We start from the raw sequence: 54,092 nt of genomic DNA on the forward strand, positions 1-54,092 counted from the left end.
GTTCATGCTGCCGAACGGAGAAGACGCATCGGACTTTTTTTAGATACTTACGGTATTTCGGTGCCCGGCAGTCTTAAAGCATGGGTAATCTCCCGAATTCAGCACATGTGTACAACGTTGTCTGAGCGCGCGGCTGCTGGAGAGGCCGCATTCGTCAAAATGGTGGAAGAAGGTCATCTTGATCATTATCTGAAAGAGGTAGAGTTTCTGAAACAGCATTTTGATGAATGGTGGCAGGAAGACCGGATGTGATTGGGGGAGGAAGAGGCACGCATGTACATTCACAGAAATCTTGAAAATATCGATTTGGAAACGATCTGTACTTTTCCGCAGAACGAGGAAGAACTTTACTATATCAGTCCCCGATTTACATACCCGCTAACGCCGGATCAAATTCTGAATCTCTTGCAGGATCGCCACGAGCCGACGGTTGTTCTGAATAAACATACGAATGAAGTTGTGGCCTATGCAAACATATACGGAAACGACCCTGTCGAAAGGACGTGTTGGCTTGGCAATGTGATCGTCTCACCCGGGTATCGGGGCACAGGGGCGGCGCCATTTTTGATTGGCGTCATGCTGGACAAAGCAAAAAACAGCCTGGGCAGCCAAACGCTCCGTTTGGCCTGCCATAGCACCAATTCACGAGGCTTGGCTTTTTACGCCAAGCAGGGTTTCAAACCTTTTGATCTCCGTATAACAAAGACAGAAGAGAAGTCGATGATCACTATACACATGGTTAAGGGATTGATTTAGGGTCCTGAGTAGGTGGTGGGAAGATGGCCTCTGAGGACGAGACTGGTATTTTACGAAAAGCAAAAAGCGAGGAGAACGGTCGATGAGAGCGTACATACAGACGAATGCAAATGGTGACTTTTATAACGTCAATGCCTTTATTGCCAATGAAGGATTCACCGCACTGGGCTGGGAAACGGTCAAGTACCATAATATTGCCGGTATTCAGGAGAGGCATCCGGAACATGTCGTCGTGGGCGGCATCGGCAATGTAAGAAAACGACTGGAACAATTGGGGCTGGCCGGCAACCGCGAGGAAATCGATTATCCAGCCTCTTTGGCCGGCTATTTGGGCCGGAAGGTGTGGGTTACGACGATGCGGGAGCTGTTCAAGGATCAGGAGCACTGGAATGTATTCGTCAAACCGAAGGATGTCACCAAAAAGTTTGCCGGAACCGTCGTGAAGGAATATAAAGATTTTATCGGACTCATGGATGATCAGGAAGATGCCGCAGTCTGGTGTTCCGAAGTGGTGGACTTCGTGACGGAATGGCGTTGTTTTATTCGATACGGAGAGATCCTGGATATCCGCCGATATAAAGGGGCGTGGGATTCCAAGCTGGACGTCAACGTCATACGAAACGCGGTCAACGATTTTAAGGATGCTCCGGCGGCTTATGGCATGGACTTTGGCATCGATAAGGAAGGCCATATGAAGCTGGTGGAGATCAACGATGGTCATTCGCTGGGGACATACGGCATCGGGGCTTTGGATTATGCCAAATTCCTTTCGGCCAGATGGGCGGAACTTACAGGCACGACGGACGAACTGCGAAGCCTTTAACCCGAGAACTGGCTGACAGTTATGAAAAACAGAATACAGGTTCAATTCAAAGTTCATGATGCCGATGCTGCGCGTTGTGAGCGATGAATGCCTGGATGGCAGCCGGAGTTGCGGCTGTCTTTTTGTTTCTTTTAACCATAAACAACAATCCGAAAATGAAAAAAGGCATTGACCAAAAGAGTGTATAGTGTATATATTATACATATACAGTATATACACGGATACACCGCAAGGAGGTTACAGGCATAAAAGTCATCATATCGAACGCGTCGACCGATCCCATCTACGTTCAGATCATCAGCCAGATTCGGCAGAGCATCCTGAGCGGCGAATTGGCCCCGGGGGACAGCCTGCCTTCCATTCGGCAGTTGGCCAAGGATTTGCAGGTCAGCGTCATCACGACAAAGCGGGCCTACGAGGAACTGGAAAAGGAGCAGCTGATCGACTCGGTTCTGGGCAAGGGGTCCTTTGTGTCGGGAGCCAATACGGATTTTATCCGGGAACAGCGCATGAAACGGCTGGAAGCCAAAATGCTGGACGTCATCCGCGAGAGTAAGGAATTAAGCATGAGCAGACAGGAAGTTATTGAGCACTTCCAATTACTGTTTGAGGAGGAACGCACAGAATGAATGCCATTGAAGCACGCCATCTCACCAAAAGGTACCCTCAGTTTACCGTGGACAATGTGTCCCTGAACGTGAAGAAAGGATATATCACCGGCTTGATCGGCCCGAACGGGGTCGGCAAAAGCACGGTGATCAAAATGATTCTCGGCCTGGTTCGCCCAGACCAAGGAAACGTGAAAATATTCGGCAGGGACATGTCCAAGCATGAAGTAGAGATCAAGCAGCGTATCGGGATTGTATCCGATGAATGCTTTTATTACGAGCATCTGAATATCCGTGACCTGAAAAAAATGATCGCCCCCTTCTACGACCGCTGGAATGAAGGGAAATTTAACGATTTGCTGGAGCAGTTCGAGCTGTCTCCCCGGAAGAAGGTCGAGGAGCTGTCCAAAGGTATGAAAATCAAGCTGGCGCTGGCCCTTGCGCTATCCCACGATGCCGAGCTTCTGATCATGGACGAACCGACCTCCGGGCTGGACCCCGTGTTCCGCCGGGAGATGCTGGACCTGCTTGCGGATATGATGCAAGACGAGAACAAGTCGATCATGTTCTCAACGCATATCACGACGGATCTCGACCGCATCGCGGATTACATTGCCTTCATTCATCGCGGCAAGCTGGTGTTCAATGAAGCCAAAGAGGAAGTGCTGGAGCGGTACGCCATCGTCAAAGGAGGCCCGGAGCTGCTGGATGCGGACATTCGCAGCGAATTCGTCGGCATTCGCGAGACGGCGGTCGGTTTTGAAGGATTGGTGGGTAACCGGAGCCATGCTAAACAATTGTTCGGGCACGATGCTTTGCTGGAGAAAGCTTCGCTGGAGGACATCATGTATTTCACGGCAAAAGGAGGACGCATTCATGCTTAACCTGCTTCGCAAAGATTTTATCGCGCTCAAGAGCTCGCAATGGACGGTGCTTCTATATTTGGTTATTTTCAGCGTGGCATTCATTCCGAGCATGGAGTTATCCTTCTATTATGTCGGCATCTATACCGCGTTTGGTTCCGTCATGCTGGCGACGATGATCGATATCAAAAACCACAACCACAATTTTCTCGTCACCCTGCCGATTAGCCGCAAGCAGATCGTGCGGGCGAAATATATGATGGCGATCCTGTACTCGCTATTCGGCATACTGGCCTCCTTTGTCATCCATGCCGCCGTGGCGCGGTTTGCGCCGGAGTACAGCTTGAACAAGCCCGACTATACGGTGCTGGGTGTTCTGGTTCCGCTGGGCATACTGCTGGTGCTGATTTCGATCTACATGCCTTTGTTTTATTCTTTGAGCAAAAAGGGGGCAGGCGTCATTAACGTGGTGTTTTTGGTTGCCATGATTTTGCTGGCTCAGCCGGCAGCATACCTCTTTAATTTGGCGAATGAACGCAATCTGGTCGGTTTTCCGTTACTGCTTGTCATTGCGATTAGCATTCTGGCATTGTTCATCGCTTCCTTTTATGTGACGGTGAATGTGTTCAAAAGAAAAGATTTGTAGCACGACAGTGATTGTGCCCAGGAGCGTATGCCGGTAAAATATAGATAAAATGGTATACAGCATGTGCCCTTCTGCGATGTTGAATTCATATTTGTGCAGGGAAATAGGAAGCCAAGTGTTTGCGCACTTGGTTTTCATGTTTTGGGGGGATCGAATGGGACTCGACTATAACTATAGGCTTATCATTCGCAAGGATCAGAAGGAGCGTCTATTCCGTTATGTCCAAGCACATGGGGAGCTGACAGGCACGAACAGCTTTTGCCTTCATTTTGACGTGGACTCCGCGATATTGAAGTATTTGGAGGGAGGGTATTCATTTAGGCCACATTATGATCAGGATGAGATTGGGCGCTGGCTTCTTCCAGGGAATAAGGCAAGAATCGGCGCTATAGAGTATTCGGAAGAGCAGCTGGATCACGATCCGGAACGATGGCATATTCGTTTTGCAGCCGTGACTTCGGATATGAGTCTCATGCTTCAGGAATCGAATGCGGTCAGAAGCTGGTTTGTTGCGTTAAGCAAACATGTGGATGCGATCATTACATACATGGATATGGAAGCCGAGGGGCAGCGGATTATTTACGGAAACGGCAAAGAAGCGTTGCTGGAGTTCAAAGAAGATGGTTTTTCTCAAGGGACCAGGAAGGATTTTGTCCGCAGGATGAACGGGTTTGTCAGGCATTGGCCCAGGGAGCTGCAGCGGTACGGGACGCATTATCGTCAGCAGGAGAAGTACTCTCTTATCATGAGAAAAGAGCAGAGAGCGGCGCTGCGTCAATATGTTGAAAATCGCGGGCGCATCATGGAAAAGGGCGAACTTGAAATTCTTGTAGATCTGGATGCACCCATTATGAGATATCTGGAAGACGGGTATGGAGAGAACGAGTATGGCGTGTCATACGGTTCGGTCCCTCAATCTCGAAAGGCATTGGCTTATAAGCACATTGGCGAAAATTTAAAAGTGTCGCTAGGCGGGATCCTAGTCGTGGAAGAGGAAATGGAAGGCGAGGAAGACGAAATGATCGTGCATTTCATTCCGCAAAAATGGAAATTGGACGGCGTCTTCTCTCAATCGCTTTCCGTCAGGGACTGGTTTCGAGAACTAAGCGCTACGGTTCAGGCCAAGCTGACTTTTCAGAGCGTATGGTTGGGTGAATACGGACACCGCATCATCCAGGATCAAGGTCAACCGACTCACGTGGAATTCAAGGGACACTATGAGCTTGAGGTCGATCATTTTGTATGGCTCTATCGGACATTCGCGGATTATTTTGAGCATTTTGCAGATGAGCCCAGTGCTCAGGAGGAATGAACGGAAGGCAGGCGGCAGACGGGTAGAGCGAGTATAGGAGGTGTCCTCTTATGGGCATGTCGGATTATTATAAAAACTTGAGAGAACAGGTCGGCAACCAGCTAATTTTTATGCCAGGCGTCGCCGGAGTGATCCGTAATGAACATGGTGAAATGTTGTTTGGCAGAAAGCATCATGAAGAGAAGTGGGGCTTGATCGCGGGAGCGATCGAGCTGGGAGAAACGCCGGCAGAAGCCATGATTCGGGAAGCATTCGAAGAAACAGGTTTAACGATTCATCCGGAACGGATCATTGGCGTATATGGCGGAGCAACCTACCGATTTACGTATGCGAACGGGCACCAGGTTGAATATATCACGATTGTTTTTGAGTGCACGATTCGCGAGGGTGAGCTGCAGCGGGAAAACGAAGAGATGAAGCAGCTTCAATTTTTTCCGGAAGACCGCATTCCGCCTATAGCCATAAATTATCCTAGTTCTATTTTTAGCTCTGGCCAGCAAGAACGCGCCGATTTTGATTTATAGCGAAGGGGAAGATCGCAACGTTGCCACCTAGCCACCAAAATAAAAACGAGGGCCGCTCCTTCGATCAAGGAGACGACCCTCGTCTTATTTTTTGCGATGCCAGGCTTGTCGTTCACTCAGTGATGATGATGCGCATGCGCATCCGGCGCATCGGCTTTGACGGTGCATAACACGGAGGTGTCATGCAGATGTTTCTCGGACTCCACTTGCAGGGTGACGTGTTTGATTTCTTTATGCTCCAGCAGATGTTCGATCTTCTGCACAAGCACCTCGGCTTCGTAAATGCTCAGCGTTCCGTCTACCACTACATGGGCGGTCAGTGCATTCAGGTTGCTCGTGATGGACCAAACGTGTACGTCATGCACGCCTTTTACGCCGTCGACTTGTTGGATCGTCTCTACCAGATCGCCCACGTCCACGTTGGCAGGCGTTCCTTCCATCAGCACATTCAGCGCCGACTTGGTGACGTAAAATCCGCTGCGCAGCACCAGTGCAGCCACAATGACGCTGGCGAGCGGATCGGCCCAGCCCCAGCCGAAGAACATCATGAGCAGGGCGGCAGCGATGGCGCCGATGGAGCCCAGCATATCGCTGATGACGTGCAGGTAGGCACCGCGCATGTTCAGGTTATGGTCCGTATCGCTTCCGCGCATCATGATCCACGCAACAAGAATGTTGACGAGCAGGCCGATGACGCTGATGATCAACATGCCGAGCGTGGCGACTTCGGGCGGATGGAGGAAGCGCTCGATGGCTTCATAGAAAATGTACAAGGAAATGGCGATAAGCGTAATCCCGTTCAGAGCGGCGGCCAGTATTTCAAAGCGGCGATAGCCGAACGTTTTGCCCATATTGACGGCTTTTGCGCCAAACGTGAATGCGAGCAGCGCCACGCCAAGCGCAATGGCATCGGACAGCATGTGACCCGCATCGGAGATCAGGGCCAGGCTGTTGGTCATAAAACCGCCGATGGCCTCGACGATCATATAACCCGTAATGATGATGAAAGAGAATAAAAGCACTTTTTTGTTGGCGTTCGCTCCATGGTGGTGATGCCCATGGTCATGCTGATGATCATGTTGCTGTGCGGACATTGAAATCCTCTCCTTTGTAATGCATTGTTTCGGTTATGATTGTGATTGAGTGTAAATCAATGAAAACCATTTTGCATGAACATATGAGCGTTCATTCATATGTTTTGTTATCCTTATTATAGGAGGGTTCTATACCAGTGTCAACCAAATGGGAGAACAATTATGCCGAGTATGTGGATTTTCTGGAGGCTTCCGCCGATGGACATTAGCTTTGTTAGACATGGACATGCGGAACATCTGCTGGATTACCCGCATCGGTTGAATACAACGCATCCTGGCCTTACGCCACAGGGGAAACGACAGGTGGAGCACTTGCATGCCAGATGTTTTATCCACCTTAATGATGCAATCCTTATAAGTCCGACAAAAAGAACGATTGAAACGGCATTCATTTTGGCGGGAAGCAATCATCCGGGGATGATCGTTACACCGCTCGTCGGGCCGAGAATGTTTCCACAGCATCCGGAGTATTCGTTTTTAGCATGCGACCGCATCTATTCCCGAGAAGAAGTGGGCAGGGCTGTTCCGCAAGCCAACATTTGGGATGGGGAAATGGACTGTTGGGAAGGGGGCGAGGGCATCAACCGGATGGAGCAAAAACGTTTCGAGGCGCAAGCCTCCCGGCTGCTGGAATGGGTGCGAGAAAAGGCTGACCGGGCGTGGATCATCTCGCATGATGGCACGATTACGCATTATCGTTTGCTGTTAGGAGAACAGGGCTTGTCCAGACAGGACTTTCTTGGTGAAGCAGGGATGCATACGATAAGTATTTAGATTCATCGTTTCAAGGCCAAAGCAGCGCATCGTTTATGAATCGGTTTTCGGGAGGCTTGGTTAGCATGGAGACGGAGTATCAAGGCAGAGGCATGATTACGGATCAAAGTGAGCTGGAAGGCAGTTGTTATATTGAAATTTTACCGGGCACTTACCAAGGGAAATGCTGGAATGAAGGCTCGGTTTTCTTTACGGAAGAGACGTTTGCCTATATAGAGACGTCCATAGAACGAGAAGTACCGGCATATGACCATTATGGTTTTAATGTCATTTCCAAGCAGGAATGGGCACGCATATTGAAAAGGCTGGATGTGCTCGCTGCATTGTTGCGGGAACGTCCTTCTATGGAGGCGATTAAACAGCACGTCGATTTTTTCTATGGCGATGGCGAGGAGGAATTCCGTCAATCCTATGATGAGCATATCGCATGGCTGGCTGATTTGGTGCATGGATTTCGGACATGGCTGCGCGAACAGTTGGAGATGCATGAATACATCTCGGTGCTGGGCATTTAGCTGGCATTGCGCCGGTCATTTATGCTACCATCTGTGCAGGCTTGTTGCCGCAGCGCTGAACGCTGCGGCATCGGATGAAACGGGACAAAAGGGGACGAACAACGATATGAAACAACTGCTTGTGGCGGACGATGATGCAAACATCAGGGCGTTGCTGCGGCATGTCATGACGAGAGAAGGATATAAGGTGCACGAAGCGAACGATGGGCTCGAAGCGGTCAAACTGCTGCAAAAGGAAACCATCGATCTGGCGATCCTCGATATTATGATGCCTGGTATGGACGGACTGGAATTATGCGATTTCATCCGTCAGAACTACGATCTCCCGATCATGCTGCTTACGGCAAAGGACCAATTGGCGGACAAGCGGGAGGGATATCTGAAAGGGACGGACGAATACGTGACCAAGCCGTTCGAGCCGGAAGAGCTGGTATATCGGGTTCAGGCGCTGTTTCGGCGCTACAATCGCACCTTCAGCGATCTCATTCGCATGAATCGCATCGTTATTGACCGGAAAAACGTAGAAGTGTCGGACGGGCAATCGCTTCTTTTTTTGCCGATGAAGGAGTTTGAGCTGCTCTCGCAATTGGCGCAGTTTCCGGGCCGTTTGTTCTCCCGCGAAGAGCTGATCCGGTTGGTTTGGGGCGAGGACTATGAAGGGGATGACCGTACGGTGGACGTGCACATCAAACGGCTCAGGCAGCGATTTGCCGACTATGCGGATGATTTCGTCATTCAGACGGTACGCGGCATCGGGTACAAGATCGAGGTGAAGTCGCCGTGAGAACGCTGTACTTTCGCGTGTTTCTCATCACGATGGCGGTGATTTTCGCCGGGGCCATGCTTGGTTTTCTTCTATCCAACATATATTACCACGCCAAGCTGAAGCCTTTTAATGACGAGAAGCTGGTGGGCATCGCGGAGCAGATGAAACGGTTTGTCGAGCGGGTTCCCGAGGATATGGATGCGTATTTGCACAATGCGGCTGCACTCGGATACGAGATTTATCTAACGAACGGAGAAGGCGACGAACGGTACTATGGGCGCGAGTTCCGCGAGAAGGATCTGGACGTGCGCGCCATCGAACAGGTGCTGGGCGGACAGACGTACCATGGCGTGGCGGAATTTCCGGGCCAGCCGTTCATTTCCGGTTTCTTTGACAATACGCTCAGCAATACGGTCGGCGTGCCGCTGCACATCGGGCAGGGCAGCTATGCCATGTTCATGCGTCCCGACGTCATACTGCAGTTCGGCGAGCTGCGGATTTTTTTCGCTCTGATCGGGCTGCTCGCGGTAGCCATCTGCGTCCTGCTGTTCCTATTCAGCACCCGGTATCTGGTTCAGCCGATCGAACGAATGTCGGAAGCGACGAAACGAATCGCGCAGGGAAACTACAATTTGAAGCTGCCTACCGCGCGCAGGGATGAGATCGGGCAGCTGGCCCGGCATTTCATGACGATGAGCGGGGAGCTCGAACGGGTGGACCAGGCGCGGCAGCAGTTCGTATCCAACGTTTCGCACGAGATCCAGTCGCCGCTGACCTCCATTCAGGGGTTTGCCCAACTGCTGGCGAAGCGGGAGCTGCCTGTGGACGAACGGGAGCATTATGCCTCGGTCATTGAAGAGGAGAGCCGGCACCTGTCCCGGCTTAGCAAACAATTGCTGCTGCTGTCCTCGCTGGAGCAAAGCAATGAAGCGATAGGCAAGGAACGAATCTCGCTGCGCGGCCATATTCGACAGGCCGTGCAAGTGCTGCAGTGGCAGTTGGAGGAAAAGGAGCTGTCACTCCGCATGTCCGTACCGGAAACGATCCAATTATACGGTGATGACGTGCTGCTGATGCAAGTGTGGATGAATCTGCTTGGCAATGCGGTGAACCATCTGCCATCCGGCAGAAGCATTCACATCCAGGCTGAACAGCGCGATGATGTTGTCGTCGTGCACATTCATGATACGGGCGATGGCATTCCTGCCGAGCACCTGCCGTTTCTGTTCGATCGGTTCTACAGGGTGGACCGGGCGCGGGAACGCTCATCCGGAAGCACGGGCCTCGGGCTGGCGATCGTGCAGAAGATCGTGCGGCTGCATGACGGTACGGTGGAGGTGTCCAGCTCGCCGGAAGGAACGGTGTTTACGGTCACGCTCCCGGGCCAGAAACAACATGGATCAGACTGACTCATTTTTGTCATGTTGGCCTGCTTTTGCGCTCCTAGCATGAACCGGATACGGCGTTCACCCCCGAGCGGATTGTAATGTGTTATTCATGCGCCGTTCATTTTCGCCTCCTATACTTGAGTCATCAAGAAGGAGGGAAAAACAACGTGTATTTGGCTATTCGTGAAATAAGGTTTGCAAAAGGACGTTATGCGCTGATCGGGGCGATCATGGTGCTGATTTCGTTTCTGGTGCTGTTCGTTACGGGACTGGCTCAAGGGCTCGCCTACGACAATGCGGCATCGATCAAAAATATGGCAGCAACCCACTTTGTGTTGGAGCAGGATTCGAATCATCGCTTTACACGCTCCCAGGTGAATCAGGAGCAGGTCGATCAAGCGGGCTCCTTGGCGGGACAAGGCAATGCCGAATCGCTGGGCGTAAAAATGACGACGGTCAGCCCGTCAGGGGAAACGACGAAGGTTGACGTGGCGCTATTTACGGTTCACCCGAAGGGCTGGCTGGCTCCGACAGTAACGGAGGGGACTCCCATGGCTGAATTGCGGCAGGGGCAGGTCATTGTGGACCGGAAGCTGGAAGAGTCCGGCGTGAAGATCGGCACGGTGCTGGTCGATCAGGCCTCGGACAAGGAGTGGACGGTGAGCGGGTTCGTAAACGACGAATCGTTCAGCCATGCGCCGGTGGTTTATTTGACCGACGAAGATTGGCGGGAACTTCGGGGGCCGGCGCGGAATGCTGAAGGAGCGGCATCTGCGCAATCTTCCGTATACAACGCGATTGCCGTCAAGGGTGCAGACATGGATGCCGAACGTCTGGCGGCTGCCGTACCCGGCACCGAAGTAATCACGAAATCCGAAGCGATTTCGGCCATCCCCGGTTACAAAGAGGAGCAAGGTTCTCTCCTGATGATGATTGCATTTTTGTACGTGATTTCGGCCTTTGTGCTCGCCGTTTTCTTCTACGTCATCACGATCCAAAAAACGAGCCAATTCGGCATTCTGAAAGCCATCGGGACCCGGAACGGGTATCTTGCCGGAAGCGTTACGCTCCAGATATTGCTGCTTTCCGTCGGCAGTTTGGCGATCAGCGTGTTGTTGGTCCGATTGTTCGAGTCGGTTTTGCCAGCTTCGATGCCATTCCAGCTCGGCGCTTCCACGCTAACTCTGACTTGCGTGCTGTTCTTGGCCATGTCGCTGGCGGGATCGCTGTTTTCGGTATGGAAGGTCACCAGAATTGACGCATTGGATGCGATTGGGAGGACGGCAGCATGAGTAACCGACTGGAAATGTACAGCATAACGCATGCCTTCGAAGATGGAGGCAGCAAACGCACGATCCTGGACAAGCTGGAGCTGAAGGTGAAAGAAGGGGAATTGGTAGCGGTCATGGGTCCGTCGGGCTCCGGAAAAAGCACGTTCCTGTCCATCGCTGGTGCGCTGCTTGAACCGACGAAAGGACAAGTGCTGCTGGACGGCAAGCCGATCCAAGGCAAAGGCAAGCAGGGGATCGCCGACCTGCGGCTGCAGAAGATCGGATTTATGTTCCAAAGCGCGAATTTGATTCCGTACCTGAAGGTTGATGAGCAGTTGATGCTGATCGCAAAGCTGGCAGGAATGGATCAAGGGCAGGCGGCGAAACGAATCGACGAATTGCTCGAGAAGGTGGGTTTGTCCCACCGCCGCAAAGCGTATGCCGAAAAGCTGTCGGGCGGGGAACGCCAACGGGTTGCGATTGCTCGTGCCCTGATGAACGATCCGGCCGTGCTGCTCGCGGATGAGCCGACCGCCAGCCTGGACGCCGAGCGGGGGCTCGACGTTGTGCGCATGCTGGCTGCTCAAGTGAAGGAGCAGCGCAAGAGCGCGGTCATGGTAACCCATGATGAACGCGTGCTGCCATTCGTGGACCGGGTGCTGTTCTTGAAGAACGGCAAGCTGGCTGCAGAGTAAAGGCGTTAATTTGAACGTGGTTTGAATGAATTTCAACGGTTTTCATTGTAGGCATTATTATTCGAGAGTCGCTTCTCCCTTCCAGTTTGGAAAGGGAAGCGGCTTTTTTCCATGCAGCGCAGCACCAGTCCAGAACCAATGCAGGATGAAACAAGTAGAATCCATAATAAGAATAATAAGCAATGGTGAAAAATGGATGGTATAATCTTCAAAATGCGATATGAAGGAGAGAAAGGCATACCGCCAGTTATTCTTTCATTTTAAGGGGGAATCCGATGCCAGGTTCAAATGATCGAATTCACATTCCACCTATGGTGGAGATTTCAGAGGGCGTTGTTGAATTAAGGGATGATCGAAAAAAGACGCAATGGACCGAGACGATTCTGCCCTTTGAATTAGCAGTTTATCCGGTCACGCAGGAGCTTTATGCTTCCCTTACGCGTACCGGGGAAAACGCCGCTTCATCTTCCGAGGGGCGCATTCCTGTGGTGAATGTGTCCTGGTTCGACGCCATACGTTTCTGTAATGCCATGTCGCAGCAAGCCGGACTGCCCGAATCCTATTGCATTCATGAGGATGGTCAGACGGTCAGATGGAAAAAGGAAGCGGACGGCTATCGGCTCCCCACGGAAGCTGAATGGCAATATGCGTGCAAAGCCGGAACAGCCGGTTACCGATACGGGGAATTGGATGACATCGGTTGGTATGCGCAAAATTCCAACGGCAAGCCCCAGCCCGTAGGACAGAAAGAACCCAATGCATGGGGACTTTACGACATGCTCGGCAACGTTTGGGAATGGTGCTGGGATCTTTACGATGAGGAGGTTTATGGTTCGTACCGCATTTTTCGCGGAGGAAGCTGGGCGGAAGAGGCGAGAGGCTGCGGTGCGACGTGCCGACGGCGCAGTCACCCGACATTCGGGATCGAGGATTTGGGATTTCGCCTGGCGAGGTCGAAATAGCACATCGGGTTAACCCATACGTTTGTGTTGAAGTTCCAACCATTTTAATCGTTTCGTTCTGGAGGTTATATGAGGAAATATGGGCTAGGTTTGGTGGCTGGGGTGATCGGGCTGCTGCTTGCAGGTTGCTCAAGTGCAAGTCCAACGGTAGAGAGTATGAAGGACGATGCTTCCGGCAGTGCTTTGTCCAGCGAAATGAAGGTGGCAGAGACATTGGATGTCCATGTTAACGACGCTCAGGAGCACGGAGCAGCGGCACGAACGGAAGAAGAGAATCATTCTGGAGAATCGAATTCAAATCCGCCGGACGAAGGGCCTGCGATAGCGTCAGCCGTAACGGATACGTCGTATGATAACGTGATTGACCGGTCCTACGGCGTTGACGAGCATTTTGAGTTGTCCGCATCCACGATGGAAATGAATCAGTTTACGCAGCAATATTCACAGGCTTGGGGGGAGGAGTGGCAGAACGTAATAAGCCAGTTGCGGACGTTAATGGATTTTGAAGAGGACCGGGACGCGTTGGATCGGCTTGAACAAAATTATGAAGCATTCGTGGAACAGGCTGCCGTCCTGGAGAAACTTTCTTTTACAGATATTGAGGAACAACCTGCGAATAGAAGCTACGGAACGTTGGCTACGAGTGCGTCCCTTTTGCGAAAGGCTGAATTGATCCGGGAACAGACCTTGGAATTGATTCGTTTATATGAAGAATACCAAGGAAGCGAGAATAGCTATGTTTATGTATTTTCAGAACATGACAAGGTGAACACCGGAGAAGCTAAATAAGCGAAATCAACGTGAAACGAAGAAGGAGGGGGAACGATGAAAATTAGCTGCGCATGCGGTGGCGTCATTGTGGATTCTACCGACTATCTTTCGTATAAAGGGCATCTGATTTCGGATCAGGACTGGGATGATTTGATGGATGCGATGGATCGGGCCATTGAGCAGTCGGGACCTTCTGCTGAGGAGAAAGAGCATGCAGCCATGCATATGCGCAGGTTGTTGTCCAAGCTGGAAAGGACGATATACCAGTGTACGGAATGCGGAGCCTTAATCGTGGATAAAGTTGATGGAGGGTTGGAGCGTTTCGTCAAAACAGAACCTTACACTGGATCGCGAACGCTGGGTTCCGTTTTTGGAGAAGAGTGGAAAGGATTTCTGATCGGGGACTGGAGCGATGAACGAACCGGAGACATCAAAGGATATTTGTGGGGGGATCATCGGTTTAACACGGAATTCCGGGAGTGGACAGAGTTAAAGGCAGCCTATGATTCTGCTTTCAACGAACAGGAACAGCGGCATCGCCTTCGGTCGGCCACACTGAAATGAAATGACGTCCTCATCCATACCTGGCAAAGTGACGTCATCTTATAGTTCAAGTTGGACTGGTGAGATTATGGGGTTGTGACTGATTGCAATCAGACATAACAGGAGCGTGTCATTATGAAAATCATTTTGGTCAGGCATGGGAGCGATGAGGAAGGATACCGGGGTGGATGGAGCAGCCGGGGCTTGACGAATGAAGGTATTCGGCAATCGGAGCGGCTTGCTGAACATTTACAGCGCCAGGCGAGTCAATATTGTATTCGAACGCTGCTGAGCAGCGACCTCACGCGTGCTGCCCAGACGGTCAAGGTGCTTGAACAAGGGGTGGGGTTAAAAGCCGAATTGTTGCCGGCATGGCGTGAAATGAATAACGGCTTGCTGGCCGGAATACCGCATTCGGAAGCAGAAGCCAAGTATCCCGGCGTGTATTTCAATACGCTGGAGATGGATACCCCTTTTCCGGGCGGCGAAACCCCGGCGCATTTTTACGAGAGAATTACGCGAGCATTCGATGAATTGTGCGCCAAGCTTGCAGTGCGGCAGATTGAATCCAACGTTATGCTCGTCACCCATGGTGGCGTCATTAACGCGTTATATTATCATTTATCCGGAGAACGGTGGACGAATCGGGTTCCTTTTTTTCCGGCAGAGCATACAAGTATGCATGTCATTGAGCAGAGGCAGGATCAGTGGGTCGTGAGCGAGAAAAATAGTAAAAGCCATTTGTGAGTATGTTTATCTCAAAAGATAAGAGCAATCTAACACTTTGGACTGCTTCTGTATTTATGCATGAATAATAATGTCTAAAGGGCCCCCTTTTATTATTATGGTATTTCAAGGCCCTCGATATAAGTATAATTTTTATAACAATCACTAGAGAGGGCGTGTCTTCATTAGATTGACCTGATAAGACGTTAAAAATGATTATTTCGATTTATTTCTCCTGACGCTATGTAACTTTTAATAATCAGAGCTCGTTTACCTAATGATCGAGAATACATAGGGAGGGAGTAGTATGAAGAATAAAAGATTAAAGCAAATCAAGATATTGATGGGTATAATTGTAGTTATAATTTTGCTTGAGCAGATTCCTAGGGTGCAACAGCAAACGGCTGTATTTTCATCACAAATTTATGTTATTTCTAAATATGGAAGTGATTTTAAATATGAAAAAATAGAATATAGTTCAGAATTTGGAAACTATGATGTGTTTTATAGAGATGTTAATGAAAATGAATATTCCTTTACAGTCATCCCTAAGTTTTTCCCTATATTCGTAAGTTATGATTCTGTAGAGAAACAGGCAATAAGTTTTGGAAATAAAGATTTGCTTCGTACGTTACTCTACTAGGGTGTTTCTTCAAAGTGTTTAGATGAATTAGTCTAACATTCAAAATTCCATGAGATTTGTGATTCAAAAATCAGGGGGCGGTTTCATGAAAACGATGGAGCAATGCTTTGATCCATTTCCGAGGCTGGAAACGGAACGTACCTGGCTTCGGCCGATTACGCATGAAGATTTGGAAGATATGTACGCATATTGCTCGATTCCCGTCGTTTCGCAGTTCACAACATGGGATGCGCATCAGAGCAGGGAAGATACTCGGGGATTTATCGATTTTATCCAAAATCAGTACGAGACGCGAAAAATAGGGCCATGGGGGATCGAGGACAAAGGATCAGGAAATCTGATTGGCAGCTGCAACTATGTCAATTGCAATCAAAGTCAGCTTACCGCCGAGCTTGGATATGTATTGTCTCCTGCATACCTGGAATAAAGGCATCATGAGCGAGGTTATTCGCCGGGTGATCCGTTTTGGCTTCGAGGAGATGGGGCTTGAGCGTATTGAGGCGAAATGCATGGTGGAAAATATAGGATCAGCCAGAGTCATGGAGAAGGCAGGTATGACCTATGAAGGCACACTCCGGAGCTATATGCAGGTGAAAGAACAGAGATTGGACTTGAAGCTCTATGCCATCATTCGTGTGGATTTTGAGTCAGGATGTAGTGACAGTTAGGGTACGGTTATGAAGGGCGCATCAGGAAAAATGCCTGATACTCCAGCTCAAGCATTGACGTCTTTTTCCACGGAGATTTCGGGATTCAGGATACATCTGGGTGGATTTTATGGATAAGGGGGCCAAACCATGGGAATGATCGGACAATATGTGGCAATGCCGAACGAGTTAATCGTGAAATTAGCAGAAGGCAGTTTGCTTTTGAATGACGTGGATCTGCAGAAATACGAGGGATTGGATATTGATAAGTCTTGGGAAGGCATTCATTTTTGGTTAACCGAAGAGTTGAATGACGGTGAACCGCCGCAAGGCTATGTCGTACCTCTGCGGGACGAGCAGTATCTCGATTTTGAGAGTTTCGGTGCGTTCTATCTATTTGTCGATCAAGTGAAGGAAGCAGCGGTTTATTTGGAAAGGGTGACCGAAGATGAGCTGAAGGAACGTTATGACTTCCAAACGATGGTGGACGAGCAGATCTACCCTCTTGTGGAGGGAGACGAACAACAGGAATTTTACGACTATCTGAAGGTCAACTTGGACGAAATCGGGCGTTTTTATGCCAAGAGCGTGGCAGAGGGGAACGGTATCGTGTTTTATATTTTCTGATGGCAGCAGAACCATGTCCCGTTTCCGGGAGATGGTTTTTCTTTGTTTGAACAATGGCGTTGAAAAGCTGAGGACGAGTATGCCATATGGGAAATGTCATATTCAGGCCGTACGTGAGTCCTGTATACTTTTTGGGTTATCGGCTATGCCGAATCAGGATGTACGGGAGGTCTATGGCATGACTGCAAAAAACAAGTACAAAGCGCTGGAGCTTGAAACCCCCGGCGTATACGATTTGGAAGGACTGGAGGTCGGGGTCACCTCCAACTGCAATTACAAATGCGATTATTGCTGCGCCTATAACCGGGACGACGGGCAATGCATCAGCGGGGAGGAGGTTATACGCATCATCCGTGAACTTCCTGCTTTGAAGCGTGTGCGCTTGTCCGGGGGAGAGGTGACGCTGAAGTACCAGGATTGTTTGGACATCGTATCTTACTGCGGGGCGCATGGCATTGATACACAGCTGAACACCAACGCCAGCCTGCTGACGGAGGAGCGGATTGTTGCGCTGCGTGACGCAGGGTTGTCCAACATCCATATTTCGTTCAATTATACCAATGCGGAAGAATACGCGGCTTATTACCGAGTGCATCCTCGGATGTATGCGCGGTTAGAGCAGAACATCCGCATGTGTGCGGAAGCCGGACTGGAGACAGTGTTGGAGACGCTGCTTTTCGAAGGCACCCAATCCAATATGGCGGCGATCAGCGAGAAGGTATATGAGCTAGGCGTACGCATCCATGAAATACAGAACAGTATCGTCATGCCGCACAGCAATTGGGACAGGATTGCGACGCAGGAAGCGCTAGTTCAATCGGTGAATGAATTGATTGCGAACAAACGGGAGGATACGATGCTGTATTTCACGTGTATGGATCGTTTTGCCGAGCGGCTCGGGTTACATGAACAGCCGGGTGTATACTTCTCCAACTGCGTGGACGGCACGAAGCAGCTGCATTTGCACGGCAACGGAGACATCCTGATCTGCGAATTATGCCACCCGGTCGTCATCGGCAACATTTATAACGGTACATCGCTGAAAGACATTTATGTACAGCAACCGGAAGCGCTCACGGAGTTTTTGACCCAACGCCCTTGCCCGGCCTACGATGCACTCTTTTCAAATGAAGCATAACGATTGGAACGATGATTTCCTTCCAAGGTATATCAAAAGTAATGAAGGCAGCCTTATCCCTGAATAAAGGGAGGGCGGCCTTCTTTTTTTTGCCCTTCGGCAGAGCCGACATGTTTCAGATTCATTTAAGCAACCGGCTCTATCATGTGCTTAAGAAAGAACTTGATGAGGTGAACGTCCAATGATGAAACCATATAATCCCCCACGGGAGCAGCGCTCCGGCACGAAAAGCAAACGAAAACGCATCTGGCTGACGGCTTCGATGGTTGTGGTCCTGGGCCTCGGAACCGTCGTGTACAGCCTCGCGGACCGTTATTTGATCCGGCACGTCGAAGTCGTCGTTGCGGCTGACAATACCGCACAGGCCAGCTCATCGACCGACGTCACGACGACTGCCGCAGAAGCCAATGCCAATTACGATGACTGGAACTATTCCAGCGACAGCCTGAACATCAGCATCAATAAGGTCCAGACTGGCTCCGGTTCGGACCAGATTACCTACTATGTTGCCGACGTTGTGATGAAGGATGCCAGCAGCCTGCAAGCCGCTTTGGCAGACAACAGCTTCGGAACGAACATTACCGAAGATACGTCGGACATTGCTGCAGCGAACAATGCGATCTTTGCCATCAACGGCGACTATTACGGTTTTCGTGACGATGGCGTCATTATTCGCAATGGCACGCTCTACCGGGATGAACCGGTCCGGGACGCGATGGCTTTGCTGAGCGACGGTACGATGAAGACGTACAGCGAAACGGGGGTCTCCTCCTCGGAACTGCTGGCCGAAGGAGTGGCCAATACGTTGTCCTTTGGGCCGATCCTGGTAAAGGACGGCGAGATTACGAGTGATTTCAGCCATGTCGAGATCGACAAAAACTTTGGCAACCGATCCATTCAGGATGCGAATCCACGCACCGCCATCGGCATGATTGCACCGAACCATTATGTGTTCGTCGTTGTTGACGGACGTCAGCAAGACAGCCGGGGCATGACGCTCGCCGAGCTGGCGCAGACGATGAAGGATCTGGGGGCGACCGAGGCTTACAATCTGGACGGCGGCGGTTCGTCGACGATGTATTTCATGGGCAGAGTCGTAAACAATCCGCTGGGCAAAAACAGTGAACGCGGCGTAAGCGACATCCTGTACCTGAAGGAGAGTGAATGATCATGACGATTTTAATACCCGCATATGAGCCGGATGTCCGTTTGCTCAACCTGATCATGCAGCTCCAGACGTTCCGACTTGGTCCCATCGTCATTGTGGATGACGGCAGCGGCCCGAAATACCGGGGAATCTTCGAAACGGCAGAAGCTTATGGCTGTACTGTCCTGACTCATCCCGTCAACCTGGGAAAGGGGCGGGCGCTTAAAACGGGTTTCGGGCACATACGCGAATTCGGCCCTCAAGGATACGTGGTCTGCGCGGACAGCGACGGACAGCATTTGCCGCATGACATCAAACGCGTCGTGGACGCGCTGCAGCAGCAAATCGAGCCGGGCATGGTGCTCGGCAGCCGGAAGTTTGCGGGCAAGGTCCCGCTTCGCAGCCGTTTCGGAAACAGCGTGACGAGAGGTGTATTCAAATTAACGACCGGAACGAAGGTGTATGATACGCAAACGGGTTTGCGCGGTTTTCCGTATTCCATGCTGGACTGGCTCTGCGAGGTTCCGGGCGACCGTTTCGAGTACGAGATGAACATGCTGCTGAACGCCAACAAGGAAGGGTACCCCGTCACGGAAGTGTTCATTGATACGGTGTATCTGGATCACAACAAATCGTCCCACTTTCGTCCGCTCGTCGACTCGTACCGCATCTACTTGCCGATTCTCATGTTCAGCACCTCGTCCGTCATATCGGCTTTGATTGATTTTGCGCTGCTGTTCCTCATCCAATACATGACCAGCAATCTGTTCCTGTCGGTGGTGACCGCGAGGTTGTGCAGCTCGATCTTCAATTATACGATGAACCGCAAATATGTCTTCTCAGGCGGCAAAACGTCGAAGATCAGCAAATCGATGCCAAAATATTTCGCGCTCGTCGTTCTGGTTTTGTTCATGAACTACGGCCTGCTGTATTTCTATAACCAACAGTTGATCATTCCACTGATCATTGCCAAGGTGCTGACGGAAGTGACCATTTTCCTGTTCAGCTATTGGGCGCAGCGCAGATTCGTATACCGTTCTTGAAAGGGGCAAGCGTGAAGCTTGCTCCTTTTTTGACTTGAAACGTGACCCGAGGAATGCTGGCAAGCGATCCCCATGAGAAGTTACGGCGACGAAATAAGTCCCGAAACTCCGTTGGCGTGGTGTATGATGGAATAACATACAGCTCCATAGGAGGGAAAACATGAAAACGATTGCTGTCATATCCGATATTCATGGCAACCATCTTGCGCTGGAGGCGGTGCTGCAGGACATTGCCAAGCGAGATGCGGATCTGGTCGTTAACTTGGGAGACAGCCTGTTTGGCCCCATCGATCCGCTGGCGACCGCAAAACTATTGATGGGGCATGAACATATGATTCACATTATGGGGAATTGCGACGAACTGCTGCTAAAGGCAGAGCATGAATCGCTTACCCATGCTTTCGTCAGGCCGCTGCTGGATGAAACCATGCTGTCATGGATCGGTACGTTCCAAGCAACCTGGTCTTACGAAGGGTTAATGTTCTGTCACGGGACACCTTGGCTGAATCATGCGTATTTGCTGGAAAAGGTAACTCCCGATGGGGTTCATTATAAGGATGCTGACCGATTGGAAAAGGAGCTTGATCCGATCCCGGAGAAGGTCGTGTTTTGCGGGCATAGCCATGTGTTCAAATCGCTGCACTTACCAGGAGGGAAAATGGTGGTGAATGCCGGCAGCGTCGGACTGCCCGCCTATGAGGACGAAGAGCCCTATCCACATGTCATGGAATCCGGAACTCCCTATGCAGAGTATGTTCTGGCGCATCGTCAGGAAGCAGGGAACTGGGTTGTGGAGCATGTCCTGGTCGAATACGATTGGGAACAAGCCAGCCGGATTGCCTTGCAGAACGGACGAGAAGACTATGCGTTTGCATTGCGAACGGGGAAAGCCAAACCTTAAGGTAAGGTTGCTTTATAGACTGACCCATCAAAAAAAGGAGTGAGCCCATGTTTTTGCGGAGCGTGGAATTGATGAAAGAGCACGTGGACAAGCCGCGTCAATATCCGTTCACTATCCCGGCGATCAAACATTTGACCCGGCTGAAATTCAGACGCAACGTCACGTTTTTCGTTGGGGAGAACGGCTCGGGCAAGTCGACGCTGCTGGAGGGCATTGCCCACCAATGCGGCTTCAACACGGCCGGAGGCGGGAAGAACAACGTCTATGACGTGCATGCCTCCGAATCGGCGTTGGGCGATTATTTGCGTCTGGCCTGGCTGCCCAAAATGTCTAACGGCTTTTTCATGCGTTCGGAATCGTTCTATCAGTTTGCCGAGCATATTGACGATGTAGGAGCAATTAAGCGATACGGCGGTCGTTCTTTGCTGGAACAGTCACATGGCGAATCTTTTTTGAGCTTGTTCGTGAATCGCTTCGATTCGAAAGGCATCTATCTGTTGGACGAGCCTGAGGCAGCGTTGTCGCCTGCCCGGCAGCTGTCCCTTTTGCGAATATTGCATGACATGTCATCCACGTCCCAATTCATCATCGCCACGCACTCCCCGATTTTGCTCGGATATCCGGATGCGGAGATTTGGAGGTTTGACGAGAGCGGCATTTGTACGGTGGACTATGAGGAGACAGAGCATTATCAGATCACGCGCAGCTTTTTGGAAAACCGGAAACGGATGCTGGATGAATTATTCAGAGATTAAAAGAGGGGGGATTATGATGAAAACCGTTCATTGGGCTGATCTCTGCATGACTTACACGATTGATCGGCCTAAGACGAAGGAAGAACTGAAAAGAATGCTGCTGGCCCTTAAACGTTTGGCAGAAGAGGGATTGAATTTTGCGGTTTACGGGGAAGAGGTTCGAAAACAGTTCATCATTGCGGTACAAGGGGAGCAACAATTCAATCAGATGATGGAGCGGCTAAGGCATGAGTTTGGGTTGGAAGTGATGCTAGTGGGCAAACCAAAGGTCTTGTACAAAACCACGATTGGAAAAACGGTGGAATCCGAAGGAAAATACATTAGGGGGTATGCAGGAGGCATACCTAAATTCGGCGTTTGCTCACTCAGGTGTGAACCTCTTCCGCGAGGCGAAGGGTATGTATTTGTAAATATGATTGAAGATGATGAAGTGATTCCCGAGGAGTATATTCCAGCGGTTGAAGAAGGTGTGAAGAGCACGTTATATAGGGGACTTACCGGCGGTTTGCCTATCGTCGATGTCTTAGTCCGTTTGTATGACGGGGCATACCATGAAAAGGATTCAAACGCATTTTCATATAAGGTTGCTGCATCTATAGGTTTTAGGAATGGGTACAGTCAGGCCGATCCTGTTCTTCTTGAGCCGTATATGAACGTTGAAATGAAGGTAACCCACAACAATGCCAACCTGCTGTCACTTGCTGCACAACTCCTTGGTCCTAACAGTAATGTGAGCGAACATGCGGATGGCAGCATTTCGTTGCAAGCCGAAGTTCCTTTAAGGGAGTGGCTTCAGTATCGTGAGCAGATCCAAGAAAACCTGAAAAGTGCCGGGCAATGTACCGTAGAGTTGGCGTATTATGATCCGGTCCCAGAGGATTTGAAGGAAACGATAATTGCGACATCCCGTTTGGCAGATGCCTATTACCGGGATCTTTTTCAATGGGAAAAGTGGGGCAAGGAGTCTGAGGATCGTTATCTGAGTGACTATGTGGATTCATTCTGGGAAGATTCGAGAGGCTAAAACAGGAGGGAGGAGTGAAGAAAGTGCAGATCAGCAACACTGAAAATTACATGTACATAACGGTATCGAGACCGGATACCAAAGGAGAATTTGAAGGTATGTTCCGTGCCTTAAAGAACATGGCTGACGAGGGCTTGAGTTTTGATATGTACACGGATGAGGATCATAAACAGATCATTATTTCAGGTCCGGGCGAATGGTATCTTAGAGAAATGGCAGAACAATTGAAAGATCGGTTTGGATTGGGGTTGTCGGTAGGAGATCCGCAAATATTGTACAAAACGACGATTCGTGAAGCAGTCACGGCCGAAGGACGCTTTATCAGGCAGAGCTCCGGCAGGGATACTTATGGCCATTGCTGGATCGCCATCGAACCGCTGCCCAGAGGCGAGGGTTACATGTTTATCAATGAGGTTGAGGATGAGAATGTTATCCCGGCAATATATATTCCGGCGATTGACGAAGGTATTCAGAGCATCATGCACCGTGGAATTCTAGGACGCTTTCCCATTGTGGACATCCGCGTACGCCTGCTCAACGGTTCCTACAACAGCACGGATGCGAGCATGATGGCTTACAAAATCGCCGGATTTCTTGGGTTCCGAGAAGCCTACAATCAGGCGTCGCCCGTTGTACTCGAACCATGGATGAAGGTCAGGTTTCCCGTTGAAGAGAAGCACATTTTACAAGTGAACGATGTACTGGAACGCATCAATGCACGCAATATAGAATATGTGGAAATGACGGGAGGAGGCGCTGTTGTTGCAGATGTAGCGCTGCGACTCCTTATGCCGGGGCAACTATACCAGATCGTGAGCGGCATGGAAGCTTCCACCCTATCTTATTTCAATAATAAAATACGAAATAACAGGGATTTCATGGTACAATTTTCATATTATGATGAAGTTCCTCCTGAACTCGAAAACGATATCATTGATCGGTCCGACTTGAAAGATGCCTATCATTACAGTCATGAATATCACTTTTCTGAACACTGGGATACAGAAGAAACAGAGCGGCATCTGAAGCAATTGATTGAATCGTTTTGGGGAGAGGGTTGAACCACGATAGGAGTCGATATATTGAGTATAGCTTTGGTTATAGTAGACATGCAGGAAACGGTCGTAAGGAACAAGCTGGATCAACAAACGATTGACCACGCTTGCGAGTACATCAATCACGTGGCGGACCAGCTTCGGTCCAACAGTCACTTTGTCGTTCATGTGCAGGACGTGGAGGGTATGGACGAAGCCGGCCGGGAGCAGCTTCATTTCATTCCCGAAGTCGATCTGCATGACGTTGATTTTATCATCACCAAGGAGAGCTCGAATGCGTTCTGGCAGACCGAACTGGAGCAGGTGCTCGAAAGCAAAGGCGTGAAACTGGTCATTATCGCCGGATTTGCTGCAGAGGAATGTGTTCTGTTTACATACAACGGTGCGCTCGAACGGGGCTTCAAGGCAGTAATGCTTCAAAACGGGATTCTCAGCACACATACGGATGCGGTAGCTTCTGTGTATCGGGATCGAAACGTGATTTCGTATCCGGTTGTCGATTATCTGGCGCGAGTCTAGGGCACAAAGAAATGAATCAAATATCGGTGCCTGAACGATTGGAAAACCAATTGGAGTCCCTGCGCATGTCCAATACGTCGATGCAGGTTTTCATGGAATTGCTTGCACTAAGCGGATCGTCGCTAGCTTCAACCGACCGGGACAAACAATTTGTCATTTGGCTTGCCCAGAGGGACCAGAACGTTTTGGGCAGGGGGACGGTAGGTTTCGATCTTGAGGAGATGCCGTGGCTGCCCGAAGACGTTGAAGAGAGCAAGATCTTTTTGTTATCCGTCATTGATGGGGTCATCGCTCGAACACGATGGTCCGTGTTGGATTACGAACCGAATGAAGAATGGGTGCTTAGCCGTTTTGAACATTTTCGCCGGATGATCGAAGCCTTTGAGGAAGAAGATGTGGATGCCCGGCATTACCTGGAGTGGAGTGCGTTGGATGATGACGAGGACGAAGGAACCATCCCCGATGGATATCCGATGTGCGCGGCTCATGGCGTATATTTGTCCTGCTTGGGCTGCATCATCTGCAATGCCGACGAGTAAATCCCGGCTGTCCTCGCAGTGTCTGCATCCCCTCCCTGATGGATGTGCCCTCTTTCCAAAATAAAAAAGAATGGAGTAATGCCAGATGCCATGGCCCATGGTTCATTTTGCGATTACTGCTGCGATCGAGCCCAATCCGTCTCCCGAGTTTTTGCTCGGGAGCCTTGCTCCTGACGCCATACATACAAGAAGTAATGATCGGTCCGAAAAAGCCAAAACCCACCTGATGATTGAAGCAGGCAGGTTTGCGACCGATGAGGAACTGGGAGATTTCCTTGAGCTTAACAGACAACGGGCGATCTCTGATCCGGCTTTTATGGATTACTTACGCGGATACATCGCCCATGTGTACACGGACCGTGTATGGACGTTTGATATCTACCCTCCTTATGAAACGCATCCCGATGGCAGAAGAGTATATAACCAGGATGTGGCGAAGCTGGAGTTCATGCTGCTGCGCAACCGCCCTGATGCCCGTCAATGGTTGGATCGGCTCAGCGAAGGCAAAGCTTATGCATTGGCAGGTTTGGGGGAAGAGGAAATTTATCCATACCGGGAAGCTAAGCTGGATTTCCTGAATGATGCCTCGCAAGAGCCTGATACAGATTTGACTGTAATCTCGATGGCGGAAATGGATACGTTTATTCAGGATACGGCGGATGCGCTTAGAACGTTGTTTGAACAGTGGGGGTGCAGTTCATTTATCGCTCAAGTCGGGGAGCCTGAATGAAGGGGAATAAGCTGGATTCGTGTTGAGACTCGATGAAGTTCGTCAGCGAAACAGAGGTGAGTTTTTTATGTATGCGGTCATCGCAAATGTCATTACGGATAACCAGCTTCGAGTAGGGGCCAAGGTATACATTTTATTTCATCACGGCATGGCAGAAAGCGCATTGGTATATGGCATGTCCAAGTATGGGAAAAGGATCGAAAAGTACATCTCATACAAAAAGCTGGAGAGATTCCGGGTCTGTTGGGTTCCTGAACATATTCGGCCTCGGATGCACGAAAACTGGATGCATGAGGAACGATGGGAAGCGGATCGGCATGCTGACTGGCTCAATCAGAGATGGGGCAGGGTACGGGTATTCGACCCGCTAGGCAATCTGGTCAAGGACGGCTTATCTGCTGAAGAGGCGTATCGCTCCTTGATGCATGGAAGGTAGATCAAACGATGAAATTTGTTTATGAAAAATTTTCATGCGACGTAGATATTTTCCGTCAAGGAGACGATATCATGGTCCGATTTTATAATGGTCAAAACGAACCTGCCGCCGATGAAATCGTGAATCTGGTCTTCGTTGATCCGGGATACGGCTATTTATCATTGAAATGCAAAGGAGAACATGAGGGACTATTGAGCGGTTTTTTGGATGAATCGTGGTTTGTTTCCGAGGATATGGTGGATGCGGCCATCGCGTTCATCGAAAGCCTTTCTCCTCACTCGCATGGTATCTATCTTCCATATCACGTGGCACGGTTCAAACGTACTGATTATGTGGAGTACAACGGAGAGTATTGAAATGAAGAGTTCGGTTAAATAAAATACTGAAAAAAGCGGGAAGGGACTTCGATGAACGAAGAGGATGTACTTGAGCTGTACGGATTGGACCCTGATCCTGCGTACCGGGAACCGATCCGTCAGTTGTTGAAGCGCGAGATTGAACATATGGCGGCTGAGGATCACGAGCTGCTGCGAACGTTGTGCGTTATGCTGTTTTGTATCGGGCAAGTGAAGGACACGCAAATGATATGGCAAGCCAAGCGAAAAAATCAGGATGCCGCCAGTTACATCGATGTTCAATTGTTATGTGGAGTCGGATATCAGGCAACGGTGGACTATCTTGAGCGACATGACGATCCTCAGGCGAAAAAGGAACTCCAGTATCTTAAAGAATGCGAACCTTTTGATTTCATCGACTTTTCCAAGGAAGAGTGGGTGCAAGGGTATAAGCAATATTACGGCGTCACGTAATTTTGATAGCATATTTCGCAGGGAGAGAGACACAAATGGGGAATTTTAAGAGCGATGGATAAGTTAACTGCCGAGTTTCAGATGGCAACCAAGGAGGCATTCCACCATATTTCCAAACACAAGCGTGTGCGAAAGCCTGTCGTGGAGTGGTCGCTTCGGCTGTACATTAACGGTATGAAGCTGAGTGAGGACGAAGTTTTTGTCCAAGCGGAATTTTTCCGCTCGTTGTTAAAGCCTGGGAAGTATCCCATGTTTACCTGCACTTGCGGTATCTTTGGCTGTGGAGGATATTACGTCGACGTGCTGCATGAGGAAACAGGGATCAGGTGGATTACAGAAGAGGCTCCTTTTGAAGACAAAACACTTCCTCACTCCCACAGGTTTTCCTTTTCCAGAGATGACATGATCCGCTTCGCAGAAGATTTGCTGCATGGTTATGAGCAATTGGATCGGTTGATGGCGTCCGTCAACCTGAAGTTCATGGATGACTTGGAGACATATCGCCAAACCGTTCATTTTCTAAAAAAAGGTGATTGAGATGACGCAGCAAGATGGAGCCGATTCACGGACTGTGCCTGAAACCGGAAGGGGATGGAACCAGGTAGTATATGTGCGCTGGCGAGTATTCGGATGTGGACAACTTCTTTTTGATCAATTTTTACTTTGGGGTGAATACCCGATTTTATCATAACGCTGCGTCATTCAGGTGGAATTTTCTCGCCTGTGGCGCGGCTTTTTTATTGAACGAAACAGAGGCGCGGGGCGTTTTCTTTATATCCGCTCAGGCGGTTCGCAAAATGGGAGAGATCGGTTATGATAGTTTTGTGGCATTTTTCCAACATATCCATATTCATCATAAGCGCGTGCTAATTTCATTCCTGAGGAGGAAACGAATGGACGCCATTTTCTTGGACTTTTACGGCACGGTCGTGCATGAAGATGATCATATTCTTCCATCGATCTACGAGCAGGTGCGGGCGGCGGCAGGTGTGGACTGTACAACGCACGACATCGGGAGCTATTGGTGGCAGGCCTTTTCGCGAATGTTCCACGATTGCCATGGCAGCCGTTTCGTATCGCAAAGGGAACTGAATGTACGGTCTTTGGCGGAAACGCTCCGGCATTTTCAAGCAGACCTGCAACCACGGGAATTGAATCGCGAACAATTGGCGCATTGGCGTCGTCCCGGCATTTTTGCCGACTCGATGCCCTTCCTGAAGGCCGTACCGCTGCCGGTATATATTTTGTCCAATATCGATACGGACGACATTATGGCATCGATGGCACATCACGGATTGAACGCAGGAGGAGTCATCACGAGTGAAGACGTTCGTGCCTACAAACCAAGACCGGAGATGTTTCAAGAAGCACTCGCCCGGTACGGACTGCAGCCTGAGCGGGTTATACATGTAGGCGATTCTTTGGTCAGCGACGTGTATGGTGCGCAGAGCGTCGGTATTCGGGCCGTTTGGTTGAACCGGAACAGCAGACCTTTAAAAGGAGATTGTATCCCAGATAACGAATGCAGCGATCTGATGCAGGTCCTGGATTTGCTATGAAGAGCCGATGAATGGCAGAACGATGATATCGCTTCTTTTGCGGAATCGGCGGCGAGATGGGGGGCAGCGTCCAGCGAAGGATTGCCATTTTATGAAAAGCCGGACAACGCATGGAAGCGATGTGCCCAGATTTTGCACATGGGCAAAATTTATGAATGACAGGGAGTGCAAGTCAGCGTGGAACAACAAGACAATACGATTCGGATTCATATTACGGAAGAGGATTACTGGCATCTGAACAAAACAGCGATCCTCAAAATGTACGGCATCGGCATGCTTATCGCGGTGGTGGCGCTACCGATCCTTATGACGGTTATCTTTATGCAAATGGGGCGCTCCTTGACGTACAGTCTCATTGCTTCATTGTTGTTAAGTGCATTTGTCGACATCTATACATATCTTCGCACGAAGGGCAAAATCAAAAAGCTGGCTCGTCAGAGCAAAGGCATTCTGGGTGACCAGCAGCTGGAAATCACAGCGTCGGAAATTCGTTGGAGCAATGATATGACTTCAGGGACGACGCAGTGGCAGGGATTGGAAAGCTTTCAGGAAACGAAGGCATATTATTTTATATTCATCAATAAAGCAAGCGCGCACATTATTCCGAAACGTTCTTTTCAAACAGAAGTCGAGGCAGCTGACTTTGCACGACAAGTAAGGACCTATATGCAGGCTGCCAAATAAAATAAGTGGGGAGTTAATCCATGAGCGAAATTACCGTATACCATTATGATGCCTTTGCATCCACACCGGGCAAGGGCAATCCCGCAGGGGTTGTATTCGGCGCAGATCACCTGAGCGAATCCGACATGCAGCTTATTGCGCACAACGTCGGTTTCAACGAGACGGTGTTTGTGCTGAGCTCGGATACGGCCGATCTTCGGTTGCGTTATTATACCCCAGGACATGAGATCAATCTGTGCGGCCATGCCACGATGGCTTCGCTGTTTGGTTTGAAAACGAGAGGGATGTTAAACGGCAAAACGTCGGTAGTCATCGAGACCAATGTAGGCAACCTGCCGATTCGTTTTGAGCAGGACGGGGAGATGCTGCGCATGGAAATGAAACAGGATCAGCCTCGCTTTTTGCCGTTTAACGGCGATGTGGACAGGCTGGCTGCCTCCATGGGTCTCAGGGCAAGCGATATTGATCCGACGGCTCCAATCGTATATGGAAGCACCGGTACGTGGACGCTGCTGATTCCGATCCGCAGCCTAGAAGCATTCGATCGCATGAGGCCGGATAGTCAGCTTTTTCCCGACATTTTGCTTGAAAATCCCAAATCCTCCCTGCACCCGTTTTGTATGGAAGCCCATGATTCGTCAGCATTCATGCACGCCCGGCATTTCTCCTCTCCGTATTCGGGGACGGTGGAGGACCCTGTAACCGGAACGGCATCCGGAGTGATGGGAGCTTATTATCTGACCTATGTTCAACCCGGACAATCCCATGCCGAGTTTACAGTCGAACAGGGGCAGGAGATCGGACGGGATGGAAGAGTTGGAGTCAAGGCGCAAAAAACTGAGCAAGGCATGGAGGTTTACATTCAGGGAACGGCTGTTTTTGTGCGTGAACTAGTCATTCAGTATTGATTTTCAGGTCACCTAAACGAGGTGGAATCCTAGACCCGAACGTAACGCGGAGGAAGAATTGACCATGTTAAAGATCGTGGATATCCGGCAGAGGCCGGAGCTGTTGCAGTCCGCTGTACAGTACTTCTGGAAACAGTGGGGAACGGAAACGAACCTTGACTTTTATCGGGACTGCATCGAACGGTCCATGGTAACCGAAAGCATGGTGCCGCGTTTCTATGTGATGCTGGACGGAGAGCGGATCTTGGGCGGATATGCTTTATTGCACAGCGATTTGAACAGCAGGCAGGATTTATTTCCTTGGTTTGCATGCCTGCACGTCGATTCGGAATATCGCGGCCAAAATCTGGGCGGACAGCTGCTAAAGCACGGAGTGCAAGAGACGCATAAAATAGGGCTTGGCAAGCTGTATTTGTGCACCGACTTGATCGGGTATTACGAGAAGCAGGGTTGGAGCTATAACGGAAAAGGTTACCTGTTCAATGGGGATGAAGTACGAATCTATGAATATTCCATCTGAGCGAATAGGAGTGAGTGAGATCGAACAGACCATCCAAGCCGCCCGCTTATTGGCGGAAAACATCATCCGGAAAGCAGGCCAGGTGGCGCTGGATCAATTTGATCGCATTACCTGTCTGGTGGAGAAAGACGAGTTTGGCGACATCGTTACCGCCGTGGATCACGAAGCGGAGCAGCTCATTTGGGATGCGATCAGCAGCGCCTTTCCTACCCATGCCATCCACAGCGAGGAACGCGGTCACAATGGCATAACCAGCGACTGGCTCTGGATGGTCGATCCGCTGGACGGAACGAACAACTTTGCGATCGGATTGCCGGTATTTTCGGTTTCCATCACGCTGATGTATCAGGCTGAACTCCTGCTTGGCGTCATATATGAACCAATGGTTGATCGTTTATTCGTTGCGGTTCGCGGACAAGGGGCGTTCTGTAACGATAATCAGCTGTTAGTCAAAAAGAAACAGGAGATCTGCAAAGGCACTATTGGCTGGATTCAAGGACATGCAGTTCAACATGAACAGCGGGCCGTGAAGCTCCGCTCTTATCTGGATGTTTCTTTTAAACGAATGATGCGTTTGTGGGCTCCAACCTTGCAATGGTGCATGTTAGCCAAAGGAAATATCGATGGCATCGTGCTCTACAACTCTGAAGGAGACGATCTGTATTCAGGCGTATTGATGGCTCAGGAAGCAGGCGCAACCGTCATGGATTTTCAGGGAAATGCGTTTAAAGGAAGAAACACCGAGCCTTATCTGATCGCCTGTCATCCCGAGCATCGCGATTATTTTCTGAATACAGTCAGGGAGGGTCTGGAAAATGATCACGGAACTTAATCCGCATGAGTTCGGGAAGGTGAGGCATCTCGTTGATTCAAGCGGGGGCGCCGAAGTTAGAGCAGTTGCTGATTGCATAAATCCAGGACGCATATATGTGAATGAAGAGCTAAACGGAGCCTTGTTCTGGATTGAAGGTCAAGGTGGATTTCAACTCATTGGTGATTTTTGGCGCGGGACGCTGCTCGTTGAGTTGGAAACATTCATGCGCGAAACGATGGAACCGGAGATGCGAAGACTCGGTAAGGACTGCATCGAGATTGCCATGACGAACGAGCGTGGGGAGAAGGCCTTTCGTCAAGCCATGGTTCATCGAGAGACTTTTTCCGATGTCCAGTATGTTTTCGGTTTTCTTGGGAAGCGTGAGCAGAGGGCTGTGGCGCTTGCTCATCCTATGCCAAACGTATCTAATGGTCCAGATGAAACGGTAAACGTCGTCAGAATAAGTCGTGAACTTTTGGAAGATGAGAGCTATGGGAACCGCGAATTTCTGGCGGGGAAAATCCTTCAGTTTTGGCACTCTGTCGAAGCTTTTTTCCAACATGGGTTGGGATACGCTGTAGTGCAGCATCACCAAATCGCCAGTGTGTGCTTCTCGGCGTTCGTGGCTGGACGCATCCATGCCATCGATATTGAAACCATGGAGCTATATCGTTATAAAAAGTATGCTTCAATGGCTGCAAAAGTCTATATCAATGAATGTAAAAGAAGAGAAATAGAACCTTACTGGGATTGTTCCCCTGATAATGAAGGATCGATCCGTCTTGCCAAGGGGCTTGGAATGTCTTTGAAATTCGGCTACCGGATTTGTTGGTACTCGATATCTACATAGAAGAAACCATGGAGGATAGCGATATGAACGAAGCCTTACTGGCGGAGATGCAGTTTTTGATCGAAATCGACAAGTTAAAAACGATTGAACGGAAAACGAAGATCATGCACGGGGACAGGCTGGAAAACGATGCGGAGCATTCCTGGCACTTGGCCATGATGGCACTAATTTTGCATCGGCATGCAAACCATGATATCGATCTGTTGAAAGTGTTCAAAATGCTGCTCGTCCACGATCTGGTTGAAATTGATGCCGGGGATACGTTTGCTTATGATCTGAAAGGGCATGAAAACAAGCACGAACGTGAATTGCAGGCAGCACGCCGACTGTTCGGCATGCTGCCACCGGAACAAGCGAATGAGTTGATGGGGTTATGGCTGGAATTTGAGGCCAAAGAGACACAGGAAGCGCAATTCGCGGCATCCTTGGACCGGTTGCAGCCGCTCATACATAATTACCGAAACGAAGGCGATACATGGCAGAAATATGGCATTACAAGCGAACAGGTTACGAATCGAAACCGGGAGATCGAGAATGGCTCTGAAGCGCTATGGGGCTATGCTCAGGAGCTTATTCGCAGTGCAGTAGAACGGGGAATTCTGAGGTCGGAGTACGAACAACAGAACCACTGAGGAGGAGACTATGGGATACATTATGGAGCTTCGGGAAAAGGTTGGGTCTCGTCCACTGATTATGGCCGGTGCGAGCGTGCTCGTTTTCAATGAACTTGGCCATTTGTTGTTGCAAAAGCGTGCAGACAGCCTGGATTGGGGCACGATCGGAGGTTCATTGGAACCAGGCGAATCTCTGGAAGAAGCGGCGCACAGGGAGCTTTGGGAAGAAAGCGGTTTAAAGGCGAACACTCTGCAGCTGATTACCGTTATATCGGGAGCGGATGCGTATTACCAATATCCCAACGGCGATGAAGTCTACAACGTTACGGCAGTCTTTAAAGCGATTGGCATCGAAGGCACCCCTGTCCTGATGGACGATGAGGGATTGGAGCTCCGCTATTTTGATTTGAACGAACCTATTCCGAATCTTAACCTCTATGCAGCACATGTACTAAGCGAATCGGGATTCCTTCAGAACGTTCAAAAGGAGGGAGCAAAGGTATGACGCAGGATTTCTATTGCGAAGAAGTTCTTAAGAAATCTCGCACAATATTATCATTTTTCTCTCAGTGAATTGCTCATTCGTCGCCGGTATAATTGGGCTATACTTCCAATAAAGTGAGGATGAGCACGATGGATGCTTTTCTGGAACAGATCAATGAGTTGAATGAGCTGCAGAAGGAACTGGTGCAGATTCATCCGTTGTTTACAAATCACTATCCGATCGTTGTAGCCAATGAAATGTTGTTATACATGTATGATTATTCGCCTGAGAAACAGCAGTACGAGTGGGTCAAAACGGTACCGGATGACCTGAATATTCCCGAAGGATGTTTGGCGGCAATGCCGGTTCATCATTTGAATGAACGTACGTGCGCGATCGTCACCGATGAGGCTTTTCAGAGCTTTGAGATGAAAATATATCTGTTCCACGAGTTCGTGCATTGCTACGTTCACGAGCATTATGAACACATCGGAGACCGGGTTGAAATCAAACGCACCATGGAGAAAAGAAGGCGAGTAACGTGGGAGCTTGATTACGAGTTCCCATATGACGATGAAACCATCGTGCAGCGAATCGGGATCCTGCAGGATGCCCTGAAAGATCAAAAGTTGGATCGCATTCGTCAGGCCAGACAAGCCTTGTTCCAGGCATTAAGCGAGGAAGCGGGCGAATACTGGTGCTGGCTGGAGTGGAACGAAGGTTATGCCAGATATATCGAGAACCGGATTCGCAGCCGTTTCGGCCTGGCCCTTAACCATTTGGGAGAAGATGCGCCGTATAATCGTCTTCTTTTCTATGAATGCGGCTCTGAATACATTCGCTTGCTGATCGAAGGCCATTCAGAACTCCATACCGACCTTGAGCAGCTATTCGACATCCTTCAATCCGAACGATTGGAGCAGCTTCAAACGCATTAACATGTGAATGAAGGATCGTGCCTTAACGAAAAAGGGGGATAAGAATATGCCTTTGCCGATGGTTCATCTGAATATCGCTTCATTACTGGCAAACAAGTGGCATGTCGGTGAGCACCAAGGAGCGTTCTATCTGGGGAATATCGCGCCCGATTCGATCCATATGCGGGATGGAGCGACGCGCGAAGACAAACGGCATACGCATTTTGAGCCCAAGGCCGAGGGCGATTACATGGCAAGGCTGCAGGAGCGTTATTCAACGCTTGTCGAGCAAACCAATGACGAAGGGCGAAAGTGGTTTGTGCGTGGTTATTTCATGCATGTGCTGACAGACTACATATGGTTTCGGAGCGTACATCCGCAATTCGTGAAAGAAGTCACCGGCCTGGAGCGGGATGAGGGGATGAAGCAGGCACGGGACCAGTTGAACCGCTTATATTATCAGGAAACGGATCAGGTTGACTTCGACCTGTATCAGCAGGCGGAGTGGAGTTCCGAAGTGTGGCAGTGGCTTGGCCGGACCCGTGGCTACGACATGCAGGATCTCCTGATAGCCGACGAGATGGAGCGCTGGCGGGATCGCACATTATCCTTTTTGAAGGAAGGATCGCAGCAACCCGGCATTGTTCCGCAGTACATTACGGCCGAAATCGTGGAACGATTCGTGTCCGAAACGGCGAAGCGGCTTCAAGCCGTGCTTCAGGCGTGGGATGCCCGAATCCCTCTCTTAGAACAGACATCCTAGAATGATTGAACAGAAAGAGTGAGACGACATGACAGAACAGATTGTGATCCAAAAGCTGGCGCCTTCCGACGTTGAGGGAGCGCATCAAGTATTCGAAGCCTCCATCACAAGAGCGTTTGCGCAGGAAGGGCTGGGTTCGCTGCAGGACGATATCCGCCATGAGATCGAACAGAAAAAAGAGCTTCTCCAGGCTGCATTGCAGCAATGGAATGTGCCGGAGGCAAACGTGTTTTTCCTGCTGGCCAAGCATGAGGGGCGCGTGGTCGGCACGATATCGTATGGGCCTTGCGGCGAGGAAATCCGGATCTGCACGGATCAGCGAATTACGGAGATGGGCGAGCTCGGCAGTTTATACATTTTACCGGAGTTTCAGGGGCGGGGGATCGCTTCGAACTTAATTCGGGCGCTGGCGAGCGAGTTGGACCGCCAAGGAATCCGCCAATTTTGTCTGGATAGCGGATATGGGATTGCCCAGCAGAAATGGCGGCGCAAATTCGGTGAACCGTATGCCGTCGCCAAGGACTTCTGGGGAGAGGGAGTCCATCACATGGTGTGGCTGTGCAATGTGAAGGATTATGCGGTAAAATAAAAATTCCGGAAGATGACGATCTGTATGATGCAGGGGTCATCTTTTTTGTTAACGAACCATATGAAAGGAGTGTTGTATGCCATGCAGTGGAACCTGCCGGAGCAGCGGTTATCTCCGGATGCGGTCAACATATGGAGAACGAGCGCGTACATAAGCAATGGAATTGGATTCATCATTCTCGCCGCATTGCTGGCATTGGATCACGTTTTTGACTGGTGGACATGGATAGGTTGGGTGTTGTGGATCATTGCAGGGCTCTCAGTACTGTATGCGGTTTGGGAAATATGGATTCATCCTTCATTATTGTACCGGTATTGGCGTTACGACGTGAGTGAAGAGTTCCTGCAGTTGAAGCATGGAGCCTGGAAAAGGGTACACCAAATTATCCCGATGGCCAAAATCCAGTCGGTCACGACGGAGCAAGGACCTTTGCTGCGCAGATACGGATTGTATTCCGTCTCGGTCGGCACCATGGGTGCGTCCCACCGCATTCCGGCTTTGTCGGAGGACGTGGCGGTGGCGCTTAGGCAGCAGATCGCTTCCTATGCAAAGATCAACGAGGTGGACGAGTGATGGAGAAGAAACGACATCATCCGCTCAGCATCGTTTGGGGAATGTGGAAGCTTGCGAGAAACAGCGCTGCGTTTGTGATCTATTTGTTTGTTGTCCGTTACGATACCGAAGCGAAATGGGTTACGTACGGGCGATGGATTTTCTATGCTGCCATGGTCATCGGCGTTGTTTCGGTGATCTGGAAATGGTATGCCGAGCGTTATGAAACGGACCGGGCGGCATTTCACGCCTATGAAGGCGTGTTTAACCGAAAGAAACGTACGATCCTTTATACGAAAATCCAGAATGTGCATCGGCATACGTCCTTGTTCCATCGTTTGTTTGGGGTGACGTCCATCCGTTTCGAGACAGGCACCAAGGGAGATGAAGCTGCGTTTCATGTTCCGGTGCTGACGTTGGCTGAAGCTGGGCGATTGGAACAATGTGTGGTGGGGGCAACGTCCAACGCTGCTGCCGCAAATGCAACGTTCATGAACGCTTCGGCTGCAGGTGAGGATGGGCAAAGCAATCTGGCGGTAAATCACGTGGAGGAAAACGAGACCGCACATTTTTTGAAGCAAACGGAGCAAGCCAAACGAGCTATTCACTTTGAATCCACGCGCCGAGATACGGTGAGAGCTTCTTTTACGTCACTCAGCTTCCTGGTGCTGATCCCCATTCTGGGTTCGTTGTATTCAGGCATTCAGGATTTTTTCCCGGATGAAACCGTGACGCGAAGCTTTCTGCTGACTTGGCTGGATCAATGGTGGACGGCTGCCATTCTTATCGTGGTGCTGATCATCATAGCCATGCTGGCGGGCATGGTGCATACCTTTATAAAGTATGGGAATTACCGGATTACATCCGATGATTCACGGATTTATATCACCAAAGGCATGCTGGAGCAATCGGCATTCTCGATTCAGAAGCAGCGCGTACAGGCGGTGAAGATCACGCGAAGTCCGATGAAACGGTTGCTTGGCTTGGCCGAAGTGGAGTTGGTCACGGCGGGCGGCGTTGGTGAAGATGAGCAGGAGGTAAACTCGCTATATCCATTTTTGCCGGTGAAACAGGCTTATGCCATCATATCAGAGATTTTGCCATCGTATGAAGTCAGTGAAGACATGCAGAGGCTTCCAACCAAATCGCTATGGTTACGTTTGCTTGCGCCCAGCTGGATATGGCCGATTGCTACAGGGGCACTCTGGTATTTCAAACCGGTGTGGTTGGGTCAGGAAGGTGCGTGGTGGATGGTGTCGGCCCTGCTGCTGGTGTTGATCGTGACAGGGCGGGTCGTGGAATTTTTCCATACCCGTTATGTATTGAACCGGAATTTCATCCAATTGCGAACAGGGGCCTTCACTTCGACGTTGTTCATCTCCAAGCGGGAAAAAGTGATCGAAGCGCGCATTACGCAAAACGGGCTGCAGCGCTGGTTCGGGGTGGCATCCATTCAGACGGTGAATCGTGCCAAACCGGTGGTTCATCAGGCCGTTAAGGACGTCCCGTCCAATATGGCGGAGGCATTCCGACTTTGGTACGTGGAGCGGACACGAGACGTGCAGACTCGTTAAGCTTTATAACAAACAGGTGCAGAAGCAACGCCGGTTGGCGCTGTTTATGCACCTGTTTTTTCAATGAAGCCGCCTAGAAGTTATGGCACCGCATTAAATGTTTCATTCGGACCATTATCATTTTCATTCATATACGTTCCGTTTTTAGTAATCGAATAGGTAAATGCTCATCTCCGCCTGCACTTCCCCGGTAATAACCTCCCAACCACCAACATACGGATAGGTCTTCAGCGTGGCTTTTTGAGAAAGATAGGGCGTAACTTCGAAAATGACTTGGGACGACTTATCTACCCGAATTCCGTCCCCATGCATTTCGGCGACAGTCACAATGGAATGGCAGGAACTTGTTGCGAACCTCGCTTTATAGCTGCGGGAAATGTGCTTGGCTGGTGTGGGTCAACCGGCAGCAGCACCGGGAACCATCTACATTTCGAAATCATTATCAATGGCAGTGAAATAAATCCTTTGCCGTTTGTGGGGGATAAGAGACGTGCTAAATGAAAAAATCATTGTTCGGGTAAAGGAACACTTCCCTGGATATGAGGGCAAGACCGTTGGGGTTGCCAGTACCAAATATACTTCAATGAGCTTTCTGAGCGATTTATGCCCATTATAGAATAGAAGCCTATTGGCAAGAGGATGGGGCAGATGTAGAACTATATTGGTCTGTTATGGAGATGCAGGTATAGAAAGCACTGCGCGGATCTAATGCTCTTTAATTCAGTATTTATGGCGTAAAGCCAGGGAGCTGGAACTGTATGAAGGCATAGAAGGAGAAGATTAGTCAGTTTGGATTTTTTAGAGCAACTATGTATTGGCAAAGTTCGTTTATATATAAATAAGGGAAGGGGGAGGGTAGATGAAAAAAAGCTGGAAGATTGCTTTGGTTAGCATTCTTGGAGTTATGGTCTGATCATAATACTTTCCATATTGTACATTAATAATGTTGGTTATAGTAATGTAAAGCAGATGTATCGTTTAGAGACCGGTGAGAATTCTATTGTACAATTAGAGAGTGTCACACCAGGTCAAGAACGGTATCTTACAAAATTTACGAAGGGACTGATCGGCCACAGGAGTTGTTAAAGGAACGCATGGAAAATGAAGGATGGGCATTTATTCAGCAGGATGGATCAGGGCATTTTTTTGAGAAGAATGGTCAGCAGGTCATTGTACAGACACAAAGATGGAACCGTTTTTTTGTACTCTATACCTTGGAAAGTGACGTGGCTAACCTTGCCGATTGAATTAGAAATATAAAGCCCACCGCTATTTTTACGAAGTGGTGGGCTTTCTTAAATTAATTAGGAGCTTTATCTATTTCGTATCCATAAACTTTATATCCGGAAGAAAACCAGTTTTGGAGCGTGTATGGAGTGCCAGGCGATATTTCCTCTTTTCTATCGATTGTATGCTGAGTCAGGTATTTATTGTTGCTGTAGTTGCCAGTGTTTCTTGTAAATATAGCACGGTATAGATAGAGATGGGGGGCGGAATGATGCTGTCTGAACAGCTGGGCGTATTGATCACTCCTCATGGCATATTTCCTCCTTTCTCAATAGACAACGGTTGAATCCCTCTAATGTTACAGTAAAATAGAAAAAAATGGGGGAGTCTCGTGAACAAGAAGAAAAGATACATCTTCATCACGGTTGCAGTGTTGCTGGTCATGCTGATTGTTTCACCCTTCCTTTATGTGCAGGCGAACAAATTCATTTATGCACATCGGGTCACCGAATATCTCATTGAAAAGAAGGGATATGCCAAAGACGAAATAGCGTCTGTACAAGGCGTGTGGAGCGTCAAGCTGCCTCCGTTTCTCGTCATTGTGAAATTCAAAGATGAACCGGACGTGGAGTATATTTATTTTGCTCATGCAGGCGTGCTGCAGTCCAGTCATCGCATTTCCGATGAAGCGATCCAGAGGGGAAAAACCAAATCCGATCTGAAACATTTTGCGCCCACTATGGATATGGAACAACAAAAATAAATCAAGTATATTCCAATTATAGAATTCAGTGTAGAATGAGCAGAAGCGAAAGAACGTTCCTGGTAGAGAGTGTTGTTCCATTGTGGGAGCACTTTACGTGCATATCACTCCAATGTTGTTATAAGGCGGTTTGCTGGTTTTAGTTGTACTGTCTCATCAATCTAATAAACTGGGGGAGTGCATTATGCAAGACATTCGGGCAGTTATTTTTGATCTGGACAATACGATATTGAACCGGACACGTACGTTTGAAGGATTTACGCGAAGCTTTATTGAGAGCTACTTCAGTCATCTGGAGACGGCGGAACCTATTTTTGCGCGAATCATTGAGCTGGACGAGGATGGGTACAAGGACAAGGGGCAGTTGTTCGACGAGCTTCTTAAGGAACTGCCTTGGATCAACCTGCCGGTACATCAGGAATTGATGGATTTCTATGCCGAGCATTACGTGGGAAATGCGGTGCTGATGGAGCAGGCCCAGGAGGTAGTACGGGAGATTAGGCAAAAGTACAAGACGGCGCTGATCACGAATGGCCGAACAGATATTCAATATGGCAAAATCGATCGACTCGGCATCCGCGATGATTTCGACCTGATCATCGTTTCGGAGGAAGCTGGTGTGAAGAAGCCCGATCCGCGAATATTTGAAATGGCCTTGGAACGTCTGGCATTACATCCGGAGCAGTGCATTTATATCGGAGACCATCCTGCCAATGATGTGCAGGGGGCCGCGGATGCCGGTCTGCATTCGATATGGATGAAAGTCAATCAACCTTGGCGGGATGACCTTACCGTCAAGCCTGTGCACGTTATTGAACATTTGAGCGAATTGCAGAAATTACTATGAACATACGGCGATGCCATACATAGGGGGCATGATAACGATGATTGCACCAAAATTACGACCTGGGGATGAGGTCAGGATTATTTCTCCCGCCCGCAGCTTGTCCATCATTGCCCCAGATCAGCAAGAACTGGCCGTTCGCAGATTAGAGGAATGGGGGTTGAAGGTGTCCTTTTCGGCCAATGCCAATGAAACGGACGAGATGCAGTCTTCCTCCGTCGAATCCCGCATTGCCGATCTGCATGAAGCTTTTGCCGACCCGAATGTCAAAGGCATATTGACAACCATTGGCGGTTTCAATAGCAACCAGCTGTTGCGTCATATCGATTATGATCTGATTGGCGCCAATCCCAAGCGGTTATGCGGCTTCTCGGACATCACGGCGATGGGCAGCGCCATTTATGCGAAAACAGGGCTTGTGACATATTCCGGACCGAATTTTTCCAGCTTCGGCATGCTCTTGGGCTGTGAGTATACAATGGATTATTTTGTGAAAATCATGTTGGAATCAGACCCTGTAACGGTGCTCCCTTCCGAAACGTGGAGTGATGATGCTTGGTACCGGGACCAGCATAACCGTGAGTTTATTCCGAACGCAGGTCCAATCATTATTCATGAAGGATCGGCTGAAGGGACCATTATAGGCGGTAATCTGTGTACGCTGAACCTTCTGCAAGGCACGGAGTATATGCCTTCGTTGGAAGGGGCGGTCGTGTTTGTGGAAGACGACTCGATGTCCATTCCAGAAATGTTTGATAGGGACTTGATGTCGCTCATTCACCAGCCCGGTTTTGAGCAGGTGCAGGCACTGGTCATTGGCCGCTTTCAGAAGGAATCACAGATGACGCCAGCACTGCTCGAAAAGATCATTCGTGACAAACGTGAACTTCAGCATATGCCGGTCATTGCCAACGTCGATTTTGGACATACAACGCCTATGTTTACCTTTCCAATTGGGGGCCGGGCTGCCATCGATGCACGGAACCCTTCGTTCCGCTTGGTCATATCGGAGTGAATGAAACGGGAAATGAACTGGGAGAGGGGATGAACAGGCATATGGAAATACGGCAAATGGCGACGGCTTTTTTGACCAACGGAAATGACATGCTGATGATGAAAAAGGCGGGCAGCAAGCTGTTCAACTTTGAATTTTGGGGTGGTATCGGCGGGCATCTGGAACCGCATGAACTGAACGCCCCGATGCTTGCAAGCTATCGAGAAATCGAAGAGGAGACGGGTTTTGCCCCAGAGGATATTGTTGGATTCCGCTTGCGTTACATTTTGTTCGAATTGAACGGTGGCGAGATCCGGCAGCAGTTTGTATATTTCGGTGAAACAACGCACAGGCAATTCGTAAATTCGGAGGAAGGAGAACTTTTCTGGATTCCCCAAACGAATTTGCATGAATTGCACACATCCATATTGATTGATGCCACGTTAAAGCATGCGCTGCTCCGGCCTGATGAACAAAGCATATGGATTGGAACTGCCATTCAAGAAGAAGGGCTAATTGGGGAATCGCCAGTGAGCTTTCAAATCCTTGAGGAAACGAACGCGTTTGCATGAGAAATGGCCAAAGACAACAAACGGGATGAAGTTGTGACAAACGAAGCTCAGATGAAGAAGGGCATCCGTTCCTGCTGTACTCGATGCCGTTATTTAGTTCCTTGGAGATGAATCGGAATCCGCCGGATGATGTGGTGGGTTATAGGGCGTTGAACCCCTGGTTTTCTCCCGAGATGATCCTTCTTGAGTCGACCAGACTGCCTGTGAACGTACAATTTTTACGGCAGTCTGGTATTATGTGAGCACTTTGCCAAGGGATTTTTAAAATTAAAAAACTATCCAGCCGTGATAATGTGCTGATTGGCAGATCTGCCCCGGCGCTCCACGGCTTCTTCGTAATCTTCAATCAACTTGTCAAAAATCTGCTCCCAAGAACGCTGCTCCGCCAAACGTCTGCCTTCAAGACCCATGCTCCGCAGCGCTTCTTCGTTTGCTCCCCAATATGAAATCTCCCGAACCAATGCCTGCCCGTCGCCAGGTTCGAACAGGATGCCATTTCGGTGTTGTGTTACGAGGTTTTTGACTCCACCTGCGTTGGCAACCATGGCAGGCAGGCCGGAAGCCATGGCTTCCAGCACGACATTGCCGAATGTTTCGGTAGGGGAAGGAAATACGAACAGATCTGCCGATGCATACATCGTGGCCAAAGCTTCTCCATGCAAATAACCCGTGAACGTGACGTTGGACGGTGCGCCTTGACGAAGTTTGGGAAGCTGCGGACCGTCTCCGACGATGACCCAGTGCACGCGGGATTGCATTTGTTCCGGCAAATGCTGGATAGCGTAGGCGAGCGTGTCGATATCTTTTTCGGGAGCGATGCGACCGACGTAGAGAAGGATCAGCGGGGCGGAGATATTGTATCGTTGGCGAATGGATGCAGTTCGTTTATCGGGGGTATACAGCTCGCAATCAACTCCGCGCGACCACAGCTTCAAGCGCTGAATGCCTTGCTGACGCAGCTCCTCGAAGGTTTCCTGGGAAGGCACCAAGGTGGCGTCGCTTGCCCGGTGAAACCACTGAATGTATTTCCAATAGAGCGGAATCATGCTTTTGAGCTTGTAATATTCGAGGTATCGGTCAAAGTGGGTGTGGTAGGAGATGACGTGCGGCAGATGATGTTTGAGGGCGTATTTCAGGCCGGGAAGCCCCATATTGAACGGGGTGGCGATATGAAGCAGATCGGGGCGAAAAGCTTGCAGTTCCCGCTGAATGACCGTTCGGCTAGGAAGTGCAATCCTGCACTCGGGATACAGGAAAAAGGGAATATTCGCAACGCTGTGCACCGCCGTAGCATGATTTCCGTCAATGACCGACTGAGGGGTAAACAACAGATGTTCAATGTTCCTCCGGTTGAGGTGTTTGCTCAGGCGGTGCAGCGTGCCGGCAACTCCGTTCGTGTCCGGAACATACGTGTCGGTAAACAAGGCCAGGCGCATCCAGATGATCCCTCCCGTGACTCTTGATGCCAAGAGCATAACAGCAGAACGTTTTCCGCGGGTTAACGGGAAGTAAAATTCCTATTTAGGGAGCTAACCATAAGGGTTTCGTTTGCGTTTAGTACATAAGACGTGCCTCTATGGACGACACGGTTTCGCATATCATCCGAGGCGAAAAAGGTTCGTTCGCCCGCTAAACCCGATCGACATGGCTTCCGCCGTATATATTCTGCTATGATGGAGTACATAGAGACAGGAGGCTTGGATGATTGATGGAACGATTGAAAGAAGAATTGCGCGAGTTGCTGCCGCTGAAGCAGTTGGAAGAGATGTCGGGGGAAGAGATTGTGGGCTCTGTGGCGATGGATATGTATCGCTCCGAATTCGCGACCGTCAGAGCGGGAGGCCCCGAGCTTCCGCAGCTGTTGCGGGACATGATGCTCATCATCGACCTGGATACGGAACTGACGATGGAGGGCATTTCCGGTTACTTGGAGAATACGGCCGGACTGCAGCTGGCGGAGACGATTGCGGCCATGCAGCGTATTGGGCATGAAGAAGATGCGGCGATTCTGGATCGGATTCGGGGAATGTTGTCTGCGGCCGGGGTGACTCCTGAACAGCTGAGAGCAAATGTTAATGAAATGCAGGAGCATGACGTGGCGAGTTTGCAGCAAACGCATGGTCAGGTCATCGGCGACTTAATGCAGCAAGTACAGGAGGAAGCCGAGAAGCTGAGTCTGCTGGTGGACAACGAAGGAGCATTTGAGCGCCTGTTCGATTACGCAGAGGCGAACAAGGCGCAATTGAAACAGGAGTTGGAACAGATCTTGTCTAAATAACAGGAGGATGTGATGGACCTGGCTTCGAACAATCCTTTTGTCATCGCGATTGCGGCAATATCGGGCGGCGGCAAAACAACCGTTGTAAGCGGCTTGGCAGAACGCTTGTCTTGCCCGGCTTTGTATTATGACGACTACGATTTGGAGGGTCCGAACGATTTCATCGCATGGACGCGTCGTGGCGGGGATTGCAACGAGTGGAACGTCGAACCGATGGTGACGGATTTGAGGCAATGGTTGGATAGTCCGTCTTCGACACCCGCTTATATTTTGCTGGACTACCCGCATGCATATTTGAATGATCGGATGAAAGACTTCATCGACCTGGCTATATTCATTGATACACCGTTGGATATAGGGTTGTGCAGAAGGATTGCCCGTGATTTCTCCGATGCTGCGGCAGACGACATCCGCGAAGAGCTTGCACAATATGCGGGAGGTGCCCGCGAAGCATACGTGATCATGCTGGAGACGGTTAAACCCGCTTCGGACGTTGTGCTGGATGGAACGCTGGAGCCGCAGGTGTTGGTGGAAAAGATCCTGAATATGCTTCCGCCAGCAAGAGCTATTTAAGTTGGACTAAACATTGACCTGACAACGGAGAAGGCAGAACCAATCTGGAGAAGCGAAGCGTCCGCCTAAAAGCTTTCTGAAGGAAAGCTGCATCGATGGGAAGGCGTATCCCCGGATTTCAGGGAATGCCAAGAAGTCTACTGCAACCAAGAATTCGCTTGCTTGAAAAACGTCATGCCATATCGGATCTGAAGACGAATATCGGAGGAGAAGCGATGAGATTCAACCAAAGGTTGTTGCTTGAAACGATCATTGTCTGCTGTCTATTGCCTGTTCTACTCGTGATCGGGAGTATGATTTATGGAATGCTCATGACGAGAGCTTATGTTCACGATGTAACTGCATCGTACATGGCGGGTTCGCCGCTCCCAAGCCAGGTTTCATTCGGGAGCATTGCCGTACTCGGCGGTGTGATGGAATACGTAACGGCAGCAGCCGGATTGCTGTTGTTTGGCGTTGCGTATTATGGGGTACGTTCGTTCATTCAGCGTCGTATGCAGCGATCCTGAGCAGAGGAGATGTCCGCAATGTTGATCAAAAAAGCGGTATTCTGGCTGTCGATGCTTAGCTTGACGCTGTGTGCCATCAACAGATTCGGATATGATGAACATAACATCTTGTTGATCGGATTGAATCCGATCTTAAACGCCGCTGCGTATACTGAACCGCTGCGCCATTGGATTTTTGATTATGAACATGTGTCACGACCGTATGACAGCGCAGCGATCAACGTGTTGTATCCGGCGTATCTGCTGCATTGGCTGTCGTTTATGCTGACGGGTTATCTCATCGATTTAGGCATTCGCCTTCTGAAAAGGAGGATACGACCTGCGGCGTGATACGAGATGGCTTTTATACGCAAAAAGCGTGCCCGAATCCGTGGTGAGCGGAACCGGACACGCTTTTTTTACATCTTCTATTCCAATGTCATGGACGGTGATCGTTTATATTGGGTGTTACGGGTTTGCAGCGAATGTTCCATAGGTCATATGTGTTTGGAAATGATTTCTTCCAACCCTTGCGCAACAGAAGCAGGTCCGCGCTGCAAATGTCTGGCTTCCAGCGTAAAGCGGACATAAGTTTCGTCCGTACCCATCGCTTCCGAGAAAATGCCTGAGAGGCCGCGAGCGCGTCTGTCGATCTGCATCAGCAGTTCGAGCGTATTGCCCATTGGATAGAACAGTACCTCGATCTCATCCAGATAGCCCCGGAATTTGCTGGTCGGCACAAACTCGAATTCCTGCACAAACGGCAAATTGCCGCCAAGCCTCGGTGCGTAGTCATTGGTCACCTCGCGCAGCCTGAATCCGAGCATATCGATGGCATCCAGCACGACACCCATTTCCTGGGTAGGCACGACCCGAATCAGATCGCGGTCCGAAGGGTCCAGCGCACTGGAGATGTCGAGTCCGGTTTCGACCCATACTTCCGCGCTTTGAAGCGTAAGCGGCAGGTTGTCTGGCAGGTCGAACGAAAAATGTTTTTCCAGACGTTGGCCAGGCTGAAGCGTAAAACGGTCGGTCAACAAATATTTGGCGACCACCGCAGTCTCTTTGTGTTTCCGATCGTCGCGCTCCCGAATATAGTGAGTGTTAATCGTGAGGTAGATGCGGTCTACATTTTGTTCGACATCTCCTCCTTGTATGTATACGGTTCCCGAGAGAACGCCGCCCGGAATCACTTCCGGCGTATCCAATTCCGTATTGACTTTGGCGGCACCTACACCTACGCTGGCTAACATTTTTTTAAAAAAGGACATGCTCTCAGCCTCCACATGATATTTGGTATTTGCTAAGGAATAATTGCGACTTCGTGCTTAATACGCCGGTTAGAGGATCGCCGTTTCAAAAATGTTTCCATGGTCGCCCGGTCAGATATTTACAGGGAAAATCAGGGACATGTAGAATGTTGTGTAATGCACCTTTTGAGGGAGGGATCGCCATGGGCATGGAATGGTACGACATGATTGCCAAACGGAACGGAGGTTACCGGGGAAGAGCGAAGTTCAAGATCGAGGGCATTTCGGCGGAACAAATCTATGAAGAACAATTGATTCGAATGCTTCCGGCCTATGATTCCGTACTGGACGCCGGTTGCGGGCACGGGGAGTTTACATTGCAAATGGCGGCTTATGCGGCCCGGATCACAGGCTTTGACAACTCGAAGGGATTGCTGGCCATCGCGCAAAGGGCACTGGCGTCCAGCGGCGTCACAAACGTGGATTTTGTCTACGCCACAACCAAAACCGAACTGCCTTTTGAAGATGGGCAATTCGATCTGATCTATGACCGCAGGGGGCCGACCTCCATCCTCGAACATAAGCGGGTTCTGCGCAAGGGCGGCGTGGTCTTTGGCATTCATACGGATGTGAGCAAAGTGAAGGAACGATTGCTTGCGAACCAGTATGATGCCATGGAAATCCGGGAGTTCAATGACGCTTGGGTTGTATTTCCGGATGAAACGCAGTTTGCGTTGTTTCTATCGGATGCCCCGGGCAATCCGGACTACACCGTGCCTGAGATGAGGGAGCAGCTTGAACTGCGGGTGAGGGAAAATACGGTGGATGGCCGCATCGCGGTCAGGGAACGCAAATATATCTGGAGAGCAGAGAATCATTGATGCATGCGTGCGCAAAGGAGTGAAAACGGAATGTCCCACAGCAGGGAAATGACGGCGGAAGAAGCGTCCCGGGAGGGCGTGAAAACGTATTATGAGCAGATGGCGAACGGGGAGAAAAAGTACAAAATGCTGGGCGATGACGGCAGTTATTATTGCAGAACGGCCGCTTCTTCGGAAGGAGCCTGGCAAAACAGCCATGTCCATCACCAGGTCACGGAACATTATTTTGTGCAATCCGGTTGGATTGCTTATGCTGCATGTGCTGAAAAGGATCAAGCTGCCAGTGTCAGCATCCTCAAGGCCGGAGACCATGTCATTGTGCCGCCAGGCGTACAACATAATGTATATATGGCTCCGCACAGCGTGATCCATACGATCAAATTCGGTGCCAATACGGCGGGAGACTGGCACGCTTCGCCTGAGTTGGATCAATTTACGCGCAATCTGACGGAGAGCGAACTCCTTGGGAGGTTTGCAGAACGATGAATGTATTTCGGAAGAATGACATCACCGTGCGCCAATTGAACCGTGATGATGAGAGGCACCTCGTTCGCTGGTTGTCTGACCCGGCGGTTCTGCAGTATTACGAAGGCAGGGATCGGCCGCATGATGCACAAATGGTAAGGGAGCATTTTTACGACGAACAGGATGAAACCATCCGTTGTATGGTCGAGTATCGGGAACGCCCCATAGGATATATTCAGTACTATCTGCTTGAGGAAGACGAACGACACGAGTACGGGTATGGCCATGTGGACGAAATCATTTATGGAACGGATCAATTCATCGGCGAACCGGATTATTGGAATAAGGGCATCGGCAGTTTGCTCGTGCAATCCATGGTGGCATTTTTGGTGGAGCAAAAGAAAGCGCAGCGCGTCGTGATGGACCCTCAAGCGTGGAACGCGCGGGCAATCCATTGCTACGAGAAATGTGGATTCCTTAAGGTCAAGCTTCTGAAGGCCCATGAATGGCACGAGGGTGAAATGAGGGATTGCTGGCTGATGGAGTACCGTCATTCATCTCCAACATAGTATGCAAAAATTTGATCCACCGGCTTAAAGTACAAATATCCGTCTTCCCAGGGCTGAAAGTGCAGATCCATGCGGGAATCCTCCCAGTTCTCCGGTGTCCCTTTGGTGGCAAGCCGCCCGGGAACGATCGGTTCTTCAATCACCTTCGGAAACTCCTGGTAGCCGAACAGCAGGTTTTCGTGCATCGCAATAATTTCATACTTGTCGGCATGGAATGCACGCTCCTCCTGAAGCTGATAGTGATAATAAATGTAACTCGCCATCATCTCCCGCTTCAGAAATGCAATTCTTCCCGCGCGGCGCTCTACCGGTGCTTTGCGCAGCCAATGCTCCTTGCTTGCGGGTTCGTTGAAGTGAAACACATTCACCATGGGGATCCATGTTCTGGGCTTCGATTCTCCGGGCCAGTCGACAAGGTGGTGGGCCAGCCGCTGAACCGATTCGAGCGGGTCCGTTTCCGCTTCCATGCATTCAAAATACAAAAAGACATTGTTCTGCCAAGCGAATGCCGCTGCCGTCATGAAGACGCCTTCCCTGACTAGTTGGCGCACGGAATCTTGCTGCTCCAAAGCCAGTCTGCCGCTTGCTTCTTGACCTGGCTTCCATATTCCGCGGAACATCCTGCGGATGATCATGATGTATCCCTCCACCCGTTCTATTTTACACGTTAAAAATTCGTCGAATTTCCTGAAGCCGTCGTTGCAGTCCATGCTGTTCAACTCATTTTTCCAGTTTCCCCTACAGTTTAGTTGGAAAGGATGGGTTGGTCAACCGCTTACATGGTTCGGTATTGCACAACGCTGGGTCATTGTGCGAACATGATATCATCATCCATTGGTTTAAATCGTCTGGTAAAAAAAAGGAGGAATGGCTATGACACAGGATTTGAGATATCCGGTTGGCACGTTTGTACATACGGGAGAAATTACTCCCGGGCAGCGGCGGTTGTGGATTCAGGACATCGCAGAGCTGCCTCAAAAGGCGCGTGAAGCCGTGAGCGGCTTGAGTGAAGAACAGTTGAACCTGCCTTATCGTGAAGGCGGTTGGACGATTAGGCAGGTCGTGCACCACATGGCGGACAGCCACATGAACAGCTTGATCCGTTTCAAACTGGCACTCACGGAAGAGACCCCGACGATTCGTCCATATTATGAGGACCGCTGGGCTGAATTGGATGACTCCAGCGAACTGGATATTGAAGTTTCACTGCGGCTGCTTGAATCGTTGCATCAGCGCTGGGTGTATTTACTTCAATCGTTGACGGACGAGGATTATGCCAGAACGTTCTACCATCCGGGCTCGCAGGAGACCACACGTTTGGACTACAATCTCGGCGTTTACGCCTGGCATGGCCGTCACCATGTGGCGCATATCACTTCTTTGCGAAGAAGATTGGAGATATAATCGGGTGGATATTCAGATCAGGTTGCTGAATGATCAACGAGATCCGGCCATCATTTCGCAGGCTTTTCGCGATCAGGGATGGGAGAGGTCGCCTGAGCAATATGTCCGCTATTATATTGAACAGGAGAACGGGGATCGCGTGACGTTGGTTGCCGAACTGGACGGCGTTTTCGCCGGATATGTCAACGTGTTGTGGCATTCCGATTATCCCGCTTTCCAAGCATCGGGGATTCCGGAGATTAACGATTTGAACGTGCTGATGCGATATCAGCGCCAAGGCATCGGCACCAGGCTGATGGACGAGGCGGAGGCGGTGATTCGTGAGCGGACGGATACGGCGGGCATCGGCGTGGGCATTTTTTCGGACTATGGAAAAGCGCAAATTCTCTACGCCCATCGGGGTTACATCCCGGACGGGAAAGGGGTTTGCAAGCACGACCGTTATTTGAAGTACGGGGATGAGATTGTCATTGATGATGACGTCATTTTATATCTTACGAAAAAGCTCAAGTAGAACTCTTCGGGAAGGCGAACCGATGCCTGCATATGCCTGATCGTGCGGCAGAATTTCTGCGCTGGAAGAGGGATGAGCTTGAACGCTTTGACGAGTATTGCGAACGTTTCGATCGGGAGATGAGTGCCGGCTGGTCCCGGATCGTTTCGCAGGTCGGGCATCATCGCACTGGCGGAAAGAACGGACGAATCGTGATCACATTCAAAGGCGTTTCGAAGCATAGGTTTTCCTATGATTCAGAACGCTTTTTTTATTCTAAAATGCAGTAGTTTGTTCATGGTTGAAGCATGAAAAATAGAACTATACTGGTTGAAAATGTTATAATGGAGTGTAACGGTTTACTAGGGAAACCGGGCGAGGGGGAGGTGGTTGGCGTGTGGGAAACGTATGAATCGAGACGCGGACATGTGCAGGATTTCGATGTTCGTTACCGCTTCTATTCGGCAGAAGAAGGCGGACGCAAGAGCCTGCCCTTTCAAGGATACCGGTGCGATTTTCTATATGAAAATGAAGATCTCAAAGTAGACTCGCTATACATGATCCATCCCGAATTCGAGGATGAGCACGGAGCGCTCATGCTGGACATAGACCGCCCGGTGAACCGGGAAGGGACGGCGCGAATGTGGATTCTGATCCCGGAGATGAGGGGAAGGGTGCATCGTGACCGGATTAAAACGGGAACCAAGGGTTTTTTTATGGAAGGTTCGCGGCGCGTGGGTGAAGTGGCAGTGACTCGGGTAGTGGGGTTAATGACCAATCCTATAAAGGATACATAACGACAGCAAGATGGGTGATGGCTTGATCGGAAACGTTGAACCGATCGACATCTTTAATCTGAGGGGAGCCATGGTTATGGAGAAAACGATTAAAAGCGTGCAGGACGTCTTTGAAATGCTGGATGCGGAGTTTCGTTCGCCGGAGCAATTTTGGGAACCGTTTTATGCGGATCGCAGCCGCCCCATCCCTTTCTTTTCGAACAAACCGGACGAAAATCTGGTGGAGTACGTGACATCCAATCTCTTGTCTGGTGACAAGGCGTTAGAACTGGGATGCGGCCCAGGGCGAAATGCGTTGTATCTGGCCAAACAAGGGTACCGCGTGGATGCTTACGATTTGTCCGAGACAGCCATTGCTTGGGCCAAGGAACGTGCTGCTGCTGAAGCGCAGCTGGAAGTGCATTTCGAATGCAAATCCGCGTTCGAGTTGAACCCTGCAGCACAATATAACGTCGTCTATGATTCAGGCTGCCTGCATCATCTGCTTCCGCATCAACGGATACCGTATATCGACATGATCCACCGGGCATTGGTGCCGGAAGGCATGTTTGCGATGACTTGCTTTGCGCCGGGATATGGAGGACAAGGCGGGCCTGAGAACGTGATGAACGACTGGCAGGTCTACGAGGAAAAATCGATGCGAGGCGGCCTGGCCTATACGGAAGAGAAGCTGCGGTACATTCTGGGAGACAGGTTCGAGTGTGTCCGTTTTCGTGCAATGCAGGCAATGGAGCCGGATGATTGGCGATTCGGAGTACCGTTTCTATGGACCACGCTTTGGAAAAAGCGGGAGATGTAAGTTGCATGTTTACAATGATACAATCGTACAAGAAGTTTCTATTGTTTTTTGAAAAGGAATGATCATCAATCCTATGTTTAAAATCATGTTCATCGAAGATGACGAATCGTTGTTCACCGAAATCAGGGACAGACTCGGACAGTGGTCCTACGACGTGCACGGCGTGAACGATTTCGACAAAGTGCTGCAACAATTCATCGCCATTCAACCGCAGCTGGTCATCATCGATATTCAGCTGCCCCGGTTCGACGGATTCCACTGGTGCAGGATGATCCGCTCCCATTCCAAGGTGCCGATCATTTTCCTGTCCTCTCGCGATCATCCGACCGATATGGTGATGTCGATGCAGATGGGGGCTGACGATTACGTGCAGAAGCCGTTCCACTTCGACGTGTTGATCGCCAAAATTCAGGCCACGCTGCGCAGAGTGTACAACTACAATGCCGAGCAGGCCGAACTTCGCGCCTGGCGGGGAGCTACGGTCGAGTATGTGAAGAACGAGCTTGCCTGCAACGGGCATACCGTGCAATTGACCAAAAATGAAATGTTTATTCTCAAACAGCTGGTCGAGCGCAAAAACCGGATCGTCACGCGGGAGGAACTGATCCGCAGCCTGTGGGACCACGAACATTTCGTCAGCGACAACACGCTCACCGTCAACGTCAACCGTTTGCGCAAAAAGCTGGAGCCGCTCGGCCTCGATGCCTATATCGAAACAAAGGTTGGCCAGGGTTACATGGCGACGGAAGAGGGAGAAGCATGATTTGGCGTTATCTGCGCGAACGAGTAAGCTGGCTGCTGCTGCTGCTCGCATTGCAAGCGGTGATCTTGTTCGTAGCCTATGTGGATTCAAGCATTCCGCTGCAGTCCTTGCTTTACGTCGTTGTACTGAATGTCGTGATCTGCATCGTATTCGTGTGGGCAAGATATCCGGCGGAGACTCGGTTCTACCGTCGGATGGAAGCATGGGATCACACCTATGATCTATCTGAACTGGGCTCCCCCGGCAGCCCGCATGAGCAGATCGTGCACGATGCCGTCGTTGCCCAGACGGAGAGATACCGGAAAGAATCGACGGCCAACATGCTGCTGCTGGAGCAGGAAAAGGATGAGATGGTGGCCTGGATCCATGAGGTGAAGACACCGCTTACCGCCCTGCAGCTTATGATTGAGCGGATGCCCGACGACAGGCTGAAAGGCCAAATGACCTACGAATGGGTACGCATCCATCAGCTGTTGGATCGGCAGCTCCATCAGAAGCGCATTCCGTTTATGCATAATGATCTGTTTATCGAACCGACGGAGCTGGAACCGATCATCCATGCCGAGATTCGCGCCATCCGGTCATGGTGCATCTCCAAAGGCATCGGTTTCGAAGTGGAGTTGGCGGAATCCCACGTACTCACCGACGGGAAATGGCTGGGATTCATCCTGCGGCAATTGCTCAGCAATGCGGTGAAGTACAGCCCGTCTTCCGACGTCGTCATTGCCAGCAGGGCCGTTCAAGGGCATGTTGTGCTGACTATTCAGGATCGGGGGCGAGGGATCGACGCCCGCGATTTGCCGCGTATTTTCGATAAGGGGTACACGTCGGCGCAAGGGCGCATGGAAGGCGCGGCAACGGGAATGGGGCTGTACCTGAGCCGACAGGTCGCCGAGGCGCTTCGCATTCGACTGGACGTGTCATCCGTGGTTGGGGAAGGCACCCTGGTCACGTTGACCTTTGCGCGGGAGAACGAAATGGCGCACCTTTCAGGCATGTGACAGCATTGTCACATGCTTTTTCATATTGTTCGGCGAAACGCAGGATGGTGTGC

At 50.1% G+C, this 54,092-nt stretch carries 75 protein-coding genes (1 of these 75 cut by a window edge); 69 read left to right on the forward strand and 6 right to left on the reverse strand.

Features of this window, described 5'->3' with window-relative positions:
- From SNR34_RS07875 to SNR34_RS07910, 8 genes are all read left to right on the forward strand, one after another.
- Positions 1 to 252, forward strand: partial view of a phosphotransferase gene (locus tag SNR34_RS07875; RefSeq protein ID WP_486181616.1) — the 3' end only. Its footprint begins 558 nt before the window's first position; only the last 252 of its 810 coding nucleotides appear in the window; the start codon falls outside the window, past its left edge; it ends in the stop codon at positions 250 to 252.
- A gap of 21 nt (positions 253 to 273) precedes the next feature.
- Positions 274 to 756: a GNAT family N-acetyltransferase gene (locus SNR34_RS07880; RefSeq protein ID WP_486181617.1), complete on the forward strand. Its 483-nt coding sequence runs from the start codon at positions 274 to 276 to the stop codon at positions 754 to 756.
- Positions 757 to 838: 82 nt separating this feature from the next.
- The gene (locus SNR34_RS07885; RefSeq protein WP_343259871.1) at positions 839 to 1,579 is read left to right on the forward strand and encodes an ATP-grasp domain-containing protein; all 741 of its coding nucleotides are present in this window, start codon (positions 839 to 841) and stop codon (positions 1,577 to 1,579) included.
- 245 nt (positions 1,580 to 1,824) lie between these two features.
- On the forward strand, positions 1,825 to 2,208 hold the full coding sequence (locus SNR34_RS07890; protein WP_236416347.1) for a GntR family transcriptional regulator: 384 nt from the start codon (positions 1,825 to 1,827) through the stop codon (positions 2,206 to 2,208).
- Positions 2,205 to 3,071: an ABC transporter ATP-binding protein gene (locus SNR34_RS07895; RefSeq protein ID WP_236416212.1), complete on the forward strand. Its 867-nt coding sequence runs from the start codon at positions 2,205 to 2,207 to the stop codon at positions 3,069 to 3,071. Before SNR34_RS07890 ends, SNR34_RS07895 begins: the two co-directional genes overlap by 4 nt.
- Positions 3,064 to 3,696: an ABC-2 transporter permease gene (locus SNR34_RS07900; RefSeq protein WP_236416211.1), complete on the forward strand. Its 633-nt coding sequence runs from the start codon at positions 3,064 to 3,066 to the stop codon at positions 3,694 to 3,696. Before SNR34_RS07895 ends, SNR34_RS07900 begins: the two co-directional genes overlap by 8 nt.
- 154 nt (positions 3,697 to 3,850) lie before the next feature.
- Positions 3,851 to 5,008 (forward strand): hypothetical protein, encoded by a 1,158-nt coding sequence (locus tag SNR34_RS07905; RefSeq protein ID WP_486181618.1) that lies wholly within the window; start codon positions 3,851 to 3,853, stop codon positions 5,006 to 5,008.
- Positions 5,009 to 5,058: 50 nt separating this feature from the next.
- The gene (locus tag SNR34_RS07910; protein ID WP_486181619.1) at positions 5,059 to 5,532 is read left to right on the forward strand and encodes an NUDIX domain-containing protein; all 474 of its coding nucleotides are present in this window, start codon (positions 5,059 to 5,061) and stop codon (positions 5,530 to 5,532) included.
- A gap of 116 nt (positions 5,533 to 5,648) precedes the next feature.
- On the opposite strand, the gene SNR34_RS07915 is transcribed toward SNR34_RS07910, so the two are convergent.
- A complete protein-coding gene (locus SNR34_RS07915; protein WP_486181620.1) occupies positions 5,649 to 6,626 on the reverse strand; it encodes a cation diffusion facilitator family transporter in 978 nt (325 codons plus the stop codon).
- A 198-nt stretch (positions 6,627 to 6,824) separates the two neighbouring features.
- Between SNR34_RS07915 and SNR34_RS07920 the strand changes: the two genes are divergently transcribed.
- The 41 genes from SNR34_RS07920 (at position 6,825) to SNR34_RS08120 (ending at position 37,878) form a co-directional block, all read left to right on the forward strand.
- Complete coding sequence (locus SNR34_RS07920; protein ID WP_339276914.1) at positions 6,825 to 7,400, forward strand: histidine phosphatase family protein; 576 nt, start codon at positions 6,825 to 6,827, stop codon at positions 7,398 to 7,400.
- A gap of 65 nt (positions 7,401 to 7,465) precedes the next feature.
- Complete coding sequence (locus tag SNR34_RS07925; RefSeq protein WP_236416204.1) at positions 7,466 to 7,915, forward strand: hypothetical protein; 450 nt, start codon at positions 7,466 to 7,468, stop codon at positions 7,913 to 7,915.
- 106 nt (positions 7,916 to 8,021) lie between these two features.
- A complete protein-coding gene (locus tag SNR34_RS07930) occupies positions 8,022 to 8,699 on the forward strand; it encodes a response regulator transcription factor (RefSeq protein WP_486182429.1) in 678 nt (225 codons plus the stop codon).
- Positions 8,696 to 10,090, forward strand: coding sequence for a sensor histidine kinase (locus SNR34_RS07935; protein WP_486181621.1), 1,395 nt, complete (start codon positions 8,696 to 8,698; stop codon positions 10,088 to 10,090). Before SNR34_RS07930 ends, SNR34_RS07935 begins: the two co-directional genes overlap by 4 nt.
- Before the next feature lie 146 nt (positions 10,091 to 10,236).
- Complete coding sequence (locus tag SNR34_RS07940; RefSeq protein ID WP_486181622.1) at positions 10,237 to 11,361, forward strand: ABC transporter permease; 1,125 nt, start codon at positions 10,237 to 10,239, stop codon at positions 11,359 to 11,361.
- Positions 11,358 to 12,035 carry an ABC transporter ATP-binding protein gene (locus SNR34_RS07945; protein WP_486181623.1) on the forward strand — a complete coding sequence of 226 codons (678 nt, stop codon included), beginning with the start codon at positions 11,358 to 11,360 and terminating at the stop codon, positions 12,033 to 12,035. Before SNR34_RS07940 ends, SNR34_RS07945 begins: the two co-directional genes overlap by 4 nt.
- Positions 12,036 to 12,310: 275 nt before the next feature.
- On the forward strand, positions 12,311 to 12,997 hold the full coding sequence (locus tag SNR34_RS07950; protein ID WP_486181624.1) for a formylglycine-generating enzyme family protein: 687 nt from the start codon (positions 12,311 to 12,313) through the stop codon (positions 12,995 to 12,997).
- A gap of 69 nt (positions 12,998 to 13,066) precedes the next feature.
- Positions 13,067 to 13,786: a hypothetical protein gene (locus tag SNR34_RS07955; protein WP_486181625.1), complete on the forward strand. Its 720-nt coding sequence runs from the start codon at positions 13,067 to 13,069 to the stop codon at positions 13,784 to 13,786.
- A 36-nt stretch (positions 13,787 to 13,822) separates the two neighbouring features.
- Complete coding sequence (locus tag SNR34_RS07960) at positions 13,823 to 14,332, forward strand: hypothetical protein (protein WP_486181626.1); 510 nt, start codon at positions 13,823 to 13,825, stop codon at positions 14,330 to 14,332.
- Between the two features lie 114 nt (positions 14,333 to 14,446).
- Complete coding sequence (locus tag SNR34_RS07965; protein WP_486181627.1) at positions 14,447 to 15,058, forward strand: histidine phosphatase family protein; 612 nt, start codon at positions 14,447 to 14,449, stop codon at positions 15,056 to 15,058.
- A 286-nt stretch (positions 15,059 to 15,344) separates the two neighbouring features.
- Positions 15,345 to 15,680, forward strand: coding sequence for a hypothetical protein (locus tag SNR34_RS07970; protein WP_486181628.1), 336 nt, complete (start codon positions 15,345 to 15,347; stop codon positions 15,678 to 15,680).
- 85 nt (positions 15,681 to 15,765) lie between these two features.
- Positions 15,766 to 16,107 carry a GNAT family N-acetyltransferase gene (locus SNR34_RS07975; RefSeq protein ID WP_486181629.1) on the forward strand — a complete coding sequence of 114 codons (342 nt, stop codon included), beginning with the start codon at positions 15,766 to 15,768 and terminating at the stop codon, positions 16,105 to 16,107.
- A gap of 7 nt (positions 16,108 to 16,114) precedes the next feature.
- A complete protein-coding gene (locus SNR34_RS07980) occupies positions 16,115 to 16,348 on the forward strand; it encodes a GNAT family N-acetyltransferase (RefSeq protein WP_486181630.1) in 234 nt (77 codons plus the stop codon).
- Positions 16,349 to 16,477: 129 nt separating this feature from the next.
- On the forward strand, positions 16,478 to 16,954 hold the full coding sequence (locus SNR34_RS07985) for a YfbM family protein (protein WP_339276929.1): 477 nt from the start codon (positions 16,478 to 16,480) through the stop codon (positions 16,952 to 16,954).
- Between the two features lie 178 nt (positions 16,955 to 17,132).
- Positions 17,133 to 18,092, forward strand: a complete 960-nt coding sequence (locus SNR34_RS07990; protein ID WP_486181631.1) for a radical SAM protein — start codon at positions 17,133 to 17,135, stop codon at positions 18,090 to 18,092.
- Positions 18,093 to 18,273: 181 nt separating this feature from the next.
- Positions 18,274 to 19,260 carry a phosphodiester glycosidase family protein gene (locus tag SNR34_RS07995; RefSeq protein WP_486181632.1) on the forward strand — a complete coding sequence of 329 codons (987 nt, stop codon included), beginning with the start codon at positions 18,274 to 18,276 and terminating at the stop codon, positions 19,258 to 19,260.
- A 2-nt stretch (positions 19,261 to 19,262) separates the two neighbouring features.
- Entirely contained in the window at positions 19,263 to 20,282 is a 1,020-nt protein-coding gene (locus tag SNR34_RS08000; protein ID WP_486181633.1) for a GtrA family protein, read from the forward strand.
- A gap of 160 nt (positions 20,283 to 20,442) precedes the next feature.
- Complete coding sequence (locus tag SNR34_RS08005) at positions 20,443 to 21,183, forward strand: metallophosphoesterase family protein (protein WP_486181634.1); 741 nt, start codon at positions 20,443 to 20,445, stop codon at positions 21,181 to 21,183.
- A 47-nt stretch (positions 21,184 to 21,230) separates the two neighbouring features.
- Positions 21,231 to 21,938 carry an AAA family ATPase gene (locus SNR34_RS08010; RefSeq protein WP_486181635.1) on the forward strand — a complete coding sequence of 236 codons (708 nt, stop codon included), beginning with the start codon at positions 21,231 to 21,233 and terminating at the stop codon, positions 21,936 to 21,938.
- A 16-nt stretch (positions 21,939 to 21,954) separates the two neighbouring features.
- On the forward strand, positions 21,955 to 22,962 hold the full coding sequence (locus SNR34_RS08015) for a translation factor GTPase family protein (RefSeq protein ID WP_486181636.1): 1,008 nt from the start codon (positions 21,955 to 21,957) through the stop codon (positions 22,960 to 22,962).
- Between the two features lie 14 nt (positions 22,963 to 22,976).
- Entirely contained in the window at positions 22,977 to 24,023 is a 1,047-nt protein-coding gene (locus tag SNR34_RS08020) for a translation factor GTPase family protein (protein ID WP_486181637.1), read from the forward strand.
- A gap of 21 nt (positions 24,024 to 24,044) precedes the next feature.
- Positions 24,045 to 24,536 (forward strand): cysteine hydrolase family protein, encoded by a 492-nt coding sequence (locus SNR34_RS08025; RefSeq protein WP_236416172.1) that lies wholly within the window; start codon positions 24,045 to 24,047, stop codon positions 24,534 to 24,536.
- Between the two features lie 11 nt (positions 24,537 to 24,547).
- Positions 24,548 to 25,075, forward strand: coding sequence for a hypothetical protein (locus tag SNR34_RS08030; protein ID WP_486181638.1), 528 nt, complete (start codon positions 24,548 to 24,550; stop codon positions 25,073 to 25,075).
- Positions 25,076 to 25,160: 85 nt separating this feature from the next.
- Entirely contained in the window at positions 25,161 to 25,805 is a 645-nt protein-coding gene (locus SNR34_RS08035) for a zinc dependent phospholipase C family protein (protein ID WP_486181639.1), read from the forward strand.
- A 67-nt stretch (positions 25,806 to 25,872) separates the two neighbouring features.
- Positions 25,873 to 26,241 (forward strand): hypothetical protein, encoded by a 369-nt coding sequence (locus SNR34_RS08040; RefSeq protein WP_486181640.1) that lies wholly within the window; start codon positions 25,873 to 25,875, stop codon positions 26,239 to 26,241.
- Positions 26,242 to 26,312: 71 nt separating this feature from the next.
- On the forward strand, positions 26,313 to 26,597 hold the full coding sequence (locus SNR34_RS08045; RefSeq protein WP_236416163.1) for a hypothetical protein: 285 nt from the start codon (positions 26,313 to 26,315) through the stop codon (positions 26,595 to 26,597).
- A 51-nt stretch (positions 26,598 to 26,648) separates the two neighbouring features.
- Positions 26,649 to 27,050 (forward strand): hypothetical protein, encoded by a 402-nt coding sequence (locus SNR34_RS08050; RefSeq protein ID WP_486181641.1) that lies wholly within the window; start codon positions 26,649 to 26,651, stop codon positions 27,048 to 27,050.
- Between the two features lie 54 nt (positions 27,051 to 27,104).
- A complete protein-coding gene (locus SNR34_RS08055; RefSeq protein WP_236416161.1) occupies positions 27,105 to 27,587 on the forward strand; it encodes a hypothetical protein in 483 nt (160 codons plus the stop codon).
- 356 nt (positions 27,588 to 27,943) lie between these two features.
- A complete protein-coding gene (locus SNR34_RS08060) occupies positions 27,944 to 28,609 on the forward strand; it encodes an HAD family hydrolase (protein WP_486181642.1) in 666 nt (221 codons plus the stop codon).
- A 177-nt stretch (positions 28,610 to 28,786) separates the two neighbouring features.
- Positions 28,787 to 29,293: a YcxB family protein gene (locus SNR34_RS08065; RefSeq protein WP_343259839.1), complete on the forward strand. Its 507-nt coding sequence runs from the start codon at positions 28,787 to 28,789 to the stop codon at positions 29,291 to 29,293.
- A 20-nt stretch (positions 29,294 to 29,313) separates the two neighbouring features.
- Complete coding sequence (locus tag SNR34_RS08070) at positions 29,314 to 30,201, forward strand: PhzF family phenazine biosynthesis protein (RefSeq protein WP_486181643.1); 888 nt, start codon at positions 29,314 to 29,316, stop codon at positions 30,199 to 30,201.
- Positions 30,202 to 30,265: 64 nt separating this feature from the next.
- Positions 30,266 to 30,721: a GNAT family N-acetyltransferase gene (locus tag SNR34_RS08075; protein ID WP_486181644.1), complete on the forward strand. Its 456-nt coding sequence runs from the start codon at positions 30,266 to 30,268 to the stop codon at positions 30,719 to 30,721.
- Positions 30,722 to 30,731: 10 nt separating this feature from the next.
- Entirely contained in the window at positions 30,732 to 31,553 is an 822-nt protein-coding gene (locus SNR34_RS08080; protein ID WP_486181645.1) for an inositol monophosphatase family protein, read from the forward strand.
- A complete protein-coding gene (locus SNR34_RS08085; RefSeq protein ID WP_486181646.1) occupies positions 31,537 to 32,385 on the forward strand; it encodes a GNAT family N-acetyltransferase in 849 nt (282 codons plus the stop codon). The genes SNR34_RS08080 and SNR34_RS08085 overlap by 17 nt, the downstream gene beginning before the upstream one ends.
- A 23-nt stretch (positions 32,386 to 32,408) precedes the next feature.
- A complete protein-coding gene (locus SNR34_RS08090; protein WP_486181647.1) occupies positions 32,409 to 33,017 on the forward strand; it encodes an HD domain-containing protein in 609 nt (202 codons plus the stop codon).
- A gap of 10 nt (positions 33,018 to 33,027) precedes the next feature.
- Positions 33,028 to 33,504 (forward strand): NUDIX hydrolase, encoded by a 477-nt coding sequence (locus tag SNR34_RS08095; RefSeq protein WP_486181648.1) that lies wholly within the window; start codon positions 33,028 to 33,030, stop codon positions 33,502 to 33,504.
- Positions 33,505 to 33,623: 119 nt separating this feature from the next.
- Complete coding sequence (locus SNR34_RS08100) at positions 33,624 to 34,421, forward strand: hypothetical protein (RefSeq protein ID WP_486181649.1); 798 nt, start codon at positions 33,624 to 33,626, stop codon at positions 34,419 to 34,421.
- 46 nt (positions 34,422 to 34,467) lie between these two features.
- Positions 34,468 to 35,163, forward strand: coding sequence for a zinc dependent phospholipase C family protein (locus SNR34_RS08105; protein WP_236416146.1), 696 nt, complete (start codon positions 34,468 to 34,470; stop codon positions 35,161 to 35,163).
- 28 nt (positions 35,164 to 35,191) lie between these two features.
- Positions 35,192 to 35,752: a GNAT family N-acetyltransferase gene (locus SNR34_RS08110; RefSeq protein WP_486181650.1), complete on the forward strand. Its 561-nt coding sequence runs from the start codon at positions 35,192 to 35,194 to the stop codon at positions 35,750 to 35,752.
- 45 nt (positions 35,753 to 35,797) lie between these two features.
- Entirely contained in the window at positions 35,798 to 36,325 is a 528-nt protein-coding gene (locus SNR34_RS08115) for a PH domain-containing protein (RefSeq protein WP_339276974.1), read from the forward strand.
- The gene (locus SNR34_RS08120) at positions 36,325 to 37,878 is read left to right on the forward strand and encodes a PH domain-containing protein (protein WP_486181651.1); all 1,554 of its coding nucleotides are present in this window, start codon (positions 36,325 to 36,327) and stop codon (positions 37,876 to 37,878) included. The genes SNR34_RS08115 and SNR34_RS08120 overlap by 1 nt, the downstream gene beginning before the upstream one ends.
- Positions 37,879 to 38,022: 144 nt before the next feature.
- Here SNR34_RS08120 and SNR34_RS08125 read toward each other — a convergent pair whose 3' ends face one another.
- On the reverse strand, positions 38,023 to 38,205 hold the full coding sequence (locus SNR34_RS08125; protein ID WP_486181652.1) for a hypothetical protein: 183 nt from the start codon (positions 38,203 to 38,205) through the stop codon (positions 38,023 to 38,025).
- 6 nt (positions 38,206 to 38,211) lie between these two features.
- Between SNR34_RS08125 and SNR34_RS08130 the strand changes: the two genes are divergently transcribed.
- Positions 38,212 to 38,379: a M23 family metallopeptidase gene (locus tag SNR34_RS08130; RefSeq protein ID WP_486181653.1), complete on the forward strand. Its 168-nt coding sequence runs from the start codon at positions 38,212 to 38,214 to the stop codon at positions 38,377 to 38,379.
- A 593-nt stretch (positions 38,380 to 38,972) separates the two neighbouring features.
- On the forward strand, positions 38,973 to 39,125 hold the full coding sequence (locus tag SNR34_RS08135) for a hypothetical protein (protein WP_486181654.1): 153 nt from the start codon (positions 38,973 to 38,975) through the stop codon (positions 39,123 to 39,125).
- 53 nt (positions 39,126 to 39,178) lie between these two features.
- Here the strand turns inward: SNR34_RS08135 and SNR34_RS08140 are convergent, their stop codons facing one another.
- Positions 39,179 to 39,415, reverse strand: a complete 237-nt coding sequence (locus SNR34_RS08140; protein ID WP_486181655.1) for a hypothetical protein — start codon at positions 39,413 to 39,415, stop codon at positions 39,179 to 39,181.
- A gap of 81 nt (positions 39,416 to 39,496) precedes the next feature.
- Here SNR34_RS08140 and SNR34_RS08145 point away from each other — a divergent pair, with 81 nt between their 5' ends.
- The 4 genes from SNR34_RS08145 to SNR34_RS08160 all read left to right on the forward strand — a co-directional run bounded on the left by SNR34_RS08145 (position 39,497) and on the right by SNR34_RS08160 (position 42,278).
- Positions 39,497 to 39,868, forward strand: a complete 372-nt coding sequence (locus SNR34_RS08145) for a DUF3139 domain-containing protein (RefSeq protein WP_486181656.1) — start codon at positions 39,497 to 39,499, stop codon at positions 39,866 to 39,868.
- Positions 39,869 to 40,052: 184 nt separating this feature from the next.
- Complete coding sequence (locus tag SNR34_RS08150; RefSeq protein ID WP_486181657.1) at positions 40,053 to 40,715, forward strand: HAD family hydrolase; 663 nt, start codon at positions 40,053 to 40,055, stop codon at positions 40,713 to 40,715.
- A gap of 37 nt (positions 40,716 to 40,752) precedes the next feature.
- Entirely contained in the window at positions 40,753 to 41,727 is a 975-nt protein-coding gene (locus tag SNR34_RS08155) for a S66 family peptidase (RefSeq protein WP_486181658.1), read from the forward strand.
- A 41-nt stretch (positions 41,728 to 41,768) separates the two neighbouring features.
- Positions 41,769 to 42,278: an NUDIX domain-containing protein gene (locus SNR34_RS08160; RefSeq protein WP_486181659.1), complete on the forward strand. Its 510-nt coding sequence runs from the start codon at positions 41,769 to 41,771 to the stop codon at positions 42,276 to 42,278.
- 275 nt (positions 42,279 to 42,553) lie between these two features.
- Here SNR34_RS08160 and SNR34_RS08165 read toward each other — a convergent pair whose 3' ends face one another.
- Positions 42,554 to 43,714: a glycosyltransferase family 4 protein gene (locus SNR34_RS08165; RefSeq protein WP_486181660.1), complete on the reverse strand. Its 1,161-nt coding sequence runs from the start codon at positions 43,712 to 43,714 to the stop codon at positions 42,554 to 42,556.
- A gap of 272 nt (positions 43,715 to 43,986) precedes the next feature.
- Between SNR34_RS08165 and SNR34_RS08170 the strand changes: the two genes are divergently transcribed.
- From SNR34_RS08170 to SNR34_RS08185, 4 genes are all read left to right on the forward strand, one after another.
- Complete coding sequence (locus SNR34_RS08170; protein WP_486182430.1) at positions 43,987 to 44,556, forward strand: DMP19 family protein; 570 nt, start codon at positions 43,987 to 43,989, stop codon at positions 44,554 to 44,556.
- A gap of 12 nt (positions 44,557 to 44,568) precedes the next feature.
- Positions 44,569 to 45,129 carry a nucleoside/nucleotide kinase family protein gene (locus tag SNR34_RS08175; protein ID WP_486181661.1) on the forward strand — a complete coding sequence of 187 codons (561 nt, stop codon included), beginning with the start codon at positions 44,569 to 44,571 and terminating at the stop codon, positions 45,127 to 45,129.
- Between the two features lie 158 nt (positions 45,130 to 45,287).
- Complete coding sequence (locus tag SNR34_RS08180; RefSeq protein WP_486181662.1) at positions 45,288 to 45,638, forward strand: hypothetical protein; 351 nt, start codon at positions 45,288 to 45,290, stop codon at positions 45,636 to 45,638.
- Between the two features lie 18 nt (positions 45,639 to 45,656).
- Positions 45,657 to 45,968, forward strand: a complete 312-nt coding sequence (locus SNR34_RS08185; RefSeq protein ID WP_486181663.1) for a hypothetical protein — start codon at positions 45,657 to 45,659, stop codon at positions 45,966 to 45,968.
- Between the two features lie 146 nt (positions 45,969 to 46,114).
- Here SNR34_RS08185 and SNR34_RS08190 read toward each other — a convergent pair whose 3' ends face one another.
- A complete protein-coding gene (locus SNR34_RS08190; protein ID WP_339276983.1) occupies positions 46,115 to 46,888 on the reverse strand; it encodes a sporulation protein in 774 nt (257 codons plus the stop codon).
- Between the two features lie 182 nt (positions 46,889 to 47,070).
- Here SNR34_RS08190 and SNR34_RS08195 point away from each other — a divergent pair, with 182 nt between their 5' ends.
- From SNR34_RS08195 to SNR34_RS08205, 3 genes are read left to right on the forward strand one after another with little or no spacing between them, the layout of a single operon-like run.
- A complete protein-coding gene (locus tag SNR34_RS08195) occupies positions 47,071 to 47,748 on the forward strand; it encodes a class I SAM-dependent methyltransferase (RefSeq protein WP_236416122.1) in 678 nt (225 codons plus the stop codon).
- A 30-nt stretch (positions 47,749 to 47,778) separates the two neighbouring features.
- Positions 47,779 to 48,234 (forward strand): cupin domain-containing protein, encoded by a 456-nt coding sequence (locus SNR34_RS08200; RefSeq protein WP_339276987.1) that lies wholly within the window; start codon positions 47,779 to 47,781, stop codon positions 48,232 to 48,234.
- Complete coding sequence (locus SNR34_RS08205) at positions 48,231 to 48,782, forward strand: GNAT family N-acetyltransferase (RefSeq protein WP_486181664.1); 552 nt, start codon at positions 48,231 to 48,233, stop codon at positions 48,780 to 48,782. The genes SNR34_RS08200 and SNR34_RS08205 overlap by 4 nt, the downstream gene beginning before the upstream one ends.
- Here SNR34_RS08205 and SNR34_RS08210 read toward each other — a convergent pair.
- Positions 48,764 to 49,417 (reverse strand): hypothetical protein, encoded by a 654-nt coding sequence (locus tag SNR34_RS08210; RefSeq protein ID WP_486181665.1) that lies wholly within the window; start codon positions 49,415 to 49,417, stop codon positions 48,764 to 48,766. The two genes, SNR34_RS08205 and SNR34_RS08210, sit on opposite strands and share 19 nt — an antisense overlap.
- Before the next feature lie 238 nt (positions 49,418 to 49,655).
- Between SNR34_RS08210 and SNR34_RS08215 the strand changes: the two genes are divergently transcribed.
- The 7 genes from SNR34_RS08215 to SNR34_RS08245 all read left to right on the forward strand — a co-directional run bounded on the left by SNR34_RS08215 (position 49,656) and on the right by SNR34_RS08245 (position 54,039).
- Complete coding sequence (locus tag SNR34_RS08215) at positions 49,656 to 50,186, forward strand: YfiT family bacillithiol transferase (protein ID WP_339276992.1); 531 nt, start codon at positions 49,656 to 49,658, stop codon at positions 50,184 to 50,186.
- Positions 50,187 to 50,190: 4 nt separating this feature from the next.
- Complete coding sequence (locus SNR34_RS08220) at positions 50,191 to 50,700, forward strand: GNAT family N-acetyltransferase (RefSeq protein WP_486181666.1); 510 nt, start codon at positions 50,191 to 50,193, stop codon at positions 50,698 to 50,700.
- A gap of 32 nt (positions 50,701 to 50,732) precedes the next feature.
- Positions 50,733 to 50,969, forward strand: coding sequence for a hypothetical protein (locus SNR34_RS08225; protein WP_486181667.1), 237 nt, complete (start codon positions 50,733 to 50,735; stop codon positions 50,967 to 50,969).
- A gap of 105 nt (positions 50,970 to 51,074) precedes the next feature.
- Positions 51,075 to 51,476: a hypothetical protein gene (locus tag SNR34_RS08230; RefSeq protein ID WP_486181668.1), complete on the forward strand. Its 402-nt coding sequence runs from the start codon at positions 51,075 to 51,077 to the stop codon at positions 51,474 to 51,476.
- 22 nt (positions 51,477 to 51,498) lie between these two features.
- On the forward strand, positions 51,499 to 52,275 hold the full coding sequence (locus SNR34_RS08235) for a class I SAM-dependent methyltransferase (RefSeq protein WP_486181669.1): 777 nt from the start codon (positions 51,499 to 51,501) through the stop codon (positions 52,273 to 52,275).
- Between the two features lie 73 nt (positions 52,276 to 52,348).
- Positions 52,349 to 53,038 carry a response regulator transcription factor gene (locus SNR34_RS08240; protein WP_236416111.1) on the forward strand — a complete coding sequence of 230 codons (690 nt, stop codon included), beginning with the start codon at positions 52,349 to 52,351 and terminating at the stop codon, positions 53,036 to 53,038.
- Positions 53,035 to 54,039: a sensor histidine kinase gene (locus tag SNR34_RS08245; protein ID WP_486181670.1), complete on the forward strand. Its 1,005-nt coding sequence runs from the start codon at positions 53,035 to 53,037 to the stop codon at positions 54,037 to 54,039. Before SNR34_RS08240 ends, SNR34_RS08245 begins: the two co-directional genes overlap by 4 nt.
- The last annotated feature ends 53 nt before the right edge of the window (positions 54,040 to 54,092 follow it).

This window comes from Paenibacillus sp. XP01 (assembly GCF_057364885.1).

Excerpts from the sequence above, each read along its gene's own strand:
- SNR34_RS07880 (WP_486181617.1), top strand. The coding sequence starts at position 274 with ATGTACATTCACAGAAATCTTGAAAATATCGATTTGGAAACGATCTGT.
- SNR34_RS07885 (WP_343259871.1), top strand. The coding sequence starts at position 839 with ATGAGAGCGTACATACAGACGAATGCAAATGGTGACTTTTATAACGTC.
- SNR34_RS07895 (WP_236416212.1), top strand. The coding sequence starts at position 2,205 with ATGAATGCCATTGAAGCACGCCATCTCACCAAAAGGTACCCTCAGTTT.
- SNR34_RS07900 (WP_236416211.1), top strand. The coding sequence starts at position 3,064 with ATGCTTAACCTGCTTCGCAAAGATTTTATCGCGCTCAAGAGCTCGCAA.
- SNR34_RS07905 (WP_486181618.1), top strand. The coding sequence starts at position 3,851 with ATGGGACTCGACTATAACTATAGGCTTATCATTCGCAAGGATCAGAAG.
- SNR34_RS07910 (WP_486181619.1), top strand. The coding sequence starts at position 5,059 with ATGGGCATGTCGGATTATTATAAAAACTTGAGAGAACAGGTCGGCAAC.
- SNR34_RS07915 (WP_486181620.1), bottom strand. The coding sequence starts at position 6,626 with ATGTCCGCACAGCAACATGATCATCAGCATGACCATGGGCATCACCAC.
- SNR34_RS07920 (WP_339276914.1), top strand. The coding sequence starts at position 6,825 with ATGGACATTAGCTTTGTTAGACATGGACATGCGGAACATCTGCTGGAT.
- SNR34_RS07925 (WP_236416204.1), top strand. The coding sequence starts at position 7,466 with ATGGAGACGGAGTATCAAGGCAGAGGCATGATTACGGATCAAAGTGAG.
- SNR34_RS07930 (WP_486182429.1), top strand. The coding sequence starts at position 8,022 with ATGAAACAACTGCTTGTGGCGGACGATGATGCAAACATCAGGGCGTTG.
- SNR34_RS07945 (WP_486181623.1), top strand. The coding sequence starts at position 11,358 with ATGAGTAACCGACTGGAAATGTACAGCATAACGCATGCCTTCGAAGAT.
- SNR34_RS07950 (WP_486181624.1), top strand. The coding sequence starts at position 12,311 with ATGCCAGGTTCAAATGATCGAATTCACATTCCACCTATGGTGGAGATT.
- SNR34_RS07955 (WP_486181625.1), top strand. The coding sequence starts at position 13,067 with ATGAGGAAATATGGGCTAGGTTTGGTGGCTGGGGTGATCGGGCTGCTG.
- SNR34_RS07960 (WP_486181626.1), top strand. The coding sequence starts at position 13,823 with ATGAAAATTAGCTGCGCATGCGGTGGCGTCATTGTGGATTCTACCGAC.
- SNR34_RS07965 (WP_486181627.1), top strand. The coding sequence starts at position 14,447 with ATGAAAATCATTTTGGTCAGGCATGGGAGCGATGAGGAAGGATACCGG.
- SNR34_RS07970 (WP_486181628.1), top strand. The coding sequence starts at position 15,345 with ATGAAGAATAAAAGATTAAAGCAAATCAAGATATTGATGGGTATAATT.
- SNR34_RS07975 (WP_486181629.1), top strand. The coding sequence starts at position 15,766 with ATGAAAACGATGGAGCAATGCTTTGATCCATTTCCGAGGCTGGAAACG.
- SNR34_RS07980 (WP_486181630.1), top strand. The coding sequence starts at position 16,115 with ATGAGCGAGGTTATTCGCCGGGTGATCCGTTTTGGCTTCGAGGAGATG.
- SNR34_RS07985 (WP_339276929.1), top strand. The coding sequence starts at position 16,478 with ATGGGAATGATCGGACAATATGTGGCAATGCCGAACGAGTTAATCGTG.
- SNR34_RS07990 (WP_486181631.1), top strand. The coding sequence starts at position 17,133 with ATGACTGCAAAAAACAAGTACAAAGCGCTGGAGCTTGAAACCCCCGGC.
- SNR34_RS07995 (WP_486181632.1), top strand. The coding sequence starts at position 18,274 with ATGATGAAACCATATAATCCCCCACGGGAGCAGCGCTCCGGCACGAAA.
- SNR34_RS08000 (WP_486181633.1), top strand. The coding sequence starts at position 19,263 with ATGACGATTTTAATACCCGCATATGAGCCGGATGTCCGTTTGCTCAAC.
- SNR34_RS08005 (WP_486181634.1), top strand. The coding sequence starts at position 20,443 with ATGAAAACGATTGCTGTCATATCCGATATTCATGGCAACCATCTTGCG.
- SNR34_RS08010 (WP_486181635.1), top strand. The coding sequence starts at position 21,231 with ATGTTTTTGCGGAGCGTGGAATTGATGAAAGAGCACGTGGACAAGCCG.
- SNR34_RS08015 (WP_486181636.1), top strand. The coding sequence starts at position 21,955 with ATGAAAACCGTTCATTGGGCTGATCTCTGCATGACTTACACGATTGAT.
- SNR34_RS08030 (WP_486181638.1), top strand. The coding sequence starts at position 24,548 with ATGAATCAAATATCGGTGCCTGAACGATTGGAAAACCAATTGGAGTCC.
- SNR34_RS08035 (WP_486181639.1), top strand. The coding sequence starts at position 25,161 with ATGCCATGGCCCATGGTTCATTTTGCGATTACTGCTGCGATCGAGCCC.
- SNR34_RS08040 (WP_486181640.1), top strand. The coding sequence starts at position 25,873 with ATGTATGCGGTCATCGCAAATGTCATTACGGATAACCAGCTTCGAGTA.
- SNR34_RS08045 (WP_236416163.1), top strand. The coding sequence starts at position 26,313 with ATGGTCCGATTTTATAATGGTCAAAACGAACCTGCCGCCGATGAAATC.
- SNR34_RS08050 (WP_486181641.1), top strand. The coding sequence starts at position 26,649 with ATGAACGAAGAGGATGTACTTGAGCTGTACGGATTGGACCCTGATCCT.
- SNR34_RS08055 (WP_236416161.1), top strand. The coding sequence starts at position 27,105 with ATGGATAAGTTAACTGCCGAGTTTCAGATGGCAACCAAGGAGGCATTC.
- SNR34_RS08060 (WP_486181642.1), top strand. The coding sequence starts at position 27,944 with ATGGACGCCATTTTCTTGGACTTTTACGGCACGGTCGTGCATGAAGAT.
- SNR34_RS08070 (WP_486181643.1), top strand. The coding sequence starts at position 29,314 with ATGAGCGAAATTACCGTATACCATTATGATGCCTTTGCATCCACACCG.
- SNR34_RS08075 (WP_486181644.1), top strand. The coding sequence starts at position 30,266 with ATGTTAAAGATCGTGGATATCCGGCAGAGGCCGGAGCTGTTGCAGTCC.
- SNR34_RS08085 (WP_486181646.1), top strand. The coding sequence starts at position 31,537 with ATGATCACGGAACTTAATCCGCATGAGTTCGGGAAGGTGAGGCATCTC.
- SNR34_RS08090 (WP_486181647.1), top strand. The coding sequence starts at position 32,409 with ATGAACGAAGCCTTACTGGCGGAGATGCAGTTTTTGATCGAAATCGAC.
- SNR34_RS08095 (WP_486181648.1), top strand. The coding sequence starts at position 33,028 with ATGGGATACATTATGGAGCTTCGGGAAAAGGTTGGGTCTCGTCCACTG.
- SNR34_RS08100 (WP_486181649.1), top strand. The coding sequence starts at position 33,624 with ATGAGCACGATGGATGCTTTTCTGGAACAGATCAATGAGTTGAATGAG.
- SNR34_RS08105 (WP_236416146.1), top strand. The coding sequence starts at position 34,468 with ATGCCTTTGCCGATGGTTCATCTGAATATCGCTTCATTACTGGCAAAC.
- SNR34_RS08110 (WP_486181650.1), top strand. The coding sequence starts at position 35,192 with ATGACAGAACAGATTGTGATCCAAAAGCTGGCGCCTTCCGACGTTGAG.
- SNR34_RS08120 (WP_486181651.1), top strand. The coding sequence starts at position 36,325 with ATGGAGAAGAAACGACATCATCCGCTCAGCATCGTTTGGGGAATGTGG.
- SNR34_RS08130 (WP_486181653.1), top strand. The coding sequence starts at position 38,212 with ATGGCAGGAACTTGTTGCGAACCTCGCTTTATAGCTGCGGGAAATGTG.
- SNR34_RS08135 (WP_486181654.1), top strand. The coding sequence starts at position 38,973 with ATGGAAAATGAAGGATGGGCATTTATTCAGCAGGATGGATCAGGGCAT.
- SNR34_RS08140 (WP_486181655.1), bottom strand. The coding sequence starts at position 39,415 with ATGAGGAGTGATCAATACGCCCAGCTGTTCAGACAGCATCATTCCGCC.
- SNR34_RS08150 (WP_486181657.1), top strand. The coding sequence starts at position 40,053 with ATGCAAGACATTCGGGCAGTTATTTTTGATCTGGACAATACGATATTG.
- SNR34_RS08155 (WP_486181658.1), top strand. The coding sequence starts at position 40,753 with ATGATTGCACCAAAATTACGACCTGGGGATGAGGTCAGGATTATTTCT.
- SNR34_RS08160 (WP_486181659.1), top strand. The coding sequence starts at position 41,769 with ATGGAAATACGGCAAATGGCGACGGCTTTTTTGACCAACGGAAATGAC.
- SNR34_RS08165 (WP_486181660.1), bottom strand. The coding sequence starts at position 43,714 with ATGCGCCTGGCCTTGTTTACCGACACGTATGTTCCGGACACGAACGGA.
- SNR34_RS08170 (WP_486182430.1), top strand. The coding sequence starts at position 43,987 with ATGGAACGATTGAAAGAAGAATTGCGCGAGTTGCTGCCGCTGAAGCAG.
- SNR34_RS08175 (WP_486181661.1), top strand. The coding sequence starts at position 44,569 with ATGGACCTGGCTTCGAACAATCCTTTTGTCATCGCGATTGCGGCAATA.
- SNR34_RS08185 (WP_486181663.1), top strand. The coding sequence starts at position 45,657 with ATGTTGATCAAAAAAGCGGTATTCTGGCTGTCGATGCTTAGCTTGACG.
- SNR34_RS08190 (WP_339276983.1), bottom strand. The coding sequence starts at position 46,888 with ATGTCCTTTTTTAAAAAAATGTTAGCCAGCGTAGGTGTAGGTGCCGCC.
- SNR34_RS08195 (WP_236416122.1), top strand. The coding sequence starts at position 47,071 with ATGGGCATGGAATGGTACGACATGATTGCCAAACGGAACGGAGGTTAC.
- SNR34_RS08200 (WP_339276987.1), top strand. The coding sequence starts at position 47,779 with ATGTCCCACAGCAGGGAAATGACGGCGGAAGAAGCGTCCCGGGAGGGC.
- SNR34_RS08205 (WP_486181664.1), top strand. The coding sequence starts at position 48,231 with ATGAATGTATTTCGGAAGAATGACATCACCGTGCGCCAATTGAACCGT.
- SNR34_RS08210 (WP_486181665.1), bottom strand. The coding sequence starts at position 49,417 with ATGATCATCCGCAGGATGTTCCGCGGAATATGGAAGCCAGGTCAAGAA.
- SNR34_RS08215 (WP_339276992.1), top strand. The coding sequence starts at position 49,656 with ATGACACAGGATTTGAGATATCCGGTTGGCACGTTTGTACATACGGGA.
- SNR34_RS08225 (WP_486181667.1), top strand. The coding sequence starts at position 50,733 with ATGCCTGATCGTGCGGCAGAATTTCTGCGCTGGAAGAGGGATGAGCTT.
- SNR34_RS08240 (WP_236416111.1), top strand. The coding sequence starts at position 52,349 with ATGTTTAAAATCATGTTCATCGAAGATGACGAATCGTTGTTCACCGAA.
- SNR34_RS08245 (WP_486181670.1), top strand. The coding sequence starts at position 53,035 with ATGATTTGGCGTTATCTGCGCGAACGAGTAAGCTGGCTGCTGCTGCTG.